Source organism: Marinobacter sp. MIT930201 (assembly GCF_047122665.1).
GTDB classification, from domain to species: Bacteria; Pseudomonadota; Gammaproteobacteria; order Pseudomonadales; family Oleiphilaceae; genus Marinobacter; species Marinobacter salarius.
In genome coordinates, this window is the sequence record NZ_CP138916.1 from 919,000 (window position 1) to 976,670 (window position 57,671).

At 57.5% G+C, this 57,671-nt stretch carries 47 protein-coding genes and 1 pseudogene (2 of these 48 only partly in view); 12 read left to right on the forward strand and 36 right to left on the reverse strand.

Features of this window, described 5'->3' with window-relative positions; translation table 11 throughout:
- The 4 genes and pseudogenes from SIC19_RS04420 to SIC19_RS04435 all read right to left on the reverse strand — a co-directional run.
- Nucleotides 1–197, reverse strand: a pseudogene (locus SIC19_RS04420) (LuxR C-terminal-related transcriptional regulator) (it extends 467 nt beyond the left edge of the window).
- A gap of 44 nt (nucleotides 198–241) precedes the next feature.
- Complete coding sequence (gene acs / locus SIC19_RS04425) at nucleotides 242–2,188, reverse strand: acetate--CoA ligase (RefSeq protein ID WP_075195963.1); 1,947 nt, start codon at nucleotides 2,186–2,188, stop codon at nucleotides 242–244.
- A gap of 301 nt (nucleotides 2,189–2,489) precedes the next feature.
- On the reverse strand, nucleotides 2,490–4,028 hold the full coding sequence (locus SIC19_RS04430; protein ID WP_075195964.1) for a fatty acyl-CoA reductase: 1,539 nt from the start codon (nucleotides 4,026–4,028) through the stop codon (nucleotides 2,490–2,492).
- A gap of 225 nt (nucleotides 4,029–4,253) precedes the next feature.
- Nucleotides 4,254–5,567 (reverse strand): MinD/ParA family protein, encoded by a 1,314-nt coding sequence (locus SIC19_RS04435; protein ID WP_075195965.1) that lies wholly within the window; start codon nucleotides 5,565–5,567, stop codon nucleotides 4,254–4,256.
- A gap of 319 nt (nucleotides 5,568–5,886) precedes the next feature.
- Here SIC19_RS04435 and SIC19_RS04440 point away from each other — a divergent pair, with 319 nt between their 5' ends.
- The 4 genes from SIC19_RS04440 (at nucleotide 5,887) to SIC19_RS04455 (ending at nucleotide 12,011) form a co-directional block, all read left to right on the forward strand.
- Nucleotides 5,887–7,863: an HDOD domain-containing protein gene (locus SIC19_RS04440; protein ID WP_075195966.1), complete on the forward strand. Its 1,977-nt coding sequence runs from the start codon at nucleotides 5,887–5,889 to the stop codon at nucleotides 7,861–7,863.
- A 23-nt stretch (nucleotides 7,864–7,886) separates the two neighbouring features.
- Nucleotides 7,887–10,061: an EAL domain-containing protein gene (locus SIC19_RS04445; RefSeq protein WP_075195967.1), complete on the forward strand. Its 2,175-nt coding sequence runs from the start codon at nucleotides 7,887–7,889 to the stop codon at nucleotides 10,059–10,061.
- A gap of 239 nt (nucleotides 10,062–10,300) precedes the next feature.
- Nucleotides 10,301–10,954, forward strand: a complete 654-nt coding sequence (locus tag SIC19_RS04450) for a class I SAM-dependent methyltransferase (protein ID WP_007152042.1) — start codon at nucleotides 10,301–10,303, stop codon at nucleotides 10,952–10,954.
- A gap of 49 nt (nucleotides 10,955–11,003) precedes the next feature.
- A complete protein-coding gene (locus SIC19_RS04455) occupies nucleotides 11,004–12,011 on the forward strand; it encodes a DUF2156 domain-containing protein (protein ID WP_036204254.1) in 1,008 nt (335 codons plus the stop codon).
- Here the strand turns inward: SIC19_RS04455 and murI are convergent.
- Both murI and nudC read right to left on the reverse strand, forming a co-directional pair.
- On the reverse strand, nucleotides 11,989–12,840 hold the full coding sequence (gene murI / locus SIC19_RS04460; protein ID WP_075195968.1) for a glutamate racemase: 852 nt from the start codon (nucleotides 12,838–12,840) through the stop codon (nucleotides 11,989–11,991). The two genes, SIC19_RS04455 and murI, sit on opposite strands and share 23 nt — an antisense overlap.
- Nucleotides 12,837–13,658 (reverse strand): NAD(+) diphosphatase, encoded by an 822-nt coding sequence (gene nudC, locus SIC19_RS04465; protein WP_075195969.1) that lies wholly within the window; start codon nucleotides 13,656–13,658, stop codon nucleotides 12,837–12,839. The genes murI and nudC overlap by 4 nt, the downstream gene beginning before the upstream one ends.
- Before the next feature lie 142 nt (nucleotides 13,659–13,800).
- Here nudC and plsB point away from each other — a divergent pair, with 142 nt between their 5' ends.
- Complete coding sequence (gene plsB / locus SIC19_RS04470) at nucleotides 13,801–16,269, forward strand: glycerol-3-phosphate 1-O-acyltransferase PlsB (RefSeq protein ID WP_036204246.1); 2,469 nt, start codon at nucleotides 13,801–13,803, stop codon at nucleotides 16,267–16,269.
- A 14-nt stretch (nucleotides 16,270–16,283) separates the two neighbouring features.
- On the opposite strand, the gene SIC19_RS04475 is transcribed toward plsB, so the two are convergent.
- From SIC19_RS04475 to ppc, 7 genes are all read right to left on the reverse strand, one after another.
- The gene (locus tag SIC19_RS04475; RefSeq protein WP_075195970.1) at nucleotides 16,284–17,093 is read right to left on the reverse strand and encodes a class I SAM-dependent methyltransferase; all 810 of its coding nucleotides are present in this window, start codon (nucleotides 17,091–17,093) and stop codon (nucleotides 16,284–16,286) included.
- Nucleotides 17,093–17,455, reverse strand: a complete 363-nt coding sequence (locus SIC19_RS04480) for a UDP pyrophosphate phosphatase (RefSeq protein WP_075195971.1) — start codon at nucleotides 17,453–17,455, stop codon at nucleotides 17,093–17,095. Before SIC19_RS04480 ends, SIC19_RS04475 begins: the two co-directional genes overlap by 1 nt.
- An 85-nt stretch (nucleotides 17,456–17,540) precedes the next feature.
- Nucleotides 17,541–18,338: an undecaprenyl-diphosphate phosphatase gene (locus SIC19_RS04485; RefSeq protein ID WP_036204238.1), complete on the reverse strand. Its 798-nt coding sequence runs from the start codon at nucleotides 18,336–18,338 to the stop codon at nucleotides 17,541–17,543.
- A gap of 36 nt (nucleotides 18,339–18,374) precedes the next feature.
- Nucleotides 18,375–19,070: a tRNA (adenosine(37)-N6)-threonylcarbamoyltransferase complex dimerization subunit type 1 TsaB gene (tsaB, locus tag SIC19_RS04490; RefSeq protein ID WP_075195972.1), complete on the reverse strand. Its 696-nt coding sequence runs from the start codon at nucleotides 19,068–19,070 to the stop codon at nucleotides 18,375–18,377.
- Nucleotides 19,071–19,074: 4 nt separating this feature from the next.
- Nucleotides 19,075–19,728 (reverse strand): adenylate kinase, encoded by a 654-nt coding sequence (gene adk / locus SIC19_RS04495; RefSeq protein WP_075195973.1) that lies wholly within the window; start codon nucleotides 19,726–19,728, stop codon nucleotides 19,075–19,077.
- A 216-nt stretch (nucleotides 19,729–19,944) separates the two neighbouring features.
- The gene (locus SIC19_RS04500) at nucleotides 19,945–21,315 is read right to left on the reverse strand and encodes an HDOD domain-containing protein (protein WP_036204230.1); all 1,371 of its coding nucleotides are present in this window, start codon (nucleotides 21,313–21,315) and stop codon (nucleotides 19,945–19,947) included.
- 38 nt (nucleotides 21,316–21,353) lie between these two features.
- Entirely contained in the window at nucleotides 21,354–23,999 is a 2,646-nt protein-coding gene (ppc, locus tag SIC19_RS04505) for a phosphoenolpyruvate carboxylase (RefSeq protein WP_075195974.1), read from the reverse strand.
- A gap of 103 nt (nucleotides 24,000–24,102) precedes the next feature.
- On the opposite strand from ppc, the gene SIC19_RS04510 reads away from it, so the two are divergent.
- Entirely contained in the window at nucleotides 24,103–24,336 is a 234-nt protein-coding gene (locus SIC19_RS04510) for a hypothetical protein (RefSeq protein ID WP_007152054.1), read from the forward strand.
- An 83-nt stretch (nucleotides 24,337–24,419) separates the two neighbouring features.
- On the opposite strand, the gene SIC19_RS04515 is transcribed toward SIC19_RS04510, so the two are convergent.
- From SIC19_RS04515 to cysM, 5 genes are all read right to left on the reverse strand, one after another.
- Nucleotides 24,420–24,764, reverse strand: a complete 345-nt coding sequence (locus SIC19_RS04515; protein WP_007152055.1) for a hypothetical protein — start codon at nucleotides 24,762–24,764, stop codon at nucleotides 24,420–24,422.
- Between the two features lie 128 nt (nucleotides 24,765–24,892).
- Nucleotides 24,893–25,750 carry a nucleoside triphosphate pyrophosphohydrolase gene (gene mazG, locus SIC19_RS04520; RefSeq protein WP_075195975.1) on the reverse strand — a complete coding sequence of 286 codons (858 nt, stop codon included), beginning with the start codon at nucleotides 25,748–25,750 and terminating at the stop codon, nucleotides 24,893–24,895.
- A complete protein-coding gene (relA, locus tag SIC19_RS04525) occupies nucleotides 25,747–27,984 on the reverse strand; it encodes a GTP diphosphokinase (protein ID WP_036204223.1) in 2,238 nt (745 codons plus the stop codon). The genes mazG and relA overlap by 4 nt, the downstream gene beginning before the upstream one ends.
- Nucleotides 27,985–28,042: 58 nt before the next feature.
- On the reverse strand, nucleotides 28,043–29,380 hold the full coding sequence (gene rlmD / locus SIC19_RS04530; protein WP_051946599.1) for a 23S rRNA (uracil(1939)-C(5))-methyltransferase RlmD: 1,338 nt from the start codon (nucleotides 29,378–29,380) through the stop codon (nucleotides 28,043–28,045).
- 36 nt (nucleotides 29,381–29,416) lie between these two features.
- Nucleotides 29,417–30,310: a cysteine synthase CysM gene (gene cysM / locus SIC19_RS04535; protein ID WP_036204217.1), complete on the reverse strand. Its 894-nt coding sequence runs from the start codon at nucleotides 30,308–30,310 to the stop codon at nucleotides 29,417–29,419.
- A gap of 247 nt (nucleotides 30,311–30,557) precedes the next feature.
- Between cysM and SIC19_RS04540 the strand changes: the two genes are divergently transcribed.
- Nucleotides 30,558–33,446 (forward strand): ATP-binding protein, encoded by a 2,889-nt coding sequence (locus SIC19_RS04540; RefSeq protein WP_075195976.1) that lies wholly within the window; start codon nucleotides 30,558–30,560, stop codon nucleotides 33,444–33,446.
- 15 nt (nucleotides 33,447–33,461) lie between these two features.
- Here SIC19_RS04540 and pdxJ read toward each other — a convergent pair whose 3' ends face one another.
- The 13 genes from pdxJ to rpoE form a co-directional block, all read right to left on the reverse strand.
- Nucleotides 33,462–34,196 (reverse strand): pyridoxine 5'-phosphate synthase, encoded by a 735-nt coding sequence (gene pdxJ / locus SIC19_RS04545; protein ID WP_075195977.1) that lies wholly within the window; start codon nucleotides 34,194–34,196, stop codon nucleotides 33,462–33,464.
- A 4-nt stretch (nucleotides 34,197–34,200) separates the two neighbouring features.
- Complete coding sequence (gene recO, locus SIC19_RS04550; RefSeq protein ID WP_041335061.1) at nucleotides 34,201–34,929, reverse strand: DNA repair protein RecO; 729 nt, start codon at nucleotides 34,927–34,929, stop codon at nucleotides 34,201–34,203.
- A 7-nt stretch (nucleotides 34,930–34,936) separates the two neighbouring features.
- Entirely contained in the window at nucleotides 34,937–35,854 is a 918-nt protein-coding gene (era, locus tag SIC19_RS04555) for a GTPase Era (protein ID WP_036204205.1), read from the reverse strand.
- Nucleotides 35,854–36,543 carry a ribonuclease III gene (rnc, locus tag SIC19_RS04560; RefSeq protein ID WP_007152064.1) on the reverse strand — a complete coding sequence of 230 codons (690 nt, stop codon included), beginning with the start codon at nucleotides 36,541–36,543 and terminating at the stop codon, nucleotides 35,854–35,856. Before rnc ends, era begins: the two co-directional genes overlap by 1 nt.
- On the reverse strand, nucleotides 36,540–36,929 hold the full coding sequence (locus tag SIC19_RS04565; RefSeq protein ID WP_036204200.1) for a DUF4845 domain-containing protein: 390 nt from the start codon (nucleotides 36,927–36,929) through the stop codon (nucleotides 36,540–36,542). The genes rnc and SIC19_RS04565 overlap by 4 nt, the downstream gene beginning before the upstream one ends.
- Before the next feature lie 29 nt (nucleotides 36,930–36,958).
- The gene (lepB, locus tag SIC19_RS04570; protein WP_075195978.1) at nucleotides 36,959–37,744 is read right to left on the reverse strand and encodes a signal peptidase I; all 786 of its coding nucleotides are present in this window, start codon (nucleotides 37,742–37,744) and stop codon (nucleotides 36,959–36,961) included.
- Between the two features lie 11 nt (nucleotides 37,745–37,755).
- Nucleotides 37,756–39,558: a translation elongation factor 4 gene (gene lepA, locus SIC19_RS04575; RefSeq protein ID WP_075195979.1), complete on the reverse strand. Its 1,803-nt coding sequence runs from the start codon at nucleotides 39,556–39,558 to the stop codon at nucleotides 37,756–37,758.
- A 104-nt stretch (nucleotides 39,559–39,662) separates the two neighbouring features.
- Nucleotides 39,663–42,389, reverse strand: coding sequence for an EAL domain-containing protein (locus tag SIC19_RS04580; protein WP_036204191.1), 2,727 nt, complete (start codon nucleotides 42,387–42,389; stop codon nucleotides 39,663–39,665).
- Between the two features lie 143 nt (nucleotides 42,390–42,532).
- Entirely contained in the window at nucleotides 42,533–43,987 is a 1,455-nt protein-coding gene (locus SIC19_RS04585) for a DegQ family serine endoprotease (RefSeq protein ID WP_083637228.1), read from the reverse strand.
- Between the two features lie 106 nt (nucleotides 43,988–44,093).
- A complete protein-coding gene (locus SIC19_RS04590; protein WP_036204183.1) occupies nucleotides 44,094–44,552 on the reverse strand; it encodes a SoxR reducing system RseC family protein in 459 nt (152 codons plus the stop codon).
- Nucleotides 44,549–45,598 (reverse strand): MucB/RseB C-terminal domain-containing protein, encoded by a 1,050-nt coding sequence (locus SIC19_RS04595; RefSeq protein ID WP_227544260.1) that lies wholly within the window; start codon nucleotides 45,596–45,598, stop codon nucleotides 44,549–44,551. The genes SIC19_RS04590 and SIC19_RS04595 overlap by 4 nt, the downstream gene beginning before the upstream one ends.
- Before the next feature lie 41 nt (nucleotides 45,599–45,639).
- A complete protein-coding gene (locus SIC19_RS04600; RefSeq protein ID WP_075195981.1) occupies nucleotides 45,640–46,209 on the reverse strand; it encodes a sigma-E factor negative regulatory protein in 570 nt (189 codons plus the stop codon).
- 14 nt (nucleotides 46,210–46,223) lie between these two features.
- On the reverse strand, nucleotides 46,224–46,841 hold the full coding sequence (gene rpoE, locus SIC19_RS04605; RefSeq protein ID WP_127402363.1) for an RNA polymerase sigma factor RpoE: 618 nt from the start codon (nucleotides 46,839–46,841) through the stop codon (nucleotides 46,224–46,226).
- A 199-nt stretch (nucleotides 46,842–47,040) separates the two neighbouring features.
- Here rpoE and nadB point away from each other — a divergent pair, with 199 nt between their 5' ends.
- The 5 genes from nadB (at nucleotide 47,041) to SIC19_RS04630 (ending at nucleotide 51,386) form a co-directional block, all read left to right on the forward strand.
- Nucleotides 47,041–48,645, forward strand: coding sequence for an L-aspartate oxidase (gene nadB / locus SIC19_RS04610; RefSeq protein WP_177190603.1), 1,605 nt, complete (start codon nucleotides 47,041–47,043; stop codon nucleotides 48,643–48,645).
- 50 nt (nucleotides 48,646–48,695) lie between these two features.
- Nucleotides 48,696–48,950 carry a succinate dehydrogenase assembly factor 2 gene (locus SIC19_RS04615; protein ID WP_007152075.1) on the forward strand — a complete coding sequence of 85 codons (255 nt, stop codon included), beginning with the start codon at nucleotides 48,696–48,698 and terminating at the stop codon, nucleotides 48,948–48,950.
- The gene (locus SIC19_RS04620) at nucleotides 48,934–49,422 is read left to right on the forward strand and encodes a hypothetical protein (RefSeq protein WP_075195982.1); all 489 of its coding nucleotides are present in this window, start codon (nucleotides 48,934–48,936) and stop codon (nucleotides 49,420–49,422) included. The genes SIC19_RS04615 and SIC19_RS04620 overlap by 17 nt, the downstream gene beginning before the upstream one ends.
- A gap of 14 nt (nucleotides 49,423–49,436) precedes the next feature.
- The gene (locus SIC19_RS04625; protein ID WP_075195983.1) at nucleotides 49,437–50,435 is read left to right on the forward strand and encodes a YgfZ/GcvT domain-containing protein; all 999 of its coding nucleotides are present in this window, start codon (nucleotides 49,437–49,439) and stop codon (nucleotides 50,433–50,435) included.
- 117 nt (nucleotides 50,436–50,552) lie between these two features.
- The gene (locus SIC19_RS04630) at nucleotides 50,553–51,386 is read left to right on the forward strand and encodes an HDOD domain-containing protein (RefSeq protein ID WP_036204169.1); all 834 of its coding nucleotides are present in this window, start codon (nucleotides 50,553–50,555) and stop codon (nucleotides 51,384–51,386) included.
- A 145-nt stretch (nucleotides 51,387–51,531) separates the two neighbouring features.
- Here the strand turns inward: SIC19_RS04630 and ung are convergent, their stop codons facing one another.
- The 5 genes from ung to thrC all read right to left on the reverse strand — a co-directional run.
- Nucleotides 51,532–52,272, reverse strand: a complete 741-nt coding sequence (gene ung / locus SIC19_RS04635) for a uracil-DNA glycosylase (RefSeq protein ID WP_036204167.1) — start codon at nucleotides 52,270–52,272, stop codon at nucleotides 51,532–51,534.
- 2 nt (nucleotides 52,273–52,274) lie between these two features.
- Nucleotides 52,275–53,807 (reverse strand): lysine--tRNA ligase, encoded by a 1,533-nt coding sequence (gene lysS, locus SIC19_RS04640; protein WP_075195984.1) that lies wholly within the window; start codon nucleotides 53,805–53,807, stop codon nucleotides 52,275–52,277.
- A 51-nt stretch (nucleotides 53,808–53,858) separates the two neighbouring features.
- Nucleotides 53,859–54,954, reverse strand: a protein-coding gene (prfB, locus tag SIC19_RS04645; protein ID WP_126810486.1) for a peptide chain release factor 2 whose coding sequence is annotated in 2 segments (ribosomal slippage) — nucleotides 53,859–54,881 and nucleotides 54,883–54,954 — 1,095 coding nt in all. Because the reading frame shifts where the segments join, the coding sequence is not laid out codon by codon here.
- A 386-nt stretch (nucleotides 54,955–55,340) separates the two neighbouring features.
- The gene (gene recJ, locus SIC19_RS04650) at nucleotides 55,341–57,074 is read right to left on the reverse strand and encodes a single-stranded-DNA-specific exonuclease RecJ (protein WP_075195985.1); all 1,734 of its coding nucleotides are present in this window, start codon (nucleotides 57,072–57,074) and stop codon (nucleotides 55,341–55,343) included.
- A 5-nt stretch (nucleotides 57,075–57,079) separates the two neighbouring features.
- Nucleotides 57,080–57,671, reverse strand: partial view of a threonine synthase gene (gene thrC, locus SIC19_RS04655; RefSeq protein ID WP_041333520.1) — the final stretch only. The gene runs 812 nt beyond the window's last position; the window shows 592 of its 1,404 coding nt (coding positions 813–1,404); its start codon lies off the right edge, out of view; the stop codon is at nucleotides 57,080–57,082.

A 57,671-nucleotide genomic window follows, 5' to 3' on the forward strand; every position in this document is an offset into this window, starting at 1 on the left:
GAAAAGCCGTGGGCGCCCGGCATGTTCAGATCCAGCAACACCAGATCCGCATCCGGATGCGACTCTACCGCCGCCTGCAGCGCCTTGATGCTGTCCACTTCCACTGTCTTGGCATCAGGTACCGCCTGACTGACCGCCTGTTTCAGAGCTGCCCGAAACAGCGGGTGATCATCGGCGACGATAATAGTTTGTGTCATTCAACAGATTCCTCACAGGGTCACAGCCTGATAGCAAGCAGGCCTTACTTGTTCGCACGACCGCTTATCAGGTCATCCACCACGCCCGGGTCCGCCAGAGTGGAGGTGTCGCCCAGCTGATCGTGCTCATTGGATGCGATTTTACGCAAAATACGACGCATAATCTTGCCAGAACGAGTCTTGGGCAGTCCAGGCGCCCACTGAATTACGTCCGGAGACGCAATCGGCCCGATTTCCTTGCGCACCCACTGGACCAGTTCCTTCTTCAACTCGTCGCTGGGTTCCTCGCCATGAACCAGGGTTACATAGACATAAATGCCCTGCCCCTTGATTTCGTGGGGGTAACCAACCACAGCTGCTTCGGCAACCTTGTTGTGGGCTACCAGGGCGCTCTCAACCTCAGCGGTCCCCAGGCGGTGGCCGGACACGTTCAGAACATCGTCCACCCGGCCGGTGATCCAGTAGTAGCCGTCTTCATCACGACGGGCACCGTCGCCAGTAAAGTACATTCCCTTGTAGGTACTGAAGTAGGTTTGCTTGAAGCGCTCATGATCACCGTAGATGGTGCGCATCTGGCCAGGCCAGCTGTCCAGGATCACCAGGTTGCCCTCAGTCTTGCCTTCCAGGATATTGCCGTCATTATCCACCAGTGCCGGCTTGACGCCGAAGAACGGCACAGTCGCGGAACCCGGTTTCAGATCGATGGCGCCCGGCAGCGGCGAAATCAGGATGCCGCCAGTTTCCGTCTGCCACCAGGTGTCCACAATCGGGCACTTGCTGTTACCGATTACGCGATGGTACCACTCCCAGGCTTCCGGGTTGATCGGCTCACCCACCGAACCCAGCAGGCGCAAACTGTCGCGGGTGGTGCCGTTCATGCAGGACTCACCTTCGGCCATCAAGGCACGGATGGCGGTAGGTGCGGTGTACAGGATATTGACCTTGTGCTTGTCCACCACCTGACCCATACGGGAGGTATCCGGGTAGTTGGGTACACCTTCAAACAGGACGGTGACAGCACCATTGGCAAGCGGGCCGTACAGAATGTAGCTGTGACCGGTGACCCAGCCAAAGTCCGCCGTACACCAGTAGACGTCGCCATCGTGGTAATCGAAGACGTATTCGTGGGTCATGGAGGTAAAGACCATGTAGCCACCGGTGGTATGCAATACGCCTTTCGGGGCGCCAGTGGAGCCGGAGGTGTACAGCATGAACAGCGGATCTTCGGCGTTCATGGGTTCTGCAGGGCAATCCGTGGACGCGCCCTTCATCAGCTCCTCGTAACTCTCGTCACGACCGCCTTTCCAGGGCACATCACCGCCGGTACGCTTGACCACGATAACCTTGTCCACCTCTGCGCCGGCTTCCTTACTCAACGCAGCGTCGACGTTTTTCTTGAGAGGAATCTTGCGGCCGCCGCGGACACCTTCATCAGCCGTTACCACGAATCGGGATTTACCATTCGCAATCCGGGCACCCAGTGCTTCCGGAGAAAACCCGCCGAAGACAACAGAATGGATAGCGCCGATGCGGGCACAGGCCAGCATGGCAACACCCGTTTCAACAATCATGGGCATGTAGATAGTGACAACATCGCCCTTCTTGACGCCCTGATCTTTCAGAACGTTCGCGAACTTACAGGTTTCTTCGTACAGTTCGCGGTAGGTCACGTTGCGGGAATCGGCCGGGTCGTCGCCCTCGAAAATGATGGCTGTCTGATCACCGCGCTTTTCCAGGTGACGGTCCAGGCAGTTAGCGGCGGCGTTCAGTTGGCCGTCTTCAAACCATTTGATGGATAGGTTGTCGTAGTCGTAGGTGGTATTTTTCACCTTCGAGAAGGGCTTGATCCAGTCCAGTCGCTTGCCGTGTTCAGCCCAGAAGGTCTCCGGGTCATTCACCGACTGTTGGTACATCTTCTCGTACTGATCCCGGTTTAGCAGGGCCCGTTTGGCCACGTCCGGACTTACCGGATAAACCTGTTTATCAGTCATTGTGCTCCCCCTTATTAGTCAGAGTCTGTTGTCATTATCGGTTATTTAATAAAGAGCGTGACGGGCAAAAAAGCCCTGAAGACGGATACCCATAGTTCAACACGCGTGCCAGTGAACAATGAATTAGACTAACGTCCCAATCCGCCAGCACTTTTAGCTAGAATGACGGTCTCACGAGGGGTGACCCTATGTTCTGGAGCCTGCCCTAAAGGATAGACCCGCCAGCGGAAACAACAAGTGAGGTTCCGCCCCCCCGGGAACCGGGGGGGACGGGTAGAAAGGACAGCCGACTGACCGGGTGTCAGGCGGCTTTCTTGCGGGTCTGGGCAGCCCGCAGGCTGTACAGCTTCCTCTCCTTGAGAGCGTAACGGTTAAGACCTCCGAGGTGGATCTTGCACAGGTACAGCTGCCAGTCGATCTGGCGTGCATCCACCGGGAACAGGACACGATCCAGTTCACCCATGCGGGAAGCCAGGGCCATCAGCGAATCGTTACGGAAGATGTAATCCGGTGCCGTGTAGAAACCAAAGATGGTGGCGAGTGAACGCGTGGTATCGAGGTTTTTGAGAACCTTTAGCTCACGGTTCTGGCCAGCCAGCCTCAGTGCCTTGCCAGCGATGGACAACGGCACGCGCATCCCGCCAACCACAACATCAAACAGCTTGCGGTTGACCGCCACAAACGGTTTCGTGGGCCGTCGATAGAACAACTGGTCATACGCTGCATAGTTGGACTTGGCTTCGGCCATCAGGTAGTCAATGAACGTGCCCAGCGAAATTGGGTTTGAACCGCCACTGCAGCATTGATAGATGCGGCGATGCCCAGGCTCGGAAATGGCTTCAGCCAGGGACAGGATAATGCTGTTGGCCACTAGGTCCACCGGAATCACGTCGATAATACCGCTGCGTTTGCCGGGAAACAGGGAGACCTTCTCACGGGCGTAGGCAAGTATGATCGCATCCGCCACCTTCACACCTTCAATCCATCCCGGCGAGGGTTCTTCCAGTGCACTTTCAATGATGGAAGGGCGAACAATTGTGAGTGAGCGCCCGGAAAGGGCTTTCATCAGGAGTTGCTCACCCAGCCATTTGGTAAACGTGTAGGTGTCGCTCCAGCCGTAGTTGTTGGCCTCGCGAATACCCAGGTCCACGAGCTTTTTCTCAAGCACTTTGCCGGAGTATCGGGCCTTCACGTCGGAGATCTTGTCCTGCAGAAGGTGTACAAGCTCTTCCGTTTCATAGTATCCGTCGGTGCTGCGGGGGATAGACTCTCCCGCCGGCTTGATAACGGACTCCGTGATCTGACCGGAATTTTTTCCGTTGACGTAGCAGGTGGATACCTGGATGACCGCCATAGTGCTGTTGAGCTCCGCCAGAGCGGCAACGTTCTTGAGGCAAAGGGTATTGATCTTCAGCGCCTTATCGAGCTCCTCCCGGAAATTTACGCTGGCTGCGGAATTGATAAACGCATCGACCTGCCCGGCAAGAGCACGGAACCGCTCCTGCGTAAGCCCAAAACGGGGTTCAGTCACTTCGCCGGTGATGCAATGAACGCGTTCCTCAAGAAAGCTTTCGAACGCCTCGTTGTCATCGTGCCTAAGGCGTTCGAACACGGAAGAACTCGCGATCTCATTGAGGAATCGTTCCCGCGCTGCCGGATGCCTTTTGTTACCGCGGATAAGCAGATGGATCCCGCCAATATCCGGCACCGTGCGAATCAGTTTTTCCAGTACCACCTTACCAAGAAACCCGGTGGTGCCGGTGATCAACACGTGTTTACCACGTAGTTGCTCAAGAACACCGGACGCTGACGCTCCATTCTGTTGCTGCTGTGTTGCCATGACGAGAACTCCTTCTCAAATTCACTGTGTAGCCATCAAATGCAGTGGGTTTTACTGCATTTTGCGGGCCACGATTCCGGGAATAAGGCTGATTTTTGCACAGACCGAATGACAGTGCGGTGACATAGAGCAAAGTTACGCTACAAATTGCATCAATAAAATGACCATAAAATAAGGTGACTAAATGCAAAAAAAAGGAATGGAGAGAAACCGGATAAAAGGTGCTCAGGAACCGTTCTTGTCGGTGTCCGCCAGCGAGCGTAGAAGCTGATCCAGGGAGATATTGGACGGCTGCTCCTTAAGCGCCCGAATCAACCGGCTTTGTTCACCAAAACTGATACGGTCGTAGTACGGCTCCCGCTCTGGCTTATTTACTATTGCTTCCGCCTTACGGGGAACTGCCGCAGGGTCAACTTCTGCAGCGAGATGGCGAAGATGAGTCGCCATATGTTCTCGTTGTTCCTTTTCCAGTTTGTCCCAATTGAGAGAGGCTAAACCGGTCTGGATAATCTCGATGGCATCTGCATCCATTTTGCGCCCTAACAGTGCAAAAAGCCCCTGAAACGCGTCATAACGCAGCAGCGGCTTGTCACTGCTGTCAGCCAGTATTTCGCCGAGTTCTGCAGTCAGCCGCTTGCATTCCTGGGCCGGGTCTTTTGGCGTTTTTGCCTGGCCACCGCCGGACGCAGGCGCCGTATCCGCTGAACCGGACGACACCCGGTGCCAATACGCCGCAATCCCCGCCTTTCGCGGCGGCAGCTGGCGCAGCCGCACGTTCAGCATGTCAGCCAATGTTCGGAATTGACGGCTGGACGGATCAGAAGCCGGCAACAGTGCCACAGGGCGTTGATTCATCACTGACTGGCGCAAGGTTTCGTCACGCCAGATCGCACCCAGGTAATGCAACTGCAACCCCAGGTGCCGAACTGCAGCAGCATCAAGGCGCTGAAACACGGATCGAGCCTGACTTGCACCCTGGGCCATGTTCACCAACACGCTCGGCGTCCTTCGGTAGCCACGGCGAATCAGAAGTTTTATCAGGGAGAAGGCATCGGTCAGCGATGCAGGGTCTGGCGTGACCACGACGCAGGCCAGTTCCGCCGCCGCAATCATGTGCATGCCGGTCTTCTGCAAACCGGAGGCCGTGTCTGTGATCACGTAGTCGTAGTTTTTCTCCAGCCTCGACAAAGCCTTGAGAACACGCAGGCTTTCTTCAGCGGCCATATCCACACATTGTTCAACTCCCGAGGCGCCGGGAATGATGTGCAAACCCCACTCCGCTTCCATAATCACGTCGCGGAGAGAGCACTCACCGGCCATTACGTTGGCCAGGGTGCGCTCCGGATACCGGCCCAGCATGATACTGACATTAGCCAGATCCGTGTCACCATCCAGCAACAATACTCTGTAACCCTCTCGCGCAAGGGTCAGGGAAAGGTTCAGTGCCACCGATGTTTTTCCGACGCCACCTTTGCCACCGGTTATGGCCAGTGTTCTGGGTTGCTTCGGAATGTGCCTGGAAGTGCGGGAATCGGTCATGAATGCTTAATAGGCGCTGTCTTGTCCATCGACTGACACGTGATCCGGGTAAAATTTGAGTACTGTGTCAAAGTGTAACCCGGACGGAGTTCTAACTGTAGACAAAAAGAGACGGGTTGAATGCCCGATCATGGACGGTTTTGCGACATTTAACCTGTAAAAAGTTTACACACATCACAACACGGGTAATACTCTGCTTAAAAAAGGACCAATAACTGTTTAATAAATGCAGGTTATTGACTAAGCTCCATCGGGTTAATGTTTATGAACAAGTCGTCAGATACTAACGAAATATCTGGCGCGTTACACAGGCAGGCCTATGCAGATTGCCCCTGACATACAGCTACCGAGTCTCCCGGAGGTTACCCTTCGGGCGCTTGAGGCCTGCCATCAGGATGAAAACTATCGCCGAATAAGTGACATTGTGTCTGCCGACACCGCTCTGGTCACTCGCGTTCTCGCCCTCGCCAACTCGGCACTGTACGGCCCCACCTCGCAAATACGTTCCATTGACCAGGCCCTGCTCCGGCTGGGAACCCGACGTTTTCACACCCTGGTTCTGACTGCTGCATTGCGCCAGATTCTTTACGAACTCGGGGCAGACCAGTGGCAACAGCTGCGGGACTTCTGGCGCCATTCACTGACCACCGCCCTGACGGCCAGGGCTCTGGCAACACTGACCCGCTACCCCGAACCCGACCAGGCGTTCATGCTGGGTATGTTGCACAACGTAGGCGAGCTGATCGCACTGAAAACACCGCCTGGAGAAACCCAGCAATACTACTTTGACCACCAGTCCGATATTGCTGCCGAACTGGTCAATTCATGGGGGCTGGGCCCCATGGCGGTTGACGCTATGCGCTATCAGCAGGCCATGCCAGCGGAAATACAGGATGCTGGGCACCTGGTCAAACTGATCAGTCTGGCAACGCGCCTGGCACTCTCGGACGCGGCGGGCATTGCGGCGGCGGGGACCATTTTTGGGCTCAATGAAGAGCTCACGCGAGAGATCAACCGCAGGATCGACCAGGAAGTGAGCGGCGTGGCCGAGTCACTGGGCATTCCGCTATCGGAAGACTACGACGCCCACCATTCCAACCACAAACTCAAACAGACCATACTGAAACAGGCCATGGCCAGCCAGGCGTTGGAACTGTCGCCGATTCGCGGCAGTGCCCAGGAGAGTCTGGCCGCAACCGTCACCAGCCTGACACTGATCACCGGCCTGCCGGCACTGTATTTTGGCCAGGCCGGAGACGGGCTGACACTGCTATCCGCCAGCAACGGCGATACTCCTGACCTTACAGTTGCCAGCGGGCCGGCCACCAGCGTGTTGACCGAGGCCTACAGCAGCGGCACCGCCCTGTGTCTTGGTGACCGCACAACGACTGTGCTGGACCGCCAGCTGCTTTCTCTCTTGAAAACCCCTTCTCTGGTGGCTATTCCCGTTCGGGGGGAAGATCAATGTGCTGGCGTCTTTGTCGTCGGTACCGACCATGACAGTTCCGGTCAGACAGAAGAAATCGGTCGCCTGTTCAGCGCCAAACTGTCTGACGCCGTCACTGCCACGCTAGCCAATAGTGGTACCCAGGACAGTATGGAGTCGGAACTGGCCCGACAGGCCATTCGTCGCCAGGTCCATGAGGTGAGCAACCCGCTGACCATCATCCGGCAATATATCTATCAGCTACGGAACCGGCTGGATGATGACGAAGTACAGGAAGAGCTGGACGTCATACGTGACGAACTTGATCGCGCGGGGGATCTCCTGTTGCAGATCAGCAGGGGTCCGGGCCATGATGCAGCAAACCCGACCGGCGTCTGCAATCTTAATGACGAACTGAGAATTCTGCGGGACTTGCTGGAAGACAGCCTGTTCAGCGGCGACGACATGGCGCTGGAGCTTGACCTTTGCGCGGACCCCACCGATGTTACCGTGCCCGGTGCTGTCATCCGGCAGGTGGTTATCAACCTGGTCCGTAATGCGGCAGAATGCCTTGTTGACGGTGGCGAAGTGGCTATTCACACACAGGCACCAGTCTGGCAGAGCGGAAAAACCTGGGTGGAACTGGAAGTGGCGGACACCGGTAATGGAATTCCCGACGAGGTCCGAAAACACTTGTTTTCACCGGTTCAATCCACCAAGGGCAAGGGCCATAGCGGCCTGGGTCTGAGCGTGGTCAAACAGTTGATTGATGACATGGAGGGCATCATTAGTTGCCGCACGGGGCGCGGAGGGACAGCATTCCGAATTCTGTTTCCCGCGGCGGCAAATAAAAAAAACGATGAAAAATGACGAAGAAACGACGGGCTACTGACATGAAACCTGCGAGCACCGAGTGGACTTACGGCGACGACGGAAAGGCGCGCATCCTGGTCGTCGACGATGATCCGAGACTGCTTTCCGGCCTTGCTTCACTGCTCAGAAGCAAGGGGTACGAGGTCACCGAAGCGGAAGGTGGGCGCATGGCCTGTCGCATCCTTGAGACCGAATCGTTCGACCTGGCAATGCTGGATCTTCGCATGCCCGATGTGGACGGATTCGGTGTGATGGAACGCCTGTCATCGGAACAACCAGAATGTGGCGTGATTGTCGTGAGCGGTGAAAGCTCGTTCAGCGCCGTCAGCCGTGCCCTGCGCCGGGGGGCACTGGACTATATCCGCAAACCGTTCGACCCGGAAGAACTGCTGGCAACGGTCGACGGCGTGCTCGGCAAGCGTTCTCTGCTTCGCGCCCACGAGCACATACGAATGCGCCTGGAAAAGTCCGAGGAACTGCATCGCTACATCGTCAACAGCTCACCCGATATCGTTTTCATGCTCGATGGCGACGGGCATTTCTGTTTTGTGAACAGCAAGATTGAGAGCCTGCTTGGCTACCAACCCGCTGAGCTGTGCGGGCGTCACTTTCGCCACATCCTGGATGACCGGGACATCGCCCGGGGAACCTATGCTCTGAAAGGCCCGAATATCAGCGCCGACAATCCCCGGACACTGGAAGTTCGGCTCAAGACCCGAGGCAGCCGCAAAGCCACCCGACACTTTGAAATTACCGCGTTTCCGATTGACCCGGAAACCTGGCCCCACACCAATCACGATGACGGCAAATACAATGGTCGCGAGGCCCGCTACTACGGCACTGCTCGCGATGTGACCGAGCGTAAGGAAGCGGAAGCCTTTATCAACTTCCAGGCCTACCACGACTTGTTGACCCGACTGCCAAACCGCGCCCTGTTCAAGGACCGGCTCGACCTGGCCATCACCCACGCGCGCCGCAGTGAGCAGAAGCTGGCGGTGATGTTCCTGGACCTTGATCGCTTCAAGGTTATCAACGACACGCTGGGACATGCCATGGGCGATCGCCTGTTGCAGGCTGTCACACAGCGACTGGAACGGTGTCTGCGCAAAGGGGATACCCTGTCACGCTTCGGTGGCGATGAATTCACTCTGCTGTTGCCGTCGATCCACGGTTACGAGGACGCAAGACAGATTTCAAAGAAGTTGATCAAGGCCTTGCGCGCGCCTTTCCAACTGGGCGAACACGAAGTTTTCGTAGGTGTGAGCATTGGCATTGCCACCTACCCGGAAGCCGGCGAATCCATGGATCAACTGATCCAGAACGCCGACATTGCCATGTATCACGTCAAAGCACGGGGCAAGGATGGCTATCGCTTCTACTCGGAGAGCATGAGCATTGACACGGCCAACCGCCTGAGCCTGGAAAGAGACCTTAGGATGGCACTGGAGCGCGATGAGTTGCGGGTGTTCTATCAGCCGCAAGTCTGTTCCTCGAGCAATCGCGTGGTGGGTTTGGAAGCGCTGGTGCGCTGGCAACATCCGGAAAGGGGATTGCTCTATCCACGGGACTTCCTGCCGCTGGCGGAAGAAACCAAACTCATTGCCAAACTCAGTGAATGCGTACTCGACCAGGCCTGCCATGATGTCGGCCAGTGGATTCGAGAAGGACACAGCGACCTGCGACTGGCCGTAAACCTGTCCCCGGTCCAGGTGGAGCACCCAAGGTTTGTAGAGACCCTGATGGCTCAACTCCAGGCCCACGGCTTCCCGCCCCAAAACCTGGAAATCGAGATCACTGAAAACGTGATCATGAACGATCTTGAGCAGATCAGTCAGAAACTCCGGGAATTAGCGTCATTGGGCGTCAGAATTGCCATTGATGATTTCGGCACCGGCTACTCCTCCCTGAATTACATTCACCGGCTGCCCATTCACACCCTGAAAGTGGATCAGTCCTTCGTCAAAGCCATTCGCAGAGGCGAAGATGGTGCGTGTATTGTAAACGCCATTGTCGCCATGGCCCATGGACTGAAACTTCAGATCGTGGCGGAGGGTGTGGAAACGGACGAACAGCTCACCTACCTCAAAAGCCTGGGATGCCACCAGGTTCAGGGATTCTTCTACGGCCCGGCGCGGCCTGCAGACGTCATCGGCAAAACCCTCGGACATACCCCGGCGCGCGCCGTCGCTTTCTAACCTACCGCATTATCGATACTCCATTGTCGGACAGTCAGATCTAAAATGTTGATCTGGTTTGCAAAGTGTTGCTGTTCGTTACGTTATGTATCTGGAAATGCGCGGTACTGCACATAATTCCCCCACCGGCTTCTCTAAGCTCAAATCCATCAGGCGCTTCCTTCAATTCACCTGACGGTGAATCAACAATCACAAGAAGAATGGAAGCATCCCCAGGATATGGACAGGCAGAAGTCACCATGCGCGATAAATACAAATACATTGGCCCGGTATACGATTTTCTGAGCAACCTCTACAGCGGCAAGAACATCCATCGCTGCAAGACTGCCATGCTCGATGTGGAAACCGTCAAGCCCGGCGCCCGCATCCTGTTTGCAGGCGTGGGCCATGGCCGTGACGCGATCCGTGCCGCAGAGTTGGGCGCGGACGTGACCGTGGTGGACCTCTCCGAGACCATGCTGCGCAAGTTTGCCGAAGCCCAGGAAAAAGAGGCGCCGCACCTGACCATCCGCCGCATTCACAGCGACATCATGAAGGTCGATGAGTTCGAACAGTACGACATGGTGGTCGCCAACTTTTTCCTCAACGTGTTTGACGAAGACATGATGGTGCGGGTGCTGGAGCATCTGATCCGTCTGGGCAAGGCCGACGCCAGGGTGGTTGTGGGTGACTTCTGCTACCCCACCGGCAACATTGTGGCCCGCCTGTTCAAGAAGATGTACTGGTACATGGCCGTCTTCATCTTCTGGCTGTTCGCCAACAATGCCTTCCACAAGATTTACAACTACCCCGAACACATGCAGCGCCTTGGCCTGCACGTTACCGAGAAAAAGCATTTCAAGCTGCTGAACATGAACTGTTACTGGTCGATCCTGGGACGGAAACAGGTGTAGACACGAGGCCTCACGCCGGATTTAAAACAATAAACGGGGGAGTTTCACAATGTCAGACCAGATCCTTTCACTCGATGGCGTACGCTCTCTGGACGAAGGTGTATTTACCTTTCCGGAGCGCATCAGTTACCTCAAGAAGTACGGCACCCATTCCCAGTCGTTCTCGACGTTGCAACCTGAGATGCAGTATTTCGATGTGCCCGGCGTTGGCTACCTGGCGTATATGCGCAAATGGGGCGGCACGTTCGTGCTCTCCGATCCTGTCACCGCACCGGAACACTTTGAGGTGATCCTGGAACAGTTTCACCAACGCTTCCCTTCCGCCTGCTACATCCAGGTATCCAAACCTGTCGTGGACTACCTCTACCGCCGCTTTGGCCTGTTTGGCACCCAGTTTGGCAGCGAATCCCGTATCAACCTGAAAAACTGGTCGCTCAGCGGGAAGAAGAAACAGATCCTGCGCACGGCCCTCAACCAGGCGGAAAAAAACGGCATTACCGTGAAGGAGCGCTTCAGCGATGACCACACCCGCGAAATTTCCGATGCCTGGATTCGCACCCGTAAATGCAAGAGCAAGGAGATCCGTTTCCTGATACGTCCCATGGAGATGGAGTACCGGGAGAACGAACGCCATTTCTACGCGTACCAGGATGGCAAGGCCGTGGGCTTTATCTACTTCGACCCCATCTACCGCAATAACGAGATCATCAGTTACGTGCCCAACATCTCAAGGGCCAACGCGGATTTCCGCCAGGGTATTTTCTACACCCTGATGGCCCATGCCATGGATGTGTTCAAGGCCGAAGGCGTGCCCTATCTGGACCTGGGTTTAATTCCGCTATCCCTGGACCCGGCTACCGAGCACCAGGAAAGCCGACTGCTCAAGCGCATCATGCACGGCCTGTATGAGAAGGGGAACTTCCTTTACAACTTCAAGGGCCTGGAATTTACCAAGTCACGATTCCGTGGCGACAACTTTAAAACCTACTGTTGCCACCGCCGATCCTTACCGGCACTGGAGTTCCTGGCCATGTTCAAGCTGACCCGCTTGCTATAGCACCGACTACCGACGAGGACCAGTTACCACGGATGTCGTTGGTGGCCAGGCTGAGCCCATCCAGGAACTCCCCGATACCTCGTGGGATGTCCCCGGAAAACAGGGCGGCATCAACCACATCCCCATCGCTGTTGAGGGCCATAAGACTTTTCACTTCCAGCCCCTGCTGTTCGAATAACCAGGCCGCTCGGCGGGCGATGGCCTCTCCGGAATCCACCCAGTGTTTTACGGTCGGCAACTGGCTCTGCAGCAGATCCTTTATCAGCGGGTAATGAGTGCAGCCCAGAACCACAGTGTCCACACCCACGTCCCGGAATGGTTGCAATGCCACGGACAAGGCCTGTTCGGGGACTGGCGAACCGGACACCAGATTTTCGATCCATTGCACCAAGTCCGGATGCCCCAGCCGTTCCACCGTGCAATCACTGGCAAACTCGTCAATCAGGTCGGCAAGGTAGGGCCGACGAACAGTGGCGGGGGTGGCCAGCAGACCAATACGGCGGTTTTCAGACACCGCCGCCGCAGGCTTTACCGCCGGCACCACGCCGATCACCGGTATCGGTGTCATGGTCCGAAGATGCGGCAATACCACAGTGCTCGCAGTGTTGCACGCCACCACAATGACATCACAGGGAAATTCCGACAGCGCCAGCCGGATCAGTGTCTGGCTGCGCTCAATGACCACCGCTTCCGGCTGGGCGCCGTAAGGAAAGCCAGCGTTATCAGCCAGGTACACCAACTTCACCCCCGGCAATTGTTGATGGATACAAGCAGCAACGCTCAATCCGCCAACGCCTGAATCAAAGACCAGCACTCTTGGCGCAGTCACGACGATGCCCCCTGCCCTTTAATTTCCCGCACCATGGCCTGGATCAGGCCGCCAGAGATGGTGGTCACCGGCGGCACAGGTGGCATATCGCCCGGCAGAAACCAGTCCGCTTCCGCAATTTCGTCTTCCTGCAGCACCAGCTCGCCCCCGGCGTAGTCTGCAAAAAAGCCCAGCATTAACTGATGGGGAAACGGCCATGGCTGAGAGGAGTGGTAGCGAACCCCACTAACCTCAAGGCCGGTTTCCTCTTTCACTTCCCGGGCAACCGCCGCTTCAATGGTTTCACCCGGCTCCACAAAGCCCGCAATCAGGCTGAAATAATGACGCTTTGTCCGCGATGACCGGGCCAGCAACATGCGTTCACCACGGCGGATAACCACAATTACGCAGGGCGCCAGCCTGGGATACCAGGGAATGCCGCAGGGCTTGCACCACTTGGCCCTTTCCAACGGGTGCAGCTCTGTCAATTCACCACAGCGGCCGCAGAAGCGGTGATCCCGCCACCACTGATGCACCTGGAACGCGGTGCCCAGCATTTCCGCGGGAGCATCCTCCATCAGCAGCAGCGCTTCCCGAAGCGTCACCCGTTCTGTAGACCCCGCCAGTCTGGCCGCGTCGGCTTCGGCTACGTAGACAGGCTTGCCGTCCATCTGGCCAACATACACCGGCCCGATATCACCGTGCGTACTAGGGGCAATCATCCGCCAAGGCTTCAGCCAGCCAACGTCGGGCTTCAGCACCGCATCACCGTCGATGGCCAACACAAGATCGTCATCGTCGGGCCCTTTCGAAGACCAGCCGGGAGTCCATAACGCCATAATCCGTGTCCAGAAGCTATTATGTGGGTAGAGCTGGAAATGTATCACAGCGGCACAACACAACAGAACGACCGCATGGCTTTCCGCACTGCACGCAACCAAGTAAACTTACCGCCTGTTTTGTGAACCGGAGCGACCGTTTATGCGTTTTTTCCTGGGCCTTCGCAGCCTGATCCTGACCCTTTTCCGCAAAATCCTGTTTTTGTGGGTCCGGACGGATGTGAGCGGCAACAGCGTGGAAGCCCTGGGAGTAGACCCGGAAAAACCGGTTTGCTACGTACTGCAGTACAGCTCGCTGTCCAGCCGATTGGTCCTGGAACAGGAGGTGCTGCGAGCTGGCCTGCCTGGTGCCGAGTCGTCCCTGCCGGTCAAGAACGGTCCGAACCACTCCTTCTTTTTTCTCTACCGTCGGATTGGTGGTCTTTTCCGTCGTCGCCAGACGCCCGTTCCCACCGGTGAGTTCCGGGCGCTGGTTCGCCATGGCCTGGAACACCCTGAGCAGGATGTTCAGATCGTCCCTGTGTCGCTGTTCTGGGGGCGCTCCCCGGACAAGGAAAAATCGCTGGTCAAACTGCTGCTGTCCGACACCTGGTCCGTGGCTGGACGTTTGCAGAAATTCCTGATCATCATGGTGCATGGGCGTAGCACTTACGTGCAGTTCAATCAGCCCCTGTCCCTGAAGCAGGTGATTGACGAATACCGCCATAGCGAGGAACGCGCCAACCGTAAGCTCGCCCGCATTCTCCGTACCCATTTCCGCAGGGTGCGCCAAGCCGTGCTCGGCCCGGACCTGTCTCACCGCCGCACCTTGGTGGGTGGACTGGTGCGGACCCAGGCGGTCAAGGAAGCCATCCGGGAAACTGCCCGAAAGGATGACATCCCCCCGGAAAAGGTGCGCGCCAAGGCGTACAAATATGCGGACGAGATCGCTGCCAGCATGTCCATCGTGACCATACGCTTCCTGGAAGTGGTGCTGTCTTGGCTGTGGAATCGTATCTACAACGGCATCGCTATCAACAACATCCGCGTTGCCAAGGAAGAAGCCCAGGACAATGCCGTGGTGTATGTTCCCTGCCATCGCTCCCATATTGATTACCTGCTGCTGTCCTACGTGCTCTATAAGAACGGGCTGATGCCCCCGCACATTGCCGCCGGCATCAACCTGAACATGCCTATTGTTGGCCCCATCCTGCGACGCGGCGGCGCGTTCTTCATGCGTCGGAGCTTCCGTGACAACCCGCTCTACGCCACCGTGTTCAACGAATACATGCACGTGATGTTCTCCCGCGGCTATTCCGTTGAGTACTTCGTGGAGGGCGGGCGCAGCCGCACGGGCCGCATGCTCCAGCCTCGGCCCGGCATGCTGTCCATGACCGTCCGCAGCTTTCTGCGAGACCATCGCAAGCCCATCGTGTTCGTCCCGGTATACATTGGTTACGAGAAGGTGATGGAAGGCCGTTCTTACCTCGGTGAACTACGGGGCAAGAAAAAACAGAAAGAGAGCGTGTTCGCGATTGCCAAGACCGTTCGCAAGTTGAGCAACTCGTTTGGCCAGGTCGCTGTAAACTTCGGTGAAGCCATTCCCCTTGCTGAGGTATTGAACGAAGTCGAACCAAGCTGGCGGGAAGAAGCCTACGATTCCGAATACCGGCCAAAATGGCTCAATCAGGCGGTGTCTGAACTGTCCAATCGTGTTGCGTCCAGCATTAACGCATCTGTCGCCGTCAATCCCATTGGCATGACTGCAACGGTTTTGCTGGGCACCGATCGCCTGGCTATGGATGAAGGCCAGTTGATTCGCCTGATGGACCAGTATGCCGACCTGCTGAAAGCCTTTCCCTACGCCGACACCATCACGCTGCCGGAAGGCAGTGGCAAGGATTGGGTCGACTACTGCGAAAACATGGGCCTGATCACGCGCCAGCCCCAGAAACTGGGTGACATCATCGCGCTGGAAGGCAGCAACGCGATCCTGATGACCTATTACCGCAACAATATCCAGCATCTGTTTGCCCTGCCGTCTCTGATCGCGAGCCTGTTTGAGAACAAGAACTCCCTGCGCCGGGACAAAATTGAGTTCCTGGCCAGCGTGGCGTACCCCTATCTGAAATCCGAACTGTTCCTCAAATACGACGCCGAGGAGATTGACGGGGTCATCAACCAATGGATCGACGTTCTATTGGAGAAAGGGTTGCTGTTCGAAGAAGAGGAAGACAGGATCAGCCGCCCTGAGGAAGGCACCGATGCCATGCTGCGCCTGCGGGTGCTGTCACGGTTCATCATCCAGACCCTAGAACGCTATCACATTGCCATCGGCATCCTGCGCAAATACGGATCGGGTAAGATTACCGCCGGCGAACTGGAAGAGCAGAGCACGCTTCTGGCCGAACGTATGTCCATCCTGTTCGGCCTCAATGCGCCGGAGTTCTTCGACAAGACCCTGTTCCGTAACTTCATCGCCAACATGCAGCACAATGGCGTTATCACCACCGATGACGACGGACTGTTGTGCTACACCGACGGCCTGGATGAAGTAGCGGAAGACGCACGGTTGGTGCTAAGTGTGGAAAAACGCCAGGCCATTCAGCAGGTGACCATGCTTGGGGCCTGAACGCGACCGGTGACCTATCCGGCAGGAAACGCCTTGATGGAGTAGATATCGTACCGGCTGCTCTTTCCTTCAATACGGGTGGTGGGTTCGGGGCCACTCACTGGCTCCGCCTTGCGCGGGCGTTTGACGACAACCCGATAGGTTGCCACTGCCAACGCGGCCTTCAACAACGCTGGTGAATCATCGTCGTCTCCCACCACCGTGCGAAACACCTGCATTTCCTTCTTGACCAGGGCCGACTTGTCGCGATGGGGAAACATCGGGTCAAGGTAGATCACATCCGCGGCGCCCGCGCCCGCCTGCGATAACCAGTCGATACTGCTACCCGACTGCAATGCCATCCGGGCGACAATGGGCGCGCTCTGCTCGTTCAGGGCCGCACGGGAAAGTCCATCACTAAGCAACGCATGGATAACCGGCGAACGTTCGAAAAGGGTTAACCTGCAGCCCAGGGAGGCCAGTACGAACGCGTCCTGGCCAAGACCGGCCGTTGCATCCAGAACATGAAGGGGCTGGCGGGCTTTCTTCAGGCCAACAGCCTTGGCAATCAGTTGTCCGGTGCCACCGCCGTGTTCTCTCCGGTATCCCGCCTTTCCGGTCACGAACTCGGCTCTGACAGGCCCTGGAGCCCCCTTGCCGGTAACCTGCAGGCCAAGACCATTTTCATCCAGAAACAGCAGCACTGGGTAATCCCGCACGTCTCGCGGACGAAGCGTACCCAGCAAAGGCAACGATAATGCTTCAGACAGGGAACGTGCAGCGTGGAGATCGCCAAGGGGGCTGCAGCCAACGGCAAGTTCAGACAGGGTGTTTCCTGGCGACATCAAACCAGGATATCGATGCCTGAGAGCCCTGCATCCGCAACATCGCCTCCGGCGGCGACATCGGCAAACGTGGACAGGGCTCTGGAGGTGCTCAGGGAAACTTCATCGGCACGGAAACGCTCCAGGCGCACGTCCTCCGCGGCTTGACGTGCCTCGACACGGCGTTCTAGCGACTCAGCAGAAGGAACCGGCCGTTGTTCGGCGTTGGGGGGCCGTGCATCGGTGAGATCACGGCGAACGGCCTGGCTATCGTTATCGGGGGCGGACGCAGGCGCACGAGCGATGTCACTGCGCTCACGAACCGGGCTGCTGTTGCCGGACTGGAAAGGAAGACTGCTGTTTGGGTTAACACCACCGATCATTCTGGTACACCGGTTAAAAAGACCACAGGTAGTGGATTATGGAAGATCCTGGAGCAATTTTAAAGCAGGCTGTTCAATGTTTGCACTACCAGAGCATGACAAGCAACAGCAGACCAAGTACCAGGCGGTATATAACGAACGGCATCAGGCCAAGTCTCTCAAGGAACTTGAGAAACAGGTGGATACAGACCACGGCACTGACAAATGACAGCGCAGCACCCAGGGCAATAGCCGCCCAGTCGGTTGCCCCGCCCTGCTCCACCAGCTCCAGGGTTTTCAGCAGACCGGCGGCGAGAATCAGCGGGATCGACAACAGGAACGAGAATCGGGCGGCGGCCTCCCGTCCAAACCCGAGAAACAGAGCCGCCGTGATGGTAATACCGGATCGGGAGGTGCCCGGAATGAGAGCCAGCGCCTGGGCCACGCCAATGATCACTGCATCTTTCATGGTCAATGCCGGCAGGTCCCGGTTACGACGTCCCACCGCGTCCGACCACCACAGCACCAAACCAAAACCGATGGTCGAAACCGCAATCACCAACCCGGAACGCAGGGAGGTTTCAATGAAATCATTAAGCAACAGACCAGCCAGTCCGGCTGGAATGGTGCCGGCGATGACCGCCCACGCAAGGCCACTATCCTGCCCGACACGGCCCCGAACCGTATCTCCAACCCAGGCAACCGTGAGACGGCCCACTTCCGCGCGAAAGTACCAGATCACCGCTGCCAACGTCCCTACATGCACGGCGACATCGAACGCAAGGCCTTGATCCGGCCAGCCAAATACCTGTGAGGGAAGGATCAGATGGGCCGAACTGCTGATCGGAAGAAATTCCGTCAGCCCCTGTATAACGGCCAATACAATAATGTGCCACAGTTCCATCGGCAGTGATTCCGGGTGGTAGCAGTGAGGTTGTTGTTAGCGGCCGGGCAGTTTTTTCCAGGCCACTTCATCACGAATGTATACCGGTTGTGCCTGTTCGGCCGGTACCCCGGCTCCCGCATGAAAGGCACGGGCGGCGATCTCCGCCACTCTGGAAGCCCTGGGCACCAGAGTCTCGTCGATGCGGTCCATGGTTGCGGCAACATCGGCCGGGAAATTTTCTTTCAGGCTCCACCCCTGACCGGCACCAAACCACCGGGATGCGCCATCGGCCAGAGTCACAGACGCCGGAGCGCAGACCTGCTCGTGACCCATCAACTCCGGTTGCCCATCTCGGCACATATAACAGGCCCAATAGGCTTCACCCATGCGGGCATCGAAGGCCACTGCAACGGCGTCGCCGTCCAGCATTTGCCAATGCTGTATCGCATCCTCCGCAACGGCTGCCAGGGATGACACTGGAATAACGGGGATTCCGAGACCATAGGCCAAGCCCTGGACAACCCCCGTAGCAATGCGAAGGCCCGTGAACGAGCCCGGACCACAGGCAAATGCGAGCGCATCGAGGTCCGCCGGCACCAGTTCCTTCTCGGCGAGAAGCTCGCGGATCATCGGCATCAACAGGCGGGTGTGTCCGCGGGGAGCCAGCTCGAACCGCTCCACCAGGCTGTTATCCACCAGCAGGGCTGCTGAGCAGCCCTCTGATGAGGTATCCAGTGCCAGTAGTTTCACAGGGTTACTTCAGTTGGGTAAGAATCTGGTCGCGAATGTCATCCAGGCTGCCCACGCCTTTTACGCGCACATATTTCGGCGCAGCGGTAGGGGCTTCTTTCGCCCAGTCCTGATAGTAACCGACCAGTGGCGCGGTTTGCTCGTGGTAGATCTTCAGGCGTTTACGGACGGTTTCTTCCTTGTCGTCCTCGCGCTGGATGAGGGCATCGCCAGTCTCGTCGTCTTTACCTTCGGTCTTGGGCGGATCGTACTTCACATGATAGATGCGACCACTGCCCTCGTGCACCCGACGACCTGACAGACGGCTTACGATTTCTTCGTCATCAACGGCGATTTCCACCACATAGTCAATAACAATACCCTGATCTTTCAGGGCCTCGGCCTGGGGAATGGTGCGGGGGAAACCGTCGAGCAGGAAGCCGTTCTTGCAGTCAGGCTGCTTAACCCGTTCTTCGATGAGCGCAATGATGATGTCATCAGACACCAGGCCGCCAGAAGCCATCACTTCCTTGACCTGCTTGCCAAGATCGGACTCGGCTTTCACCGCCGCGCGAAGCATGTCGCCGGTCGAAATCTGCGGGATTTCAAACCGTTCGGTGATGAACTGGGCCTGCGTACCCTTGCCTGCGCCTGGCGCGCCTAACATGATGATTCTCATAACGCTGTGCTCCCGTTGTAGTCATTATCATTTGAAAAGCTGTTGCAAAACCCGGCGGCTTTGCGACAGCTTCTCGGCAGCAACGAGCCCGCAGCCCCTGCCAAGGAAGGCGCATTATACGAACTCAGCCCCCTCATAGAAAGTGGACCTCCGTAGCATGCACCAAAAGGTTACATCGGGCTGTGAGTTGCGGCTGTAGCTGATAGAGCTCGACGGTCAGGATGACAGGGATAACGCCAGCGCGTCCAGCTCCCCGGAAACGCTGTCAATCTCCTCGTTCAAACGAGCAACGTCCCCTTCGGAAAGCCCGAGGGACGACGCAAGGGAGGCGACATCATCCGGGTTGAACTCATCCCCAATCCCCCTTTCCTTCAGCAGCCCATTGGCCAGCTGGACCATGAGCACATACTGCTCATGCTCGCCGTGGTAGCCCTCCTGCTGATGCATGCCCGCGGCCTTGACCACCGGGTCAGGCAGTTCCCAAAGTCGGTGAAGGATGCCGCCAATGGCGCCGTGGCCAACCGCCAGCATCTGTTGATCGTTGCTGGCCCCGAACACCTGTTGCTCCAGCGAATGCATGCTGGCGTCGGGATTGGCTTCCCGCAGCGAATTCAGCTCGTCAAACTCCTGGGGAAACAGGTGGCCGATCAGCAGTAGGCCGAAGTTGTGCAGCAAGCCACACAGATACGCCAGGCCTTTATCGGAATGGCACTTTGGCGCCATACGCTGGCAAACAAACGCGTTATACAGAGAGTGGCGCCAGAACTGGTCCATCCCCAGCATGCCCTGACGGGGCACTTCGAAAGCGCGCACGGACGCAATACCCAGCGCGATATGGGCCACACGATCAAACCCAAGAACCCGGGTCACCGCTTCCTGTACCGAGTTGATCTGACCGGGATAGTTGAACAGGGCAGAACGGGCATAGCGCATGATCTGCGCGGTAAGGCTGGGATCAAACTCTATCAGCTCGCCCAGTTCGCGGGCGGTCGCCTCGGAATTGGCCGTCAAACGGAGAATGCGCAGCGCCAGCGCTGGCATGGGCGGCAGACGGTAAAGCTTCTGCAGCTTGTCGGCCACTTCTTCCAGCGTCAGGGCATCACGCTCATCGTTGTTTTGCCCGCGAATCGCCAGGTGGCCCTGAGTGGCATCCGCCAGGGCCCTTGCCAGAGAGGTGCGGTCCAACTCGAGAAGCGTGTTGTCGGTCCCGCAGCACATGAGGGTGCGGGGGTATCCCAGGATATCCTCATCAACGAGTACCGGCAGATCGTAGGCAGCCCCGACCGGCGGCTGGAAGCCCGGATCACAGTCGGCAAACAGCCGGGCGGACTGGCGAGCCGTTAACGGCTGCAGGCGTCGGCCAGTTTGCTTGTGCACCAGGTCCATATCCAGACTGGTGTTGTAACCGTGAACGGCCATGACGACGCCATTGATGTCGATCAGGGGCGTTGCCCGGATAAACTCATCCTGAGGACGCCCGGACGCCATGACCGCGGCGTCAAAGCTAAGTACCTGATCAATCTCAAGTTCCCGATAGGCAATTCCTTTGCCGGTTAAAAAGCGTTCCAGTCTTGCCGCTAACGCCACGGCGTTACTCCTGTTTTTTATGATCCGCTGAACCTGCTTTAGCCGGTGTTCCGCATGCCGGCCGCAATACCGGCCATGGTTACCTTGAGTGCGCGCTCAACCATCTCGGGCACTTCGCCCTTGCCCTCGCCCTCACGGTCACGCTTGAGCAGTTCCGCCTGTAAATAGTGTAGCGGATCAGTATACGGATTACGTACACGCATGGAATGGGCAAATACAGGTTCCTGTTCCAGCAGGGTGTCCTGCTGCTTCAATTCCAGCAAATGGCGGATGCAGCCCTGCAGGCGCTCCCGCAGGTTCTTGCCGAGTTCAAGCAGTTTTGGATCATCGACCAACGTCTTTTCGTAGTAGCTGGCAATTCGCAGGTCAGATTTTGCCAGCACCATTTCCAGCATATCCACGTAGGTTTTGAAGAACGGCCATTGCTGCATCATCTCCCGCAGCACCGGCACGCGGTCGTTGTGAAATGCCTCCTCCAGGGCAACGTCGCTACCCAGCCAGCTGGGCAGCATCATCCGCATCTGGGTCCACGCGAAAATCCAGGGAATGGCCCGCAGGCTTTCCACGCCACCGCCGGGTTTGCGTCGTGCCGGGCGGCTACCCAGGGCCAGCTTGCCCAGCGCCTGTTCCGGAGTGACCTGGCGAAAATAGGGAACAAAGTCGGGATTCTCCCGAACCACGTCACGGTAAGCTTTGAGGGAGCGTTCGGTGAGCCAGTCCATAGCCTCCCGCCATTCCGGCTCTGGCCCTCGCGGTGGCGCCAGGGTGGCTTCAATCACCGCCGTGGTGTACAGCGTCAGGCTCTGTTCCGCCAGCCGGGGAAGGCCAAACTTGAAGCGGATCATCTCGCCCTGCTCGGTGATCCGGAAACTGCCGTTCACCGAACCCGGCGGTTGAGACAGGATTGCACGGTTGGCCGGGCCACCACCACGGCCGACGGTGCCACCGCGGCCATGAAACAGCGTGAGGTGGACGCCATACTGATTGGCGACCTCGGTGAGCTTTTCCTGAGCCTGGTACTGAGCCCACGCGGCCATCATCTGACCAGCGTCTTTGGAGGAATCGGAATAGCCGATCATGACTTCCTGCCGGCCTTCGCAATAGTCCCGATACCAGTCCACGCTGTAGAGCGCCGCCATACTGTCAGGGGCGCCGCGCAGGTCATCCAGGGTCTCAAAGAGGGGCACTACCCGCATCGGGTTTTTCATACCCGCTTCACGTAGCAGCAAAATCACGTTCAGCACGTCCGACGGTTTGCTGGCCATGGAGATGACATAGGAACCCAGCGCTTCCGGCGTCTGTTCTGCCACCACTTCGCAGGTAGCCAGCACCTCGGCGACTTCGTCGGAGGGTTTCCAGTGCCTGGGTATCAGTGGCCGGCGCCCCTTGAGTTCGCGCACCAGGAAATCCTGGCGTTCCTGTTCGGACCAGGACAGATAATCGCCCAGCCCCAGGTAATCCACCATTTCCGAAACCGCCTCGGCATGACGGGTCGACTCCTGGCGGATGTCCAGGCGAATCAGAGGCAAGCCAAAGGTGTGGGCGCGGCGAATGGTGTCCAGCAGCGGACCATTGGCAATGGATTCCAGCCCGCAGTCCACCAGGGACCGATAACAAAGCTCCAGCGGCCCTGTGAAGTCCTCGTTGGCAAACAGAATGCCGGTGGCGTCGGAGGGCTCGCCGGCAACCCTGGCTTCCGCCCAGTCCCGGGTTTTGATCAGTTTTTCCCTCAGCCCGGCCAGCACCTGGCGATAGGGCTCCCGGGTATCACCAACGACGTCCCGCAGCTCATCACTGGCCTGCCACATGGACAATTCCGCTCGCAGGGACTGGATGTCCCGCAGGTAGAGATCGGCTGCCATCCAGCGGCCCAGCAGGAACACCTTGCGGGTTACTTCATGGGTTACATTGGGGTTGCCATCGCGATCACCGCCCATCCAGGAGGCGATCCGGATGGGCGACGCGTCCAGCGGTAACCCCTTCCCCGTGGCGTCTGAAAGCGATAGATCCAGGCTTCTCAGAAAACGCGGCAATGCCTGCCACAGACTGTTCTCAATAACGGCAAATCCCCACTTGGCTTCGTCAACCGCCGTCGGGCGCTCATGCCGAATCTCATCCGTGTGCCAGGCTTCGGTGACCAGTTGCGACAGGCGTCCGACGATTTCATCACGCTCCGCGGGCAACAGGTCCTCATGATCCAGTCGGGCCAGGCAATCGGACATTTCGTCGTACTTCATGATCAGCGTACGGCGGGCCACTTCGGTGGGATGTGCTGTCAGAACGTACTCGATACGAAGGTCAGCCACTCGCCTGTGCAGTTCATCGGCACTGACGCCACCGTCTTTGAGGCGGCCAAACACCTCTTCGAGGGATTCCACCATCAGGTCCGATTGATGACCCCGCTTGCGGCGGATGCCGTGGTATTGTTCCGCCAGATTGGCCAGGTTCAGGAACTGGTTAAAGGCGCGGGTTACCGGCAGCAACTCGTCATCACGAAGCTTGCCCAGCAGGTTGACCAGGCGCTGGCCGGAACCGCTTTCCTGGCGACGGTCGGCCTTGGCAGCCGCCCGCACTTCTTCTATCAACTCGTAGCAATCTTGCCCGGGGTGACGCTGGATACTCTGCCCCAGCAACTCGCCCAGCATGCGAACGTTTTCTCGAAGGTCAGGGTGTAGCTCAGTCACATTGACGTCCTTTTAAATTGACGGAGGCGAAGTAAACTAACGATACTGTTTACTCTTATAAAGCCTTTCTAACGATTAAAGCCTGTCGCCGCAAGGAGTATCCATGAAAGTAACCGATCTGCCCAAGCACTGGGAAAGCAAGAAAGAGTCTGTTGAGCGCAGCCACGATTACAATCTCCGCTTGCCGCTGGAAGATGCCGCGCGCATAGCAGCACTGGCCGAGCTTTACCCGGACCGTTCAGAGAGCGACATACTGAATGACATGATTGGCGCCGCGTTGGACGACCTGGTCAGGCTGAGCCCGTTGAAGGACAAGCTGGAAGGCAAGGATAAATAAAGCGGGGGCACTTCTCTGCGGGGTGGTGAAGCCACCCCGTCGGGTATCACAGGGCCGTCGCGATCAATCAGGCGTTGGCCTGATCAGGCAACCGATTCGAGCTGGCGCGCCTTCAGCCGCTGGATATGCTTCTGGCTGAGACTGATGAAGCGCGGGGTCATCCCCTGATCTTCATAGATTTCGAAGCCGTCTTCATCGAACGCAACAACCTTAGACCCCTGAACGTACGGAAAGCTGGTTTCCAGCTCATCAAGAGCAGCGGAAATCAGGTCTCGCATCAGGTCCTGGGAAGACTTCATCGGATACAACGCGGCCAGTTTTTCCAGTCGCTTGTGATGCTGGTCAGAGAGGTCGGCAAAATACGCATCACGGGTCAGCCGACCACGTGCGTGCTTGTCCCAGTAGTTGACCAGATCTTTGATTTTCATGGTGCCTTCACTCCTGCATCTTCTTGGTGGCCCACAGGGTGCACGAAGTGTGTGCATCCTTAACCGGAAGTGTAGACGAAGCGACCGCACCAGGGGCGGAAAACTTGGTAACGGATTGTACTTATCCGTTACCTTTTACGAGTCTTTTCAACCCCTTTGACGGCTTGCCAGACGGCGTCCAATGCCTCCAGCGATTCGCCATCAAGATCACGGCCTTCGCGTTCGAGGTGCTCCTCAATAGCACGGAATCGCATCTCAAACTTGTGATTGGTGCTGTTGAGGGCCTGCTCAGGATTAACCTTCATGAAACGTGCCAGGTTGACGCACACAAACAACAGATCACCCAGCTCGTCCTCCACCGCCTCCGCCGGACCATCGCCAGAGCTCGCGTCATACCAGGCTTTCTTTAGCTCATCGATCTCTTCGTGAAGCTTGTCGAAGACCGGTTCAACCTCTGGCCAGTCAAAGCCATGGTTGGCGGCCCTACGCTGAAGTTTCTCAGCGCGCACCATTGCGGGGAGCGTCCGGGCAATGCCGTCGAGCCGGCTTGATGGCGCAGTCTCCACAGACGCCTCCGGCTTCGCCGCCCGCTCCTCTGCCTTGATACGTTCCCAGCTCGCCTTGATGTCAGCCTCACTGGGCCGGTTGTGCGGATCGATCCTGCTTTCCAGGGTGCCTTCCGGAAACACGTGGGGATGACGCCGGACCAGCTTGCGCACGAGGTTATCAACCACCGAGTCGAAGTCGAAGTGGTTATCTTCCTTCCCCATCTGGCTGTAGAAGATCACCTGAAACAGCAGATCACCCAGTTCATCTTCCAGGTGCGGGTAGTCTTCACGGTCGATGGCATCGGCAACCTCGTAGGCCTCTTCAATGGTGTGGGGCACGATGGTCTTATAGCTCTGGCGGGTATCCCACGGGCACCCGGACTCCGGGTCCCGAAGCCGTGTCATCAAGGTTTTAAGATCGTCAATGGAATAGCTCATGATCGCTTTCGCCTGACATTAATGATGTTGGGGAGATTGCGAATCTGGGCGAGCAACTTGGCCAACTGATCAAGGCTGGAAATTTCCAGGGTCACGGTCATGGTGGCTGTGTTCTCATCCTTGTTGGACAGGGTATTGAGTGCCAGAACGTCACTTTTGGAAGACGACAGCACCTGGGTGATATCCCGCAACAACCCGGAGCGATCGTAAGCTTCAATTTCTACATCAACGGGATACACGGCCACAGGCTGACCGCCCCAACTCACCTCGATAATCCGATTGGGCTCGAACTCCTTCAGATTCAGGAAGGTGATGCAATCCTGCCGATGCACGGTGACACCACGGCCGACGGTGATGTAGCCACCGATCGGATCACCCGGCAGGGGCTTGCAGCATTTCGCCACCTGGGTCTTGAGTTTGCCAACACCCAGAATCTGGATATCCGATTCGGTGTCGTAGGGCTTGCGCCTCTGGGTGCTGAGTTTCAGATCCAGTTGCTCGGATTTCGGCTCCAGCATCTGCTGGGCGACGTTGGCCACGTGGGTGGGTCGAAGATCCCCGGCCCCCACTGCCGCATACATGTCCTCGGCAGCCTGGTAATTCACTTTGCGAGCCAGGTCGTTGAGGTCCACCTCGTACAGCGACAGGCGTTTGAACTCGTCTTCCAAAATGGCCCGACCATCAACAATGTTGCGATCGCGGTCCTGTTGCTTGAACCAGTGGGTAACCTTGGCCCGGGCACGGGAAGTCTGGATATAGCCCAGGCTCGGGTTAAGCCAGTCACGGCTGGGCGCCTGGTTATTGGACGTGAGAATGGATATCTGGTCGCCGGTCTTCAGCGGGTAAGTCAGCGGCACGATACGGCTATTAACCTTGGCCCCGCGACAGGCATGACCGATTTCCGTGTGCACACGATAGGCGAAGTCCACCGGCGTCGCGCCTTGTGGCAGGTCCACCACATGGCCTTCGGGCGTGAACACATAGACCCGATCGGAGGCGACATCGGATTTGAGATGATCCGCCAGCCCGGACAGGTCGCCGAGTTCCTCCTGCCACTCCAGCACTTGCCGCAGCCAGTTGATCTTGGCGTCATAGCCCACGGACCGGTTGCCCTTATCCATGCCTTTGTAGAGCCAGTGAGCACAAACGCCAAGCTCAGCTTCCTCATGCATGGCCTGGGTACGGATCTGCACTTCCATCACCTTGCCTTCAGGGCCGATGACAGCCGTGTGCAGGGACTGATACCCGTTTTCCTTGGGATTGGCAACGTAGTCGTCGAATTCGTTGGGAATATGGCGCCAGAGTGTGTGCACGATACCAAGCGCGGCGTAACAGTCACGGACCTCAGGCACCAAGATACGGACGGCCCGAACATCGTACACCTGGGAAAAGTCGATGCCCTTGCGCCGCATCTTCCGCCAGATACTGTAGATGTGCTTCGCACGCCCTGAAAGCTCACCGTCTATTCCAGACGCATCCAGTTCGTCCTTGATGGTGGTGATGACACGCTTGATGTAGCTTTCGCGGTCAAGCCGTTTTTCATCGAGCAGCTTGGCGATCTTTTTGTAAGCGGTTTCGTGCAGGTAGCGGAACGAAAGATCTTCCAGTTCCCATTTGATGTGACCGATTCCCAGTCGATGCGCCAGCGGCGCATAGATATCAAACACCTCGCGGGCCACACGCATGCGCTTCTCTTCAGACGCGTTTTTCACCGCACGAATGGCGCAGGTCCGCTCTGCAAGCTTGATCAGCGCCACCCGGACGTCGTCGATCATGGTGACCAGCATCTTGCGAACGTTATCGAGCTGGCCCTCGGTCTGGCCCAGCACATTACCCTTAAGAGGGTGATGGATGGACGATATTGCCGCCATCTGCTGAACACCATCAATCAGCCCGGCCACCTCATCGCCGAACTCCTTGCGGATGTCCTCCAGGGGAATCCGTTCCTCCCGCACTGCCCGGTAGAGAATTGCTGCCACCAGGCTGGTCTGGTCGAGGTGCAGTTCCACCAGTACCTGAGCCATTTCGATGCCGGTTCGGAAGCTGCTGGCCCCCGGGGCCCAGACCCTGTCCTCGCGTACCGCCTGGACATCAATCGCGGCGGCCATTTCACAGGCCCGCCGGAACTGTTCAGCATCCTCAAGATGCGTCTGTGACTCGATCTGACGGACCCAACGCTCGATATCAACCTGGCCGTCACCCGTCACTGCATAGTCTTCGCGAACTTTTACCATATCGCTCTTGTTCTTCCTGGTCGCTTATCCGGCCATCCCTGACCGGTCCCGAGAGGCATCAATTATCCACGCGCTCGAACATCGCCATGGATTCAACATGAGTGGTGTGGGGAAACATGTCCATAACGCCCGCCCTCACCAGTCGATAACCATTACGCACCATCACCCCTGCGTCCCTAGCCAGCGTGGCCGGGTTACAGGAGACATAAACAATTCGCTTCGCACCAAAGGCTGTTAGGTATTCACACACCTCCTGGGCTCCGGAACGCGGCGGATCAATCAGGATTTTGTCAAACCCTTCCGCTGCCCACGGTTGTGCTGTGAAATCCGCCTGCAAGTCAGCGCCGTGGAATGCGACATTCGATAGCCCGTTGAGTTCCGCATTTTCCCGCCCGCGGACGACCATGGCATCGTCACCTTCCACTCCAACCACCTGCCCGGCACGGCGAGCCAGCGGCAGGGTGAAATTACCCAGTCCGCAAAACAGGTCCAACACCCGCTCACCGGGCTGGACGTCCAGCCACTCGACGGCCCGATGTACCATGTTTCGATTGATGTCCACATTGACCTGGGTAAAGTCCATGGGATGGAACTTCATGGTCAGGTCGAATTCCTCCATGTCGTAGGACAGTCGCTCTTCGCCGGTCTCGGGCCAGATTCTGTGAACCGTATCCGGCCCTTTCGGTTGCAGATAGATATGCAAGTCATGGGCCTGGCCAAAATCGATCAACGACTGCCTGTCGGAATCGCTCAACGGATCCATGTTGCGGAATATCATCGCCGCCGAATCGTCGCCGCAGGCGACTTCCACCTGCGGTATGCGACGATAGGCGTCCATGCCATGAAGAAGTTCACGTAGCGGCGTGATGCGATCGCCGATACGCGGATCCAACACCACGCAACGATCAATATCGGTCAGGAAACTGTTGCGCTTTTCCCGAAACCCGACCAGCACCGATTCCCGTGCTGGCACGTATTTCACGCCCAGCCGTGCCTTGCGACGATAGCCCAGAGCCGGGGAACGCATGGGCGCCACCCACTCGTCCGGTTCAATGCCCCCAAAATGGGCAAAATGCTCCCGCAGGGTATCTTCCTTGAACCGGATCTGGGCATCGCCACTCATGTGCTGAAGACTACACCCACCACACAGGTCGGCAAAGTCGCAGGGCGGAGTCATACGCGCGTCGTCGGCTTCAAGCACTTCCACAGCACGTAATTCATCGAACTTGCTGCGTGTACTGGTAAATTTGGCCATGACCGTCTCGCCAGGCAGGGCGCCGTCGACGAACTGTGCCTTACCGTTGTCCCGGGCGATGCCCCGGCCATCGTGACTGAGGGTTTCAATCACACAGCGCACCGGTTCGCTTGGCAGGGCCTTCCTGCGTCTTCTACTCATAGAAAGTCTCTTAACTGGATTCAGGTCTTGATGGGTTCAGGCACCGGGAAACACACCGGTGGAAAGGTAACGATCACCCCGGTCACAGATAATGGCCACGATCACCGCGTTTTCAACCTGTGCGGACAGCTTGAGGGCTGCAGCGATGGAGCCACCTGATGAAACACCACAGAAAATGCCTTCCTCGCTGGCCAGGGCACGCATGGTGTCCTCAGCTTCCTGCTGGCCGATGTCCATGACCGTGTCCACACGGGTGGCATCAAAAATTTTCGGCAGGTACGGCTCCGGCCAGCGCCGGATACCGGGGATAGACGCTCCTTCCTGGGGCTGCAGGCCAACAATCTGGATATCGGGATTCCGTTCCTTGAAATACCTGGACACGCCCATGATGGTTCCGGTGGTACCCATGGAGCTGACAAAATGCGTAACCCGCCCTGCCGTCTGCTCCCAGATTTCCGGGCCGGTGGTGCGGTAATGCGCCAGCGGGTTGTCCTGGTTGGCAAACTGATCCAGCACTTTACCCTTGCCTTCCGCCTCCATTTGTTGGGCCAGGTCGCGGGCGGTTTCCATGCCTTCCTCTTTGGTGACGGTGACAATCTCCGCCCCATAGGCGCGCATCGACGCTCGACGCTCCTCGCTCATGTTCGCTGGCATGATCAGCACCATACGGTAGCCCTTGATGGCAGCCGCCATCGCCAGGGCAATTCCGGTATTTCCACTGGTGGCTTCGATCAGGGTATCGCCTGGTTTGATTTCACCCCGGCGCTCTGCTTCCTGGATCATGCTGATAGCAGGACGATCTTTCACCGAACCGGCGGGGTTATTACCCTCAAGCTTGGCCAGAATCACATTGCTGGTCTCGCCCGGAAGTCGCTGCAGACGCACAAGAGGCGTATGCCCTACATAATCTTCGATGGTCGGGAAATGCATGTTGTAACCTTCCTCAATTCTTCCGGAACCCGCCGCCAGCGGGTAACGCCGACGACACAAGCCTGTGATACACTCCGGGTTCGCATGATACGCGGAATATCCGCAGTCTCCCAATACAGCTTCTCGCTATATCCATGACTGTGGGCTATATCCGGGGACGCCATCACGGCCAGACTGCGTGGAATCAACTATTCTGACAGGGAAGAATGCCGGATATCAGGCCGGCGACGTCAATCGGGAACTCACTATGCGGCGCTGGGGCATACGCAAAAAAGTACTGGTGGTGACACTCGTCCCCACCCTTCTGACCACGTTGATGCTGGGGCTTTTCTTCACCTACAGCTGGGTCAACAACATTGAAAGCCTCCTGCAGGATCGTGGCGAGTCGCTTTCGCGGCAGCTGTCAGCCGGCTCGGAATACGGCCTGTTCACTGCCAACAGAAGCCTGCTCAGCAGCCTCTCCAACGCCCTTCTGGAAGAGCAGGATGTGCGCTCGATTACCTTCTTCGACAGCGAGCATAACCGGCTGCTGCACACAGGCCCCGGCAGCTCCGACGATATTGGCAAGGACACGTTGACCGGCGAAGAAGCGGTACGGGTTACCCGCGCCGACAGTACTGTTTTCGTGACACCGGTCTATCTCCAGGACCTGATGATCGAAAGCATGCTGGACCCGGATTCCCGCCAGAACGTGGGGGCGGGCAAGAAACCGATCGGCTGGGTAACCGTGGAGATGTCCCACATACGCACCGAAAAGGAAACCTATAAAGCACTGCTGATTTCCCTGTTGCTCGTCTTAGGCGGCGTACTCCTCAGCCTGATGATTGCGCTACGCATGAGCCGCTCGTTTACCGATCCTGTCTTTGAACTCAATGAGGCGGTGGCCAAACTCAAGGAAGGCAAACTGGACACTCGGGTCTATACCCGCGCCGGCCCTGAATTCGAGCAATTGGAATCTGGCCTGAACGCCATGGCCGGGGAACTGAGCAAAGCCCAGGCGGAAATGCAGCAGAACATTGACCAGGCCACGGAAGACCTGAGAGAAACCCTGGAAACCATCGAAATCCAGAACATCGAACTCGATTTCGCCCGCAAGGAAGCCCTGGAAGCCAGCCGCATCAAATCGGAATTCCTGGCCAACATGTCCCATGAAATCCGCACCCCGCTGAATGGCATCATCGGCTTCACCGAGTTACTGCTTAAAAGCCCGCTACCGCGCCAGCAGCGGGATCACCTGAGCACCATCCGCAAGTCATCGGAAATACTGCTGACCATCATCAACGACATTCTGGATTTCTCCAAGATCGAGGCCGGCAAACTCATCCTCGACCGCATTCCCTTCCAACTCCGGGACATCGTAGAAGAGGTCATGGTCATGCTGGCTCCGGCGGCTCACAGCAAGAACCTGGACCTGGTACCACTGGTCTACAATGATGTACCCGACAACATCATGGGCGATCCCCTACGGGTAAAGCAGGTGATCACCAACCTGGTCAACAATGCCATCAAGTTCACCCAGACCGGTGAAGTGGTCCTGCGCGCCAGCCTTGAAGAAGAAGATAAAGAGAGTAACCGGATCACCCTGAGACTCAGCATTACCGATTCCGGTGTCGGGCTCTCGCGAGCTCAGCAGCAGTCCCTGTTCAACGCCTTCAGCCAGGCCGACGCGTCTACTGCCCGGCAATACGGTGGCACCGGACTGGGGCTTGCGATCTCCAAGCGCCTGGTTGAGGAAATGGGCGGCAAGATCGGGCTTGAGAGTGAGCTGGGCAAGGGCTCCACGTTCTGGTTTACCCTGACCTCGGAACTGTCTTCTAACGGCGAAGCCATCGCGCCCAAAGACTCTTTGCGCGGCGAAAGGGCCATCTACCTTGACCAACAGAAAACCACCGGCCTGGCGGTAGAACATATGCTCCGGGAATGGGGCATGACGGTCGACCGGGTTTCATCACCGGGTGCCATGCAGGAGCAGATAGAGGAAGCTCAAAAAGAGCAGTCCGGTTACGCCGTTGCGGTTGTCGGCATCACCCGTCACCTGCTGAATTCAAGCCAATACTGCTCGTTAGTACGGTCCCTGGAGCTGGAGCGGGATTGCCGCACACTGCTGCTGACCCCTACCCTTGAAACTCACGATACACCGCTATCGGGGCTGGCCAGTGGCCACCTGACCAAGCCAGTATGCCGCGACTCCCTGTACGACGAACTGTTGCTGCTGGTGCACGGTATCAGCAACCGGCAACGCCAGTTGCCGGATCATTCCCATGCCATTAGCCGTGAGTTGCCAACCCAATCAACACGCGTACCCAGAGTGCTGGCGGTGGACGACAACGATGCCAACCTGAAGCTGGTAATGACCCTGCTCAACGACTGCGGCGTTGTAGCTGAGGGAGCAACCAGCGGCTTTGAAGCGCTGAGCAAGGCGCGCCAACACTCGTTCGACCTGGTTTTCATGGATCTTCAGATGCCCGGAATGGACGGGGTGGAAACCACTGAGAGATTGAGAAGCCTTGATGGCGCCAGCCATCGTACTCCGATCATTGCGCTCACGGCCCATGCCCTTGCAGAGGAGCAGGACCGCCTGATCCAGCAGGGATTCGATGGCTACCTGGCCAAACCCATTAGCAACAGCCAACTGATCGACATTATTCATGACTACACTGGCTATACCTGCCACCCCGACCCGGATGATGGACACCTGCCGGTACCCGAGGTGCGCGATACACGCCGCTCGGTTCGCCCGTCAACCAGAAAGAAACAGCCTGACTGTGTCAGCGTGGCCGAAAGCGTACAGTTGGCCGCCGGAAAAGCAGATCTGGCCGAGGAACTGTTCAGCATGCTGATCGAACAGATCCATACCGACATTAACCAGGTGCCGGCACTCTGGAGCAAAGGCGACATGGACGAGCTACTGGAGTGCGTCCACAAACTGCATGGCGCCACGCGTTACTGTGGCGTGCCGGAGTTACGCGCTGCTGCAAACCAACTGGAAACCGCCTTGAAGTGCGCAGCGCCGGATATGGAGTACCAGAAGAATCAATTGCTTGCAGCCATGGAGCGCTTGCAGACCTGGAGCGAACAAACTGACTGGCAGCAGTTGTTCCGGCAGCAAAACCCTCGGCAGGCAACCGTGGACTGAGGGACGATCAGCGCCTTAGGTTCGGGCGCTTTCGAGGATTGTTTTCATATCCTTTACCGCCTCTTTGAGCCCGGTAAACACCGCCCTGGCAATGATGGCATGGCCAATGTTGAGCTCGTTGATACCCGCGATGGCGGCAACGCGTTCGGTGTTGTGGTAGTGCAGCCCATGGCCGGCGTTGACCACCAACCCTTTCTTGCGAGCGTAAGTCACTGCGTCCTGCAAGGTGTTAAAAGCCGCCTCAACAATCTGAGGGTCTGTCGCTTCCGCGTATTCCCCGGTGTGTAGCTCCACCACCGGCGCACCGCAACGGACTGCCGCATCAATCTGCGCCACATCCGGATCGATAAACAGGGAGACCTCGGCACCAACCTTTGCCAACCTGTCACAGGCTTTGGCCACCCTCGCCTCCTGGCCGTCCACATCCAGGCCGCCTTCAGTTGTCAGCTCTTCACGCTTTTCGGGCACCAGACACACACATTCCGGCCGCACCTGCTCGGCGAATGCCAGCATCGCATCAGTGACCGCCATTTCCAGGTTCATCTTGGTGGTGAGGATTTCCTTCAGCAGGAGCACATCACGGTCCTGGATGTGCCTGCGATCTTCGCGGGGATGGATGGTGATACCATCGGCACCCGCCTCTTCCGCCAGAATCGCAGCCTGTACCGGATCCGGATATCGGGTTCCCCTGGCCTGACGCAAGGTAGCAACATGATCAATATTCACACCCAGCAAAACTCTGGGCTTCATTGAGCTAGAGGTCATTACGGTCTCCTCGATGATGACTGAACAGGCTTCTGCTATGGAGCACCTTGCCCTGCAACAGGTAGTCCACAAGTACCCTTGTTACCCGCTTGGCGATGCGCCGGCACTCCGCAGATTCGAGGTCGCCATCAGCCAGCGCCAACAGTGTATCCCCGGGCAGGTTCCGGAGCCTGGAGCCCGGCGAGGGCTCGGCCAGAATCCCCTGCTCCGGATCATAGCAATAAAGCCCACCGGCCTCGACCGGCTGCCCACTATCCATCGCCTGATCCCAGACGAAGTCATACCCGAGTTCCGCAGCCAGGGATTGCTCGAAACGTCGAAGAACCGGCTCCACGTCACTGGCTTCCGACAACTCAGCAATCACATCAATGTAGGCAGCAAAGAGTTGGTGGTGAGGGTCGGCCATCGGCAGCAGACGCTGCAATAACTCATTCACGTAAAGACCACTGTACAGGGAGAGAGTGCGCTTCAGGGTGGGGCCGCTGCGAACGTCCGCCTGAGTCAGCGTCTTCAGGTCGCTGCGTCCGGTCCAGTCCAGCAACAGAGGCTGGAACGGTTGCAACTGTGCCTTGAGCGGGCTCTTTGCGCTGTTGCCACCACGGGCAATCACGGTTACCCGGCCCGCGTTGAGGGAAAACACATCCACCATCAGACTGGTTTCGCGCCAGGGCCGGCGGTGGAGGACATACGCGGGCTCCTGTTGCATTGGCCCCGTCATAGCTGCCTCAGAAGTCGTTCATACCCAGGCTTTTCAATGCCCGGTCGCTGTCCGCCCAACCTCGCTTGACCTTGACCCAGAGCCTCAGCATGACTTTACTGTCGAACAGGCGCTCCATATCTGTTCTGGCTTCCTGACCGATGCGCCGCAGGCGTTCGCCCTTGTCGCCAATAATGATCTTCTTCTGGCCCTCACGCTCTACCAGTATCAGCGCAGAAATGTGAAGAGTCTTACCGTCCTTGCGAAATTCTTCGATCTCGACCGCCACGGAGTAAGGCAGTTCTGCTCCCAGTTGCCGGGTAATTTTCTCCCGCACCATTTCGGAGGCCATAAACCGCTCGCTGCGATCCGTGATCTGGTCATCCGGGTAAAAATGCACACTTTCCGGCAGGAACCGACTGACCGCAGCCTCCAGCGGCTCCAGGTTCATCCCCTTGAGAGCTGATAACGGAATGATCTCGGCAAACTCGCGCTTCCGGGATAGCATATCGAGGTGCGGCAACAGGGCCTCCCGATTTTCAATGCGGTCGACCTTGTTCACTGCCAGAATCACCGGGCACTTCAGGCTACTGAGCTTCTCCAGAACCATTTCGTCCGCCGTCGTCCACGCCATCTGGTCGACAACAAACACAGCAACATCGACATCCTTGAGGGCCGATGTCGCCGCCTTGTTCATATACCGGTTAATAGCGCGAGGTTCTTCTTCGTGCATTCCCGGCGTATCCACGTAAATTGCCTGAACCGGGCCTTCGGTCTTGATGCCCAGTACCTGATGACGGGTTGTCTGGGGTTTACGGGACGTAATACTGAGCTTCTGGCCCAGAATGTGGTTCAGCAATGTGGACTTGCCCACATTGGGCCGACCGACGATCGCCACAAAACCACAACGGCTGTCCGGGTTTTCCGGACGAGTCACATCATTCATCAGTCATTCTCCACACCCAGTTGCTTAAGGGCATTGCGGGCGGCCTGCTGCTCGGCGATTCGACGGCTATTGCCAGTGCCGGTCGTTTTGCGGTCCAGCGATGGCAGGGCACAGGAAACATGGAACGTCTGGGCGTGGGCTTCACCGTCCACGGAAATGACGTCATAGCGAGGCAGCGGAAACTGCCGTGACTGCAGGTACTCCTGGAGCCGGGTTTTGGGGTCTTTCTGGGTATCCTGCAGATCCAGCTTCTGAAGGCGCACCTCAAACCAGCGCAAAACCTGTTCCCGACAGGTGTGAAAATCACTGTCCAGGTATATGGCACCGATGATGGATTCAACAGCGTCGGCAAGAATGGATTCACGACGGAAACCACCGCTCTTCATTTCACCGGAACCCAGCCTGAGGTACTTGCCCAATTCGAATTCACGGCCAATTTCCGCGAGGGTTACCCCCTTGACCATACGGGCTCTCAGACGGCTCAACTGACCTTCCCGGGCTTTTTCAAAATGCAGGTACAGGTATTCAGCAATGACCATGTTAACGATGGAATCACCCAGGAACTCCAGGCGCTCATTGTTCTGGTTGCCAAAACTCCTATGGGTCAGCGCCAGCAACAGCCGCTCAGGCGTCTTGAACTGGTAGCCGATACGTCGCTGTAACTGCTCGAGATCCGGTTGCGAACTCACTTGCCCTTCATCTCATACTCATGTTGAAAATGGATAACGGTATCCACATTACGGAACAGGTTGTTACGGACTTCGTAATCCACATTGATGATGACCAGATCCCCGTCCTTCTCAACGGTGATGTTCTTTTCATCAAAACCGCGAACATTGTTCACGCTAAGTCGCTTGTTTATCAGACTTCTCACCTGAGCAGGCCCCATGGTGGAAAGATCCTCTGTTCCTTCCAGGCTCTCAAGCGCTTCCTGAATGGTAATGTCATCAAGATACGCTGGCCCCAGCTTGATGGCCAGTGTCAGCAAGCCGCCGAAAAAGAGCACCATAATCATGATAACGAGCGCCGATGCACCCGACTGCCGATGCATGGAGGAAAGACTGTTCTTCTTCATGTTAGATACACCCCTGAATAACAACGTACTTATTCCAAACCGCCCACTCGGTCAAAGGATGGCAGACTGGTGAGCGATTGCCAGTGCATCCAGATCGCGAACGCCTTGCCAACGACCATTTCATCCGGAACAAAGCCCCAATAGCGACTGTCATTACTGTTGTCCCGATTATCACCCATCACGAAATACTCGCCTTCGGGCACCACCCACTCGCCTTCACCAGAGCGCCCCGTGCGCCCCAGGGTCAGGAAGATGTCGTGCTCAACGTCGCCCAGGTATTCACGTCTCAGCTCCACTGGTGGCAGCCGGGCAACAAAGCGTGTCTCCACTTTATCGCCATTGATAAACAGCTCCCGATCCTGGTATCGGATACGGTCTCCCGGAAGCCCGACCACCCGCTTGATGTAATTGGTGCTGCCGTCATCCGGATAGCGGAACACCATGATGTCACCGCGCTGGGGGTCATCCACTGCCAGGATTTTGTTGCCCGCAACCGGCAGGCGAAGCCCGTAGGCGTATTTGTTAACGAGGATGAAGTCTCCGACTTCAAGGGTAGGCAACATGGAGCCGGACGGAATCTGGAAAGGCTCCACCAGAAACGAGCGCAGAACCAGCACCACCGCCAGCACCGGGAAGAACGAACGGCTAAGATCAACGAGGTAGGGCTCCTTAGGTTCTTCCTCAGCCTCAACCTCCCCGCTGGCGCCTTCTACAACCGCGAGCCTGCGCTTACGCAGAAATACAACATCCAACAGCCAGATCAGCCCCGTTGCAAACGTCAGAACAACCAGAACCAGGGGGAAATCAATATCCATTCAGGTGCCTTTTAGTTATCCACTTTCAATACGGCAAGGAATGCTTCCTGAGGCACCTCAACATTGCCCAGTTGCTTCATGCGCTTCTTACCTTCTTTCTGCTTCTGCAGCAGTTTCTTCTTCCGGCTGACGTCGCCACCGTAACACTTGGCGGTGACGTTTTTGCGAAGCGCCTTGACGGTCACTCGCGATACCACCTGATTCCCGATAGCCGCCTGAATGGCGATGTCGAACATCTGGCGTGGGATCAGCTCTTTCATCTTGTCGATCAGGGCGCGACCCCGGTAGTGGGACTGGTCCTTATGGACAATCAGCGCCAGTGCGTCCACGCGCTCGCCGTTGATCAGCACATCGAGGCGCACCAGGTTGGCCGCCTGGAACCGCACAAACTGATAGTCCAGCGATGCGAACCCGCGGCTGGCGGACTTGATCCGGTCGAAAAAGTCCAGCACCACCTCGGCCATCGGCAACTCGTAGGTCACCTGAACCTGAGTGGACATAAAGTGCATGTTCTTCTGGATGCCGCGCTTTTCCTCACAGAGGGCGATCACGTTGCCCAGGTGTTCCTGGGGCACCAGAATACTGGCCTCCACGATTGGCTCGCGCATCTCCTCGATGGACCCAATATCCGGAAGACTGGACGGATTGTCTACCGACAGCGTCTCACCCTGTTTGGTAACGACTTCATAGATAACCGTCGGGGCCGTGGTAATCAGGTCAATGTCGTATTCCCGCTCCAGCCGCTCCTGGACGATCTCCATGTGGAGCATGCCCAGGAAGCCGCAACGGAAACCGAATCCGAGGGCATCCGAGCTCTCCGGTTCGAAGAACAGCGAGGCGTCGTTCAGGGTCAGCTTTTCAAGAGCATCCCGGAAATCGTTGTAGTCATCGGAACTGACTGGAAACAGGCCCGCATAGACCTGAGGCTTGACCTTCTTGAAGCCGGGCAGCATCGGGATGTCGTCCGAGCCTTTCTGCTGAACGATGGTGTCACCCACCGGCGCCCCATGAATGTCCTTGATGCCGGCCACCACAAAGCCGACATCCCCGGATTCCAGAATATCCGTGTCTTTGGGTTTGGGATTGAAAATACCGACCTTGTCCGCATTCCAGGCCTTGCCTGTCGACTTCATGACGATCTTGTCGCCCTTCTTGAGGGTGCCCTCAGTCACCCTGACCAACGACACAACCCCCAGGTAGTTGTCGAACCAGGAGTCAATAATCAGTGCCTGCAAGGGCGCGTTTCGATCACCCTTGGGTGGCGGGATTTTCCTGATCAGATCTTCCAGAACATCCTCGACGCCCAAACCACTCTTGGCGCTGCAGCGCACGGCGTCGGTTGCCTCTATACCAATGATGTCCTCAATTTCCTGGGCTACGCGATCCGGCTCAGCCTGCGGCAGGTCCATCTTGTTGAGCACCGGAACCACTTCCAGCCCCTGTTCAATCGCGGTGTAACAGTTGGCGACAGACTGGGCCTCAACGCCCTGACCGGCATCCACCACCAGCAACGCACCTTCACAGGCGTACAGTGAACGCGATACCTCGTAGGAGAAGTCGACGTGGCCGGGTGTATCGATGAAATTCAGTTTGTATTCAATGCCGTCCCGAGCCTTGTAGTTCAGAGTCACACTCTGGGCCTTGATGGTAATACCACGCTCACGCTCAAGATCCATGGAATCAAGGACCTGCTCAGCCATCTCGCGTTCTGTCAGGCCACCGCAGATCTGGATAAAGCGGTCTGCCAGAGTGGATTTACCATGGTCAATATGGGCGATGATCGAAAAATTTCGGATTCGGCTCAGTTCAGTCACAGACAATGAATACTCGCAAAAGACGAAGGATTGAGCCCGGAAGGGCCGTTGCCGGAGTCCGGCGACGGCGTGATTTTACCGGTTACCGGCCGCTATTGCCATGATCAGGAGATCAGCGGCCGTTCATATTGCCGAATAAGGAAGCCGATAAGCGCATCCTCGTCCAGCGGGTAACTGAACAGGTTGCCCTGACACTGGGCGCAACCGGCGCTTTTGAGGAAGCTCAACTGCTGAGGCGTTTCCACACCCTCGGCAACAACGGTCAAGTGTAACTTTCTGGCCAGTGCGATCACCGCCGAGGCAACATCGGTTGCACTGACGTTGTACGGGATGTCGCGAATAAAACGATGGTCAATCTTGATAACGTCCAATGGCAACTGCTGGAGCGCCACCAGAGAACAGGAACCGGTGCCAAAATCATCCAGGATCAGGCAGACACCCATGTCGTGCAGCGACACAAGGAGCTCTCTCAGCATGCGCGGGTCTTCATTCAGAAGCTCCGCTGGCATTTCAAGTTCAAGCCGCTCTGGCGACACCCCCGTTTCGGTAATGACCTGGCGCATCATATCCAGAAACCCGGAATCCGTCAGTTGGCGAACGGACAGGTTGACCGCCATTTTCAACGATTCAAACCCAGCCCGTTCGAGGGCCTGAACCTGGATACAGGCCTGCCTCAGCGCCAGCTCGCCAAGGCGTATGATCAGGCCCGTTTCCTCGGCCAGGGTAATGAATTGCTGGGCACTGACCAGCCCCTTCTCGGGGTGGTGCCAGCGCAGGAAAGCCTCGACGCCAATCACCCGCTCACTCTCGAGATCCACCTTGGGCTGGTAATGCAGCACAAACCGATCGCCTTCCAGTGCGGTCGCCAGTTCTTCCTGCTGAAGCAGCCGCCTGGCGGCCTTGATGTTCATGGCCGGGGTAAAGAACTGGTAGGTGTTGCGCCCTAACTCCTTGGCCCGGTACATGGCCAGGTCGGCGTATTTCATCAGCGTACCAGGGTCCTCACTGTCGTGAGGGATCATGGTAATACCGATACTGACGGTAACCCCCACTTCGTGATCGTTGAGACGAATTCGCTGGCACAGCCTCCGCAGTATGGCTTCGGCAACCTTGCCAGCGTCATCGGGACCGCTGATTCGTGACAACAGCACCACGAACTCGTCGCCACCCAGCCGGGCCACCGAATCTTCCTCCCGCACGCAGCCGGATAACCACTGGGAAACCTGCTTCAGCAGTTCGTCGCCACTATCGTGGCCGAGGGTATCGTTGATACGTTTGAAGCCGTCAAGATCCAGGAACATCAGGGCGGCCGGCTCTTCGGTGCGACGACTTCTGCGCACCACATGGTTAAGCCGGTCACGGAACAACTGGCGATTGGCAAGCCCGGTCAGCGGATCGTAGAACGCCAGGCGATGCAGCTCCGTCTGTGCGGCTTTCAGCTGGGTCAGGTCACGGAGGCTCAACACCACCCCATTCACGCCGGGCACCGTCAGCATGGCTGTGAACGTGCCTTCCATATCCCGCCACTGACCTTGCGCATCGCGTATACGACCACGGATCACCGGCATCTGCTTCCCAGGTGATTTGACCGCTTCATCAAACCCGGACTTTAACTGCGGCCAATCCTCGGCATGCACCAGGGAGGCCAACTCCAGACCATAAACCTTGTCGGGATCGAAGCCCAAAATGTCGTGACTGGACGGACTGGCGTAACGCGGCGTGCCATCGCGATCCAGCACAAGAGTCACGTTCGCGGCACCTTCGGTAATAGCCCGGTAGCGACCCGCGCCAATCTGCGCCATGATCCGGCCGCGAATCATGGTCAACACGAACAGGAACATCAGCAGACTGATAACAATACCGGAACCGAGAACGATGGGCGGTCGCGGATCAGACGCCAAGTAGTCAAACGCCGGTGTGGAACGGGTTTGCAGCAACCAGTCGCGCCCACCGTGGGTAATGGTCTGACTCATTTCAAAACTGAAATCCTCATCCAGGGAGCCCAGGTTTGACCCATACATCTGCGTATCCCGTGACACCTCCCCGCTGTCGTATATTTTCACGTCCAGGAATGGCGAGATCAGGCCGACGATGCCATCGAGCAGGGTGTTCATCCGAAAGGCACTGAACACATAACCGGCGAGCATCATCTGCCGCTCAACACGACTTTCAGGTATTTCCCCACCCTGGTAAACAGGGTAATACATCAGGAAGCCAGCCTGATCCTCCGCCACTTCCTCCTGAACCAGCACGACTTTACCCGTCACTTTTGGCTCGGCATGGTCCCGTGCCCTCGCCATGGCATGCCGGTGCACAGGATCACTGAAGGCGTCGTAACCAAGTGCCTTGCGATTCCGCTCTGTTCCGGGCTCCAGATACACCATGGGGTAGTAATCCGGCCCGGTACCAAGAGGCGTCACGAGGTAATTGAGGACACCATCTTTCCTGACCGACGCGATGTGGTCCGCCATCTGGCGGACACCTATTCTTTTCACGTAGCCAATACCCTGGATGCCCGGGTAATACCGGTTGATATCCACATTGTCGACGTATTCACGCCAATCGTCCCTATCCACTTCACCGGCAACGGCAAACAGGCCCGCACTGCCGGCCAATACCTGCTCATAATTCAGCAGGCGCTCTTCAATAGCAGTTCGCAGCTGTAGTGACTGTGTTTTGAAACGGGCTTCGGTACGGTCTTCGACCAGGCGAATGGAAACTTGCCATAACAGGACGGTGACAGCGAGAGATGCAATCAGCACTAGCCATGCTGCCCACGAGTAGCGCAGCTGGAGCAGTTTCCGGAGGGGAAGTTCCTTTCTGTTCATCATTCTCGTGCAGGTCCGATCCGTGGCCAGTAATCTGATTATTTTGGGAAGTATAACAAAAGCCCCACTGGCTGTCGTTTAAACGACCCCCAGCAGGGCTCTCAGTTTTGTACCATTTTGTGTCCGCCGATCCGGCGGATCAACCGTCAGGGCTTCATCACCAGATAAGTGGCCCGCCCCTGGCGAACAACGCGCACCGAGACGGCGCTGTCGTCTGGCAAGGAGGATACCGCTTCGCGGAAATCCTCCACAGAGGTGACTTTGCGGCGGTTCAGCTCGGTGATCACATCCCGTGGACGGATACCCGCATCAAGCGCTGGCCCGCGGGCAACCTCTGCCACAAGCACGCCCCCAGATATCCCCAGCGACTCCTGAAGCTCAGTTGGCAGAGGCTCAACCGTCATCCCCAATGGCGCCGATGATGGGCCGTTGTTGCTGGACGCCGGAGCGGAGGCCTGCTCCGAACCCTCTTCCGGCAGTTTGCCGATTTCAACGTCCAGTGTAATCTGCCGGCCTTCCCTCATTACTTCCATGGTGGCCGTTTCACCGACCGGCGTACGGCCTACCATCGGCGGCAGATCCGAAGACAACGTCACGTCCTCGCCCTCGTACTCGAGCACAATATCACCCGCCTGCAATCCCGCTTTCTCGGCAGGCGAGCCCGCCATCACTTCTGCAACCAGGGCGCCTCGAGGACGCTTAAGGCCAAATGACTCCGCCAGATCTCGATTAACCTCCTGTATCAGCACACCCAGCCAGCCACGGGACACCGATCCATCGTCCCGAAGCTGCCGGAACACATTCATGGCATCATCAATGGGGATTGCAAAGGACACCCCCATGAATCCACCCGAGCGGGTGTAGATCTGGGAGTTAATACCCACAACCTCGCCGTCCAGGTTAAACAGTGGCCCGCCGGAGTTACCCGGGTTGATAGCAACGTCAGTCTGGATAAACGGAACGTAGTTTTCCGATGGCAGTGAACGGCCCAGGGCGCTGACAATGCCCGCTGTTACGGTGTAATCAAAACCAAAGGGCGAGCCGATAGCCAGGACCCACTCACCCACTTTCAGGTCATTGGAGCGCCCGACCCGCACCACAGGCAAGTCGTCGCCGCCCTCAATCTTCAGAACCGCCATGTCCGAACGTGGGTCGGTGCCAATCAGTTTGGCAGGCAATTCCCGACGGTCATTCAGGCGCACAATGATCTCGTCGGCCCCTTCCACCACATGGTTATTGGTCAACACATAGCCATCACTGGAAACGATAAACCCGGACCCCATGGACTGACGCGGGGCTGAACCACCAGGGCTGCCGCCAAACGGTGACTGGGGACCGCGGAAGAAATCCTGGAAAAACTCCGGTAACTGCTCAAGCTGTCGATCGTTAAAAGGGAGACCGTTTGAGCGGCCACGATTCGCTGACTTGGGCTCGGTCGTTGTACTGATGTTGACCACAGCATTCGAGTTCTCTTCGACCAACTCGGTAAAGTCAGGGAGACTGCGAGCTGAGACAGACTGAGCCAGAGACAAGGGAACAAGAAGACACAAAAGATACCAGACGAACACAATGGAACCCTGGCGCTGAGGCCGGCGCAGCATGTCTTGATCGTTCTTTACTTCAGGCATTAAAGACCCCCTGTTCAGCGGACGTTATAAACTCAATGTGCGGTCAAAGCCGATAATTTCAACAGAGCCTGTTGGAACATCATTCCGGGGAAGCGACCACCCCCTGCCTGACCTCCACCAGTGTCGGCTCCCAGGTTCCCGCTTTACGTGACTGCCCCCTGCGAGCGGCCAGGAAGCCCAGGGCAAGTCCCGCCGCAGCACCCATCATGGCGACGGCCTCACTGGCCGCGTGGCCTGCCGACAACTGGTGCCCCAAAACAGCCCCGGCCACCATCGACACCAATGGCAGGGCGTAAACAAGCAGGGAAGCACCAAGCAGCGCGGACTCATCAATGGCCACCGTCACCTCATCACCCACCTCGGCACCAAGGCTGTTGGCCACCAGAACCTGATTGGCCCTGCCTCCTGAAACACCGGCCAGTGCACGCTGGCCACAGCCATGACGAGCCGAGCAACTTTCACAGGCGCTGGTGCGAATCGTCTGCACCCATACCCGGTCGCCGGCAACACCGACAACCCTCCCGGTTTCCGTAATCATTTCCGGCCTCCGCCGAACGCCAGGGTATCGTCAATCGTCACTGATTCGGCCACCTTACGGGCCGTCGTCGGTGGAACTTCCCCAACCACAGTCACGAAAAACGCGATGTCATCCACACTGAGCTGTTTCATGTACACCGTGGTGGCGCCAATTCGCGAAGCGCCGGTGGGCATCACCATCTTCCGTGCTGGTTCGACAAACACAGAAAAGGCTGCCAGCCCATCCGAGAACGCCACTGCCTGCCCTTTGCCTGATCGCGGGGCAGCGGCGGGAACAAAACCATCCGGGCGCCACTCGAGCGTCCAACCATCCATCCGTGCCGCGGGAGACGACGTCTGTTCCGGTTTCAATTCCCGTTTGATGGCCTCTCCCTCCGTTTGCACGATAAATTCGCTATCCGGGAGAGAGTCCGTTATTTCAAGGCTGGTGAACTGAAAATGCTCAAGCACCTCACCGCCGACGGAACGCACATGGCTCTTCACCAACAGACCGGTGGATTTTTCCAGCCATAACTGGTGACTGTATCGAAGATCATCCCTCGCCCTGAGCCCGAGCTTGACCACATCGTAACCAGCAATACGATCATCGCCCACCAGCTCTGGCTGATACCATTGACTGACCGGCATCAACTGATGGGAAAATGCCTCGGCAAAAGGACCCGACGGAATAACCTGATCCAACTGGATGCGCCCATGGTCAGGAAGCACACAGACAACCCGCATCCCCTTTCGCACGATCTCACCGCTGGCTCCGTCCTGCAGAACCAGCCGCTCTTCCACCATGCCATCCCGATACCGGTGCGCAATCTGCATCGAACTGACCTGATCACCCCGGGCATACACAAAGACGCCGCGATAGGACGTCATGTTGAGGGCAGGACCAAGACGGTTGAGCCAATATTCGGCGCTCTGTTCATTCTTCCCGGCGCTCTCCGCCGTCTCGGCAGACACTTGCCCTGTCAGAACGGTGAGCAACGTCAACATGACCAGCCCGTGCCTGATTGCACCAGGGAATCGACTCTGGATTGCCATTGCGATTCTGCCCATCAGCCGTTTAACTCCAGCCAGTGTCCTGCAAACATGAAACGTCAATACCCTGGTCCGGACGCGCTAACGACACGCGCATAGCCAACGGAGCCTCGACCGGCTCCTACGCTGTTATGTTGGGCGTGCTCAAGAAGATAGCGGCTAAGATGTTCCCATTGCTCTTCATCAAGTCCTTGCAATGCCACCTCCGGCACCGGCTCGACCGCCGACTCCTGCCGATCCTGTTCTTCTGAAACGCCCGCGGCTGCAATCGCTCCACCATCTTCGGCGGACTCCCAACCAGCACCGGCGCCAAAACCAATCACCGCTGCCAGTGTGACCATCGCAACCGCTGGCCAATGCCAGTTTTTGTCCCGGCGGGGCATCGAGCCGACTGTCGCGGCAGGCGATACCGCACCGCTGCCATCCAGAACATCCCTGACCCCAGCACTGACATCCACAGCCTCCGGTGCCACGCTGCCCTGATGCATGAGATCCCGCACCTGCTGCCAACGCTGCCACTGCGAACGAACCTGATCCTGCTCAGCGTGTGACAGCAGTCTGCGAACTGACAATTCGTCTGCCTCGTCATCCATCATTGCCGACAGCGTTTCTTTGAGACGATCATCCATAGGATGCAACCTCATTACGTCCGGGAATCATTTAACAAAGGGCCCAGGTGGCGATCCACTGCATCCCGTGCCCTGAATATTCGTGACCTTACCGTGCCGATGGGGCACTCGAGAATACCGGCGATGTCTTCGTAACTCAGCCCATCGTACTCCCTGAGCAAAAACGCAGATCGAAGCTCCTCCGGCAAGTTTGATATCGCCACCCTGAGCGCGCTCTGCAACTGATCCCGCTGCAACAGTTTCTCCGGTGACGCATTGTCCCTGAGTCTTGAACCGTCGTCGTAATTCTCGGCTTCCCCCGCGTCGGCACTGCCTTGCGGACGACGCCCGCGGGACTCAAGAAAATTCTTGGCCGTATTCACGGCTATACGGTACAGCCAGGTGTAGAACGCGCTGTCTCCCCGAAAACGGTCAATCGCCCGGTACGCCTTGACGAAGGTTTCCTGGGTAAGGTCCATCACCTCCTGGCTGTCGTAGACATAACGACTGATAATCGACGCAACCCTGGACTGATATTTGACAACCAGAAGATCAAAGGCGGGCCGATCACCATGACGGACCTTTCTTACCAGCTGAAGGTCTGTCTGGCTTTCGCTGCCGTCTTCCTTGTGTCTTTCTGTATCCGCATTCATGGACGGAGTGCCGGAGTTGCCATAGCGTTCGACCGTCTGGCCCACTTGCCTGCTATTCAATGGAATCATGCTGCTGTCCGGCATCCGATGAGTCTACAATGCCCCCTTTTATCCGGGAGCACCCCGTCAGGCCAAATAGACAGCGAGCGCAAAGTTTAGTTCAATACACATCCACATTATGGCCCGCGATTACGACCCGATGCCACAGTCCTACGAATTCGATGTCCTGATTGTCGGCAGCGGTGCTGCCGGCCTCACTGTTGCCCTGAATTTGCCCGAGCACCTGCAGATCGCCGTCATCAGCAAGGCCGATATCAGCAGCGGCGCAACACTCTGGGCCCAGGGCGGCATTGCCGCCGTGCTGGATGACGACGACTCTCTTGAGAATCACGTCAGCGACACCCTCAACGCCGGGGGCGGCCTCTGCCACGAGGATGCTGTCCGGTTTACGGTTGAGCATGGCCGCGAGAGCATCAACTGGCTGATCGACAGCGGCGTCACCTTTACCCGCGATGACCAGTCCCAGTACCACCTGACACGGGAGGGCGGGCATAGCCACCGCCGCATTATCCACGCGGCCGATGCCACCGGCCACGCTGTTTCCACCACCCTGACGTCCCAGGCCCAGGCGCGCCCCAACATTACCCTGATGTCCCGCAGGGTTGCCGTAGACCTGATCACCAATCGCAAGCTGGCATTGCCTGGAAACGCGTGCGTAGGCGCCTACATACTGAACCTGGAAGACAACCATGTCGAACTGTTCCGGGCCCGGTTCACTATCCTCGCCACGGGCGGCGCCAGCAAGGCGTATCGCTATACCACCAACCCGGACGGAGCTTCGGGAGACGGTATAGCCATGGCCTGGCGCGCCGGCTGCCGGGTCGGCAATATGGAATTCAACCAGTTCCACCCCACGTGCCTGTACCACCCACATGCCAAGTCGTTCCTGATTACCGAGGCAGTGAGGGGTGAAGGCGGTGTGCTGAAGCTTCCGGACGGCTCCCGCTTTATGGATCGCTTCGATGATCGAGGCGAGCTGGCGCCCCGGGATATCGTGGCCCGCGCCATCGACCACGAAATGAAACGGCTGGGTGCTGATCATCTATACCTGGACATCAGCCATAAACCGGCCGAGTTCATCAAACAGCATTTCCCAACCATTCGCGAAAAATGCCTGACGTTCGGGATTGATATCACCAAAGAACCGATCCCGGTGGTACCCGCCGCGCACTACACCTGTGGCGGCATACTCAGTGACGAACGCGCCCGCACCGACATCAACCAGCTCTATGTTGTCGGCGAGGCCGCGTTTACCGGTCTGCATGGCGCCAATCGCATGGCCAGCAACTCCCTGCTTGAATGCCTGGTCTACGGCCGTGCCGCCGCTGCGGATATAGCGCGACGGGAATCGGACATTCCCGCACCACCCCAAGCACCGGACTGGGACGAAAGCCAGGTAAGGGATTCCGACGAAGACGTGGTAATCTCCCACAACTGGGACGAACTGCGGCATTTCATGTGGGACTATGTTGGCATCGTTCGTACGACCAAACGCCTGCAGAGAGCCAAGCACCGGATTGATCTGCTGGAACGGGAAATTGGCGAGTTCTACAGCAACTACCGCGTCTCGAACGACCTGCTTGAGCTGCGCAACCTGGTGACCGTGGCGGACCTGATTATCTGTTCCGCGTTGCAGCGCCGGGAAAGTCGCGGCCTGCACTACACACTGGATTTCCCCGGACTACTCCACGAGGCAAGGGATACTGTACTGGTTCCCACCACTTACCGACGGTCGTCTCCCTGAAGGAAATGGCTCGGTCCACTCCAATGCCCACTGGTTAACTGAGAGAATCAATGTCTGACAATACTGAATTCAACCGCCTCTACTGGCACAGCCGCCGCGGCATGCTTGAACTGGACGTTTTGCTGATCCCATTCCTTGAGAACGCCTATCGAGATCTTCCCGCTGAGGACCAGGCACGGTACCAAAAGCTGATCAACTGCGAGGACACCGATATGTTCGAGTGGTTCATGCAGCGCAGCCGCCCGGAAGATCCCGACCTGCAACGCATCGTTGACCTCATACTGAACCGTGTCCAGCCGGATTGAACTGGCACTGATTCCATCCCACGCTGTCGGGTTACTGTGCGCCCTGCCCTGGCTGGCGCTGACCCTGTTCGTATCCGCCGTAGCCAGTGAGTTCAGCCCCCTCCTTCTGGTGCTGGCTATCCCCTCACTCGTGGGTGCGGTTTTCCAGTATCGCCGAACCGGCTTGCTGGTCGGTCCGGAAGCCGTAACCGAACTACGGGTTGAGGGCGAGCAATTATACGTGCGCCTTCGCTCTGGGCAGGACCGCGCTGTCCAGGTTGCGGACGAAAGTCGTCTGGGTGCCCACTTTGCGATCTTGAAACTGCAGCATTCCGGCACCATATCGTGTACATATCCTGTTGTCCTGGTTGCCGTTACGCCGCGGTTTCGCAACATCCCTTCCGATGCATTCCGCCGTTTGCGGGTCTGGCTTCGCCTGGGCCCGACCTCTGGCAGCAAGGCATCTGGTCGCCAAACGCAGGAAATCCACTGATTCTGGAGTGTTTCATGTCAGACATCGAAAGTCCGTTGGCCAACCATCCGCTTCCCCAGCCCCGCTGCGTTTTCATCTCTGACCGTGTCATGGTTCGAATATCCGGGCCAGGCACTGACAAGTTCCTGCAGGGGCAGTTCAGCCAGCAGATCGACGATGTCACCCAGGGTCATTCGCCAAGAGCGGCAGCCTGTACACCCAAGGGGCGCGCCTATTGCCTGACCCGGTTGGTGAGGGATGGTGATGACATATTGATGGAGCTGCCAGCGGATCTCTCCGACGGCACGGTGACTCATTTGCGCAAGTACCTGATGTTGTTCCGTGGTACGTCAATGGAGGTAGAGTCGGACGCTCGGATCATCGGACTTCTGGGCGATGCCGCAGTAGAAAAACTGCTGCCAGAAGGCACCGGTGCACTGGCAGTCGCAGGCGATTCCGTGAAAATCAACGGAGGCCACGTGATACGTACGATGGACACCGCCGAGGGCATGGCTCGCTATGAACTCTGGCAAACGGGTGATCTGGACACATCGCTACAACAGGCTCTGGCGGACATTCCTGCAGCCCCCCTCGCCGATTGGCAGGCTTCCGAAATTGCTGCCGGCGTAGCATCGCTCACGGCCGCCACCACGGAGAGCTTCGTGCCGCAAATGCTGAACTGGCAGCATGTTGGAGGCATCCACTTCAAGAAAGGCTGCTACACCGGGCAGGAAGTGATCGCGCGCATGCACTTCCTGGGGCAACTCAAAAAAAGCCTTTTCCGGTATACCTGCAGCGATGCCGGCACCCTGCCTGCCCCCGGTGAGTCGCTGCTGGACGGAGATCGGTCAGTGGGAAATGTCGTGAATTCTGTTGGTTTCTCTCACGGACACTCGGAGATTCTGGCCGTTGTGCGCCACGATGCGGCGGAGAAATCATTGGTACCCGAGAGCGCCTCCGACGCGGTTCTGTCACTGCGCCCCTTGCCGTATTCTGTTCCGGAGCGTGAAAAAACCGACACGCCTGATACATAAGTTGACAGGAAGAATCCCGATAATTTGCTATAAAGTACGTCATATACATGAACATATTAGCCTTTCCGGACGTTCCTGCCGGCCAGGTGACACTTAACAGGCGGATTCAAACTGACTATGTCCAACATTGTAGAAACCATAAAAACCGACCTGACCGACGCTATTGAAAACGACAAACTGGTACTTCCGACACTTCCGGAAGTTGCGCTTCAGGTACGCGACATCGCAGAAAACGAGGACTCGGCCATTATTGACCTGGTGAAGGTCATCAGCAACGACACGGCCCTGTCAGCCCGTATCATTCGAGTCTGCAACAGCCCGCTATTTCGCGGCAGCCGGGCGATTGAGAACTTGAATATGGCGGTTGGTCGCCTGGGCATGGCTTATACCAGCAACCTGGCGATGGGTCTTGCCATGGAGCAGATGTTCCAGGCCACTTCGGACATGATCGACAAGCGCCTGCGTGCCACCTGGCAAAAGAGCACTGAGGTGGCCGGGGTGTGCCATGTGCTGGCACAGCATTACACCAATCTCAAGGCAGACCAGGCCACCCTGGCCGGGTTGGTTCACCTCATCGGGGTGTTGCCGATTCTGCGCTATGTGGAAGACCGGGATATTCAGATCAGTAGCATCATGCTGGACAATGTGATTGATGAGATTCATCCGCGTATCGGGGCGACGATTCTGCAGAAATGGGATTTCCCGAAAGAACTTCAGAATGTGCCTCTGGAATACGCGAACCTGCATCGTGAGGTGCCGGCAGCGGATTATGCGGATCTGGTGATGATTGCCAATCTGCAGTTGATTGCCGGGACAGATCATCCCTGGACGGAGGTGGACTGGAAGACGATTTCGGCGTTTGATCGTCTTGGGTTGGATCCTGAGGTGGATATGAGCGAGGAAGAGGACCTGAATGCGCAGATGGAAGCTGCTATGGCGCTTCTTCAGTAGGTTTGGGGGCTGGCCGAAGGTGGGGGTATTTTTCTTCGGGAAAAGAACTCGCTTCGCTCGGACACCTTTTCCTGTCAGAGAAAATACCCCCACCTCCGGCCGATCAATACAGTTGCGGGCCGCTCTTTCGGGCCGCTTCATTTTTTCAGGATTGGCTCTTACCGTATTGTTCCAGTAGCTGCGATTTGTTTGGCAAAGACCAATCAACGGTCGGCAGGCCCTTCTGCTGTAACCACTCGTTGGCCCGGGAAAAATGCTTGCAGCCGAAGAAGCCGCGGTAGGCGCTTAACGGCGATGGATGTGGCCCGTCCAGTACCAGATGCTTGCTTCGGTCGATGTGCTGGCCTTTTTTCTTGGCGTAGCTTCCCCAGAGTAGAAACACCACCCCTTCACGCTCGCGGTTAATGGTTTCGATGACGCGGTCGGTGAAGGTTTCCCAGCCTTTGCCCTGGTGGGCGCCAGCTTGGCTCTGGACAACGGTGAGAACGCTGTTGAGAAGGAGCACGCCCTGCTCCGCCCAGGGTTGCAGACAGCCGTGGTCTGGGGGCTGAATGCCGAGGTCGGCGTGGATTTCTTTGAAGATGTTGACCAACGACGGCGGCGTGGCCACGTGCGGGCGCACGGAGAAGCACAGGCCGTGGGCCTGGCCGGGACCGTGGTAGGGGTCCTGGCCGAGAATAACCACGCGCACCTTATCCAGCGGTGTGCTGTTCAGGGCGTTGAAGCAATGCTGGCTGGCGGGGAACAAGGTCTTTCCCGCCTGCTCTTCCGCCGCGAGGAATTCAGCCAGCTGCTGCATGTAGGGCTGACGGAATTCGTCACCAAGGTGCTCCGTCCAACCTCGCCCTGATTTTAGCTGGCTTGCCAGTATCTCCACCGGCTGCATGTTCAGCCCTCGTCTTTCTTCGTTTCAGCCTTGTGCTCCGGGCGCATGGCGGGGAACAGGATGACATCGCGAATCGAGGCGGAATCCGTCAGAAGCATGGCCAGACGGTCGATGCCAATGCCTTCACCTGCGGTTGGTGGCAGGCCATATTCCAGCGCCATGACGTAGTCTTCGTCGTAGAACATGGCTTCGTCGTCGCCGGCGTCTTTCTCGGCCACCTGATCCTGGAAGCGCTCAGCCTGGTCTTCCGCGTCGTTCAGCTCGGAGAATCCGTTGGCAATCTCGCGGCCACCCACGAAGAATTCGAAACGCTCAGTGACGAACGTATCGTTGTCCTTGCAGCGGGCCAGCGGTGACACTTCTTTCGGGTAATCGGTAATGAATGTGGGCTGCATCAGGCGATGCTCAGCAGTCGCTTCAAAGATTTCGATCTGCACCTTGCCCAGTCCCCAGCCTTCTTTAAGGTGAATGCCCAGATCCTTCGCCACCTGTCGAGCACTGGTTTCATCGGCCAGTTGTTCGGCTTTGATATCGGGGTTGTATCGCAGGATGGCGTCCACCACGGTCAGGCGCTCGAAAGGCTTGCCGAAGTCGTACTCAATGATTTCTTCTTCGCCATCGGACAGGGTACGGGTGTTCACCACCGTGGTGGTACCGAGTACTTTCTGGGCAATGGTGCGCAGCATGTCTTCGGTCAGGTCCATCAGGTCGTTGTAATCGGCATAGGCCTGATAGAACTCCACCATGGTGAATTCCGGGTTATGACGGGTGGAAAGCCCTTCGTTACGGAAGTTGCGGTTGATTTCGAATACCCGCTCGAAACCACCGACCACCAGGCGCTTGAGGAACAGCTCCGGAGCAATACGCAGGTACATGTCGATACCCAGGGCGTTGTGGTGAGTCACGAACGGACGCGCCGTGGCACCACCAGGAATCACCTGCAACATCGGGGTTTCGACTTCCATGAAGTCTCGGTCGGTGAAGTACTGACGCATGACGCTGATAATCTTCGAACGTGCATAGAACACACGGCGACTGTCTTCGTTCACCATCAGGTCAACGTAGCGGTGACGATACCGGGCTTCCGTGTCGGTCAGCCCCTTGTGTTTCTCCGGCAATGGACGCAGCGACTTGGTCAACAGCGTGTACTCGTCCATGCTTACATAGAGGTCACCCTTGCCTGACTTACACAGAATACCCCGCACCCCCACGATATCGCCCAGATCCCAGTGCTTGGTGTCTTTCTGGACATCTTTTGAGGCGTAGATCTGAATGCGGCCCGTCATATCCTGAACCACTTTGAATGCTTTACGATCAAGCATCATGCGGCCGGCAACAGCCACCTGAATGCCCATCTCAGCCAGCTCTTCCTTGCTCTTGTCGCCATATTTGGCCAAAAGCTCGGCCGCGGTGGCGTCGCGACGGAAGTTGTTGGGAAAGGCATTGCCCTGATCACGCATCTCCGCCAACTTGGCGCGACGCTCGGCAATCAGCTTGTTGTCCTCTGGCTGTGCATTCGGGGTGTGTTCAGTCATGTTGGCTCGCAAAATCGGGAATTGTCCGGGTTAGCATGGCAAAGGCGCTGTTTACAGCGCCATCTTCAGGCTGGCTTCGATGAACTTGTCGATGTCACCGTCCAGCACCGACTGGGTATTGCTGGTTTCCACCTTGGTGCGTAAGTCCTTGATACGGCTGTCGTCCAGCACGTAGGAGCGGATCTGGCTGCCCCAGCCGATATCCGCCTTGGCATCCTCAGCCTTCTGTTTCTCGGCGTTACGCTCCTGCATCTCACGCTCAAACAGCTTCGCTTTCAGCTGTTTCATGGCCTGGTCTTTGTTCTGATGCTGGCTTCGGCCAGCCTGACAGGCCACGACAATACCAGTGGGATTGTGAGTCAGACGCACAGCAGATTCGGTCCGGTTTACGTGCTGACCACCCGCACCCGAGGCGCGATAGACGTCGACACGAAGGTCTGCCGGATTGATTTCAATCTCGAAGCTGTCGTCCACTTCCGGTGAGACAAAGACGGATGAGAACGACGTGTGACGGCGGTTGCCGGAATCAAACGGCGACTTTCGCACCAGACGATGCACACCGGTTTCCGTGCGCAACCAACCAAACGCATAGTCGCCCTGGATGTGGATGGTCGCACTCTTGATACCAGCCACATCGCCTTCCTGCAATTCGACGATCTCGGCCTTGAAGCCACGGCGCTCAGCCCAACGCAGGTACATGCGCAACAGCATATTGCCCCAGTCCTGGGCCTCAGTACCGCCGGAGCCGGCCTGAATGTCCAGGTAGGCGTTGTTGGCATCCATCTCGCCGGAGAACATGCGGCGGAATTCGAGCTTCTCGAGCTCTTTATCAAGCCCGGCCAGATCGGCTTCGATCTCCGCGGCCGTGCCCTCGTCCTCTTCCTCGTCCGCAATTTCGAGCAGACCTTCGGCATCTTCAAGGCCGGAGGTGAGGTTGTCGATGGTACGAACAATCAATTCAAGATCGGAGCGTTCCTTGCCCAGCGCCTGCGCCCGCTCTGGATCTTCCCATACGGAGGGCACTTCCAACTCACGCTCAACTTCAGTCAGTCTTTCACTACGCTGATCGTAGTCAAAGATACCCCCTGAGCGCTTCAGTGCGCTCACGAAGGTCTTTTATCTTCGTAACAATGGGATTGATTTCCATGAAATCCTTACTCTCGCTCGAAAAATGAATGCGATCAAAATCAGACGCGAGATTCTACCGGAAATCTGTTTTTAAATCAGCCGGTGGTAACCGCTACTTCGGTGAAAGCGTCAGGCAGGGCCGTTGTTCCGGGAGACGCTGTGAATACGTCCATGTACGCTTGACGAAAACATCCATGTTTTCGACACTCCCGGAACAACGGCCCTGCCTGGCGCCCAAAGTTGGGTGTGGCATTCATACAAGGTGTGATCGGGCTCGGGGTGGGGGTATCTTTTCTGCCAGAAAAAGGTGTCTGAGCGAAGCGAGTTCTTTTTCTAAAGAAAAGATACCCCCACCCCGGGCCCAGCCCGCCAAGGCCAAGTCCCCAAATGCCAGACTCCCAACCTTCAGGCCAGAGGCTCCAGATAATCCACCAAAAGCTGCAGGTTAGTACGCCCACGAAAGGTATTGGCATCAGGTTTGTAAACCACCCGCGCACCAGTCCTGGTGTAGTCGGGCACTTCCGGCCCGGTGTTGAAGGCGATGCCATCGATGATGGCGCCGCCCTCTTCCGGCTGGAGTACCAGCTTCAGGTGGTTCTCGCCAACGATGCGCTGGCTGACCACACGGAAGTTGCCGTCAAACAGGGGCTCCGGGAAATGCTGCCCCCAGGGACCGGCACGCTTTAACAGGGTGGCGGTTTCCAGGTGAAGCTCGTCCGGGCTCAGGGGGCCATCGGTGGTAATGGCCGCCTCAAGGTCTTCCGCCCGCAGGGTATCGCGGACCGCCCGGTCGAACGCGTCACTGAACGCGTCCAGGTCACCGCGGGACAGGGTCATGCCTGCCGCCATGGCATGGCCGCCGAATTTTTTCATCATCCCCGGGTGCCTGGCATCAACCACGGCGAGCACGTCGCGGATATGCAGGCCCGGGATGGAACGGGCCGAACCCTTGATGTCCTCGCCGTTGTCGTCCGGCGCAAACGCAATCGTCGGGCGGTGAGTCTGCTCGCGGATACGGGCCGCCAGTATGCCGATCACACCCTGGTGCCAGTCGGTGTCAAACAGGGCCAGGCCCCATGGCAGGCCCTCGATGTCCAGCGACATGGACGCCAGCAGGTCCTGAGCCTGGGTTTTCATATCTTTTTCGATGGTGCGACGTTCACGATTGAAGGTATCCAGTTCACGGGCCAGGCGCTGGGCTTCGTCACGGCTGTCCGCCAGCAGGCAGGCAATGCCCACGCTCATATCGTCCAGGCGACCGGCAGCATTCAGCCTTGGGCCAACCACAAACCCGAGATCCGTGGAGCTGATTTCGCTGTGGTCGCGGCCTGCCACTTCCAGCAGCGCCAGAATACCGGGGCGGGCCTCCCCCTGGCGGATGCGGCGCAGGCCCTGTTCCACAAAGATGCGGTTGTTATGGTCCAGGGGAACAACGTCCGCTACAGTGCCAAGCGCCACAAGATCCAACAGATTGCCGAGATTAGGTTGCGGCTCTGGCAACAGGCCCTGCTCACGCAGATGCTTTCGAAGAGCCGTCAGCACATAGAACATCACACCCACGCCCGCCGCGTTCTTGCTCAAGAAGGGGCAGCCGGGCTGGTTGGGGTTCACGATGGCGTCCGCCTCGGGCAGGGTTTCACCGGCCAGGTGATGATCGGTTACAACCACCCGGATGCCCAGTTCCCGGGCTGCGCGAACACCTTCCACGGCGGAAATACCGTTGTCCACGGTCACCAGCAGGTCCGGCAGCGCACCCTCATCTCTCAACCGGTGGATAATGCCCGGCGTCAATCCATAACCGTCGGAAAACCGGCTGGGCACGCGGAAGTCAATATCGTTCAGCCCCAGCATCCCCAATCCCAGCATGGCAACTGCCGTGCTGGTGGCGCCGTCGGCGTCGAAGTCCCCAAGCACCAGCACTCGCTGCTGACTGGTGATGGCGTCCGCCAGGAGCGCAACGGCACGGTCGACACCTCTTAGATCCATGGGCGATGCCAGGTGTTTCAGTGTGTAGGTGAGTTGGTCATCGGAAGTCACGCCACGGGCGGCGTATAGACGGCGAAGCAGTGGGGGCAGATTCTGGCCCCAGTCCGGAGTGGTGTCCGGGCTGGGGCGACGAAGGATTTTTTTGGGCGTCATACCACTCAGGTATTTTTCCAGTGTTTGGCGATAAAGTCCTGCACGGCGGACAGGTCATTATCCAAAACGGTGTATCGCTCCTCCCGTTCGAACAGATCCGACATATGCACCGGCAGGGACGGCTCGGCTTTAACACCTGAGCGCAACACGGCATCCGGGAACTTGGCCGGATGCGCAGTACCCAGGGTAATCATCGGTACCGCCGGGTCGCGACGACAGTTTCGGGCCGCACGCACGCCGATGGCGGTATGGGGGTCGAGCAAGTACTCGTTCTGGTCAAACACCTCACGGATGGTGTCTGTGGTGCCCTCATCACCCACCGCGTCACTGTCAAACAGTTTGCGAGCGTGCTTCCAGCGGTAATCTTCAATGCTGACTGGGCCCTTGGTGGCATTCTCCAACAGGTCCTTTACCGCAGCCCCGTCGCGGCCGTGCAGGTCGAACAACAGGCGCTCGAAATTGCTGGACACCATGATATCCATGCTTGGTGACAAGGTATGCTCAAGCTGGAGCTGCTCGTAGCGATTGCCACTCATAAAGCGATGCAGGATGTCGTTACGGTTGGTGGCGATCACCAACTGGGAGATCGGCAAACCC

Excerpts from the sequence above, each read along its gene's own strand:
- acs (WP_075195963.1), bottom strand. The coding sequence starts at position 2,188 with ATGACTGATAAACAGGTTTATCCGGTAAGTCCGGACGTGGCCAAACGG.
- SIC19_RS04430 (WP_075195964.1), bottom strand. The coding sequence starts at position 4,028 with ATGGCAACACAGCAGCAACAGAATGGAGCGTCAGCGTCCGGTGTTCTT.
- SIC19_RS04435 (WP_075195965.1), bottom strand. The coding sequence starts at position 5,567 with ATGACCGATTCCCGCACTTCCAGGCACATTCCGAAGCAACCCAGAACA.
- SIC19_RS04440 (WP_075195966.1), top strand. The coding sequence starts at position 5,887 with ATGCAGATTGCCCCTGACATACAGCTACCGAGTCTCCCGGAGGTTACC.
- SIC19_RS04445 (WP_075195967.1), top strand. The coding sequence starts at position 7,887 with ATGAAACCTGCGAGCACCGAGTGGACTTACGGCGACGACGGAAAGGCG.
- SIC19_RS04450 (WP_007152042.1), top strand. The coding sequence starts at position 10,301 with ATGCGCGATAAATACAAATACATTGGCCCGGTATACGATTTTCTGAGC.
- SIC19_RS04455 (WP_036204254.1), top strand. The coding sequence starts at position 11,004 with ATGTCAGACCAGATCCTTTCACTCGATGGCGTACGCTCTCTGGACGAA.
- nudC (WP_075195969.1), bottom strand. The coding sequence starts at position 13,658 with ATGGCGTTATGGACTCCCGGCTGGTCTTCGAAAGGGCCCGACGATGAC.
- plsB (WP_036204246.1), top strand. The coding sequence starts at position 13,801 with ATGCGTTTTTTCCTGGGCCTTCGCAGCCTGATCCTGACCCTTTTCCGC.
- SIC19_RS04475 (WP_075195970.1), bottom strand. The coding sequence starts at position 17,093 with ATGTCGCCAGGAAACACCCTGTCTGAACTTGCCGTTGGCTGCAGCCCC.
- SIC19_RS04480 (WP_075195971.1), bottom strand. The coding sequence starts at position 17,455 with ATGATCGGTGGTGTTAACCCAAACAGCAGTCTTCCTTTCCAGTCCGGC.
- SIC19_RS04485 (WP_036204238.1), bottom strand. The coding sequence starts at position 18,338 with ATGGAACTGTGGCACATTATTGTATTGGCCGTTATACAGGGGCTGACG.
- adk (WP_075195973.1), bottom strand. The coding sequence starts at position 19,728 with ATGAGAATCATCATGTTAGGCGCGCCAGGCGCAGGCAAGGGTACGCAG.
- SIC19_RS04510 (WP_007152054.1), top strand. The coding sequence starts at position 24,103 with ATGAAAGTAACCGATCTGCCCAAGCACTGGGAAAGCAAGAAAGAGTCT.
- SIC19_RS04515 (WP_007152055.1), bottom strand. The coding sequence starts at position 24,764 with ATGAAAATCAAAGATCTGGTCAACTACTGGGACAAGCACGCACGTGGT.
- mazG (WP_075195975.1), bottom strand. The coding sequence starts at position 25,750 with ATGAGCTATTCCATTGACGATCTTAAAACCTTGATGACACGGCTTCGG.
- relA (WP_036204223.1), bottom strand. The coding sequence starts at position 27,984 with ATGGTAAAAGTTCGCGAAGACTATGCAGTGACGGGTGACGGCCAGGTT.
- rlmD (WP_051946599.1), bottom strand. The coding sequence starts at position 29,380 with ATGAGTAGAAGACGCAGGAAGGCCCTGCCAAGCGAACCGGTGCGCTGT.
- cysM (WP_036204217.1), bottom strand. The coding sequence starts at position 30,310 with ATGCATTTCCCGACCATCGAAGATTATGTAGGGCATACGCCTCTTGTG.
- SIC19_RS04540 (WP_075195976.1), top strand. The coding sequence starts at position 30,558 with ATGCGGCGCTGGGGCATACGCAAAAAAGTACTGGTGGTGACACTCGTC.
- pdxJ (WP_075195977.1), bottom strand. The coding sequence starts at position 34,196 with ATGAAGCCCAGAGTTTTGCTGGGTGTGAATATTGATCATGTTGCTACC.
- recO (WP_041335061.1), bottom strand. The coding sequence starts at position 34,929 with ATGACGGGGCCAATGCAACAGGAGCCCGCGTATGTCCTCCACCGCCGG.
- era (WP_036204205.1), bottom strand. The coding sequence starts at position 35,854 with ATGAATGATGTGACTCGTCCGGAAAACCCGGACAGCCGTTGTGGTTTT.
- SIC19_RS04565 (WP_036204200.1), bottom strand. The coding sequence starts at position 36,929 with ATGAAGAAGAACAGTCTTTCCTCCATGCATCGGCAGTCGGGTGCATCG.
- lepB (WP_075195978.1), bottom strand. The coding sequence starts at position 37,744 with ATGGATATTGATTTCCCCCTGGTTCTGGTTGTTCTGACGTTTGCAACG.
- SIC19_RS04580 (WP_036204191.1), bottom strand. The coding sequence starts at position 42,389 with ATGATGAACAGAAAGGAACTTCCCCTCCGGAAACTGCTCCAGCTGCGC.
- SIC19_RS04585 (WP_083637228.1), bottom strand. The coding sequence starts at position 43,987 with ATGCTGCGCCGGCCTCAGCGCCAGGGTTCCATTGTGTTCGTCTGGTAT.
- SIC19_RS04590 (WP_036204183.1), bottom strand. The coding sequence starts at position 44,552 with ATGATTACGGAAACCGGGAGGGTTGTCGGTGTTGCCGGCGACCGGGTA.
- SIC19_RS04595 (WP_227544260.1), bottom strand. The coding sequence starts at position 45,598 with ATGGGCAGAATCGCAATGGCAATCCAGAGTCGATTCCCTGGTGCAATC.
- SIC19_RS04600 (WP_075195981.1), bottom strand. The coding sequence starts at position 46,209 with ATGGATGATCGTCTCAAAGAAACGCTGTCGGCAATGATGGATGACGAG.
- rpoE (WP_127402363.1), bottom strand. The coding sequence starts at position 46,841 with ATGAATGCGGATACAGAAAGACACAAGGAAGACGGCAGCGAAAGCCAG.
- nadB (WP_177190603.1), top strand. The coding sequence starts at position 47,041 with ATGCCACAGTCCTACGAATTCGATGTCCTGATTGTCGGCAGCGGTGCT.
- SIC19_RS04615 (WP_007152075.1), top strand. The coding sequence starts at position 48,696 with ATGTCTGACAATACTGAATTCAACCGCCTCTACTGGCACAGCCGCCGC.
- SIC19_RS04625 (WP_075195983.1), top strand. The coding sequence starts at position 49,437 with ATGTCAGACATCGAAAGTCCGTTGGCCAACCATCCGCTTCCCCAGCCC.
- SIC19_RS04630 (WP_036204169.1), top strand. The coding sequence starts at position 50,553 with ATGTCCAACATTGTAGAAACCATAAAAACCGACCTGACCGACGCTATT.
- ung (WP_036204167.1), bottom strand. The coding sequence starts at position 52,272 with ATGCAGCCGGTGGAGATACTGGCAAGCCAGCTAAAATCAGGGCGAGGT.
- lysS (WP_075195984.1), bottom strand. The coding sequence starts at position 53,807 with ATGACTGAACACACCCCGAATGCACAGCCAGAGGACAACAAGCTGATT.
- recJ (WP_075195985.1), bottom strand. The coding sequence starts at position 57,074 with ATGACGCCCAAAAAAATCCTTCGTCGCCCCAGCCCGGACACCACTCCG.